This is a genomic window from Bremerella cremea, from assembly GCF_003335505.1.
Classification (GTDB): domain Bacteria; phylum Planctomycetota; class Planctomycetia; order Pirellulales; family Pirellulaceae; genus Bremerella; species Bremerella cremea_A.
In genome coordinates, this window is sequence record NZ_QPEX01000046.1 from 461,371 (window position 1) to 518,901 (window position 57,531).

At 55.6% G+C, this 57,531-nt stretch carries 48 protein-coding genes and 1 pseudogene (1 of these 49 only partly in view); 33 read left to right on the forward strand and 16 right to left on the reverse strand.

Annotation, left to right across the window (positions count from 1 at the left end; translation table 11 throughout):
• Window positions 1-1,294: the 5' portion of a Gfo/Idh/MocA family protein gene (locus DTL42_RS25660; RefSeq protein WP_114373779.1), read on the reverse strand. The gene continues 65 nt to the left of window position 1, outside the view; only the first 1,294 of its 1,359 coding nucleotides appear in the window; the start codon lies at window positions 1,292-1,294; its stop codon lies beyond the left edge, outside the window.
• Window positions 1,295-1,738: 444 nt separating this feature from the next.
• Here DTL42_RS25660 and DTL42_RS25665 point away from each other — a divergent pair, with 444 nt between their 5' ends.
• Window positions 1,739-2,731, forward strand: coding sequence for a hypothetical protein (locus DTL42_RS25665; RefSeq protein ID WP_114373781.1), 993 nt, complete (start codon window positions 1,739-1,741; stop codon window positions 2,729-2,731).
• A 304-nt stretch (window positions 2,732-3,035) separates the two neighbouring features.
• Window positions 3,036-3,797 carry a hypothetical protein gene (locus tag DTL42_RS25670; RefSeq protein ID WP_114373783.1) on the forward strand — a complete coding sequence of 254 codons (762 nt, stop codon included), beginning with the start codon at window positions 3,036-3,038 and terminating at the stop codon, window positions 3,795-3,797.
• A gap of 25 nt (window positions 3,798-3,822) precedes the next feature.
• Here the strand turns inward: DTL42_RS25670 and DTL42_RS25675 are convergent, their stop codons facing one another.
• The gene (locus DTL42_RS25675; RefSeq protein ID WP_114373785.1) at window positions 3,823-4,386 is read right to left on the reverse strand and encodes a hypothetical protein; all 564 of its coding nucleotides are present in this window, start codon (window positions 4,384-4,386) and stop codon (window positions 3,823-3,825) included.
• A gap of 268 nt (window positions 4,387-4,654) precedes the next feature.
• The gene (locus DTL42_RS25680; protein WP_114373787.1) at window positions 4,655-5,620 is read right to left on the reverse strand and encodes a C-terminal binding protein; all 966 of its coding nucleotides are present in this window, start codon (window positions 5,618-5,620) and stop codon (window positions 4,655-4,657) included.
• Window positions 5,621-5,897: 277 nt separating this feature from the next.
• Here DTL42_RS25680 and uvrA point away from each other — a divergent pair, with 277 nt between their 5' ends.
• Window positions 5,898-12,926, forward strand: a complete 7,029-nt coding sequence (gene uvrA / locus DTL42_RS25685; protein WP_114373790.1) for an excinuclease ABC subunit UvrA — start codon at window positions 5,898-5,900, stop codon at window positions 12,924-12,926.
• A gap of 315 nt (window positions 12,927-13,241) precedes the next feature.
• On the forward strand, window positions 13,242-13,622 hold the full coding sequence (locus DTL42_RS25695; RefSeq protein WP_114373796.1) for a CoA-binding protein: 381 nt from the start codon (window positions 13,242-13,244) through the stop codon (window positions 13,620-13,622).
• 130 nt (window positions 13,623-13,752) lie between these two features.
• On the opposite strand, the gene DTL42_RS25700 is transcribed toward DTL42_RS25695, so the two are convergent.
• A complete protein-coding gene (locus DTL42_RS25700; RefSeq protein WP_114373799.1) occupies window positions 13,753-15,246 on the reverse strand; it encodes a hypothetical protein in 1,494 nt (497 codons plus the stop codon).
• A 594-nt stretch (window positions 15,247-15,840) separates the two neighbouring features.
• On the opposite strand from DTL42_RS25700, the gene DTL42_RS25705 reads away from it, so the two are divergent.
• The 5 genes from DTL42_RS25705 (at window position 15,841) to DTL42_RS25725 (ending at window position 19,899) form a co-directional block, all read left to right on the forward strand.
• Window positions 15,841-16,389: a hypothetical protein gene (locus tag DTL42_RS25705; protein ID WP_114373803.1), complete on the forward strand. Its 549-nt coding sequence runs from the start codon at window positions 15,841-15,843 to the stop codon at window positions 16,387-16,389.
• Window positions 16,390-16,603: 214 nt separating this feature from the next.
• The gene (gene thiS, locus DTL42_RS25710; protein WP_114373806.1) at window positions 16,604-16,804 is read left to right on the forward strand and encodes a sulfur carrier protein ThiS; all 201 of its coding nucleotides are present in this window, start codon (window positions 16,604-16,606) and stop codon (window positions 16,802-16,804) included.
• A complete protein-coding gene (locus DTL42_RS25715; protein ID WP_114373809.1) occupies window positions 16,804-17,664 on the forward strand; it encodes a thiazole synthase in 861 nt (286 codons plus the stop codon). The genes thiS and DTL42_RS25715 overlap by 1 nt, the downstream gene beginning before the upstream one ends.
• Window positions 17,665-17,789: 125 nt before the next feature.
• Window positions 17,790-18,980 carry an FIST signal transduction protein gene (locus DTL42_RS25720; protein WP_114373811.1) on the forward strand — a complete coding sequence of 397 codons (1,191 nt, stop codon included), beginning with the start codon at window positions 17,790-17,792 and terminating at the stop codon, window positions 18,978-18,980.
• A gap of 235 nt (window positions 18,981-19,215) precedes the next feature.
• On the forward strand, window positions 19,216-19,899 hold the full coding sequence (locus DTL42_RS25725) for a hypothetical protein (protein ID WP_147274440.1): 684 nt from the start codon (window positions 19,216-19,218) through the stop codon (window positions 19,897-19,899).
• Window positions 19,900-20,007: 108 nt separating this feature from the next.
• Here the strand turns inward: DTL42_RS25725 and DTL42_RS25730 are convergent, their stop codons facing one another.
• Entirely contained in the window at window positions 20,008-20,832 is an 825-nt protein-coding gene (locus tag DTL42_RS25730; RefSeq protein WP_114373817.1) for an AraC family transcriptional regulator, read from the reverse strand.
• A 105-nt stretch (window positions 20,833-20,937) separates the two neighbouring features.
• On the opposite strand from DTL42_RS25730, the gene DTL42_RS25735 reads away from it, so the two are divergent.
• From DTL42_RS25735 to DTL42_RS25755, 5 genes are all read left to right on the forward strand, one after another.
• A complete protein-coding gene (locus DTL42_RS25735) occupies window positions 20,938-21,978 on the forward strand; it encodes a DMT family transporter (protein ID WP_114373820.1) in 1,041 nt (346 codons plus the stop codon).
• Window positions 21,979-22,258: 280 nt separating this feature from the next.
• Complete coding sequence (locus tag DTL42_RS25740; protein ID WP_114373823.1) at window positions 22,259-22,699, forward strand: response regulator; 441 nt, start codon at window positions 22,259-22,261, stop codon at window positions 22,697-22,699.
• 190 nt (window positions 22,700-22,889) lie between these two features.
• Window positions 22,890-24,848 carry a tetratricopeptide repeat protein gene (locus tag DTL42_RS25745; RefSeq protein WP_114373826.1) on the forward strand — a complete coding sequence of 653 codons (1,959 nt, stop codon included), beginning with the start codon at window positions 22,890-22,892 and terminating at the stop codon, window positions 24,846-24,848.
• A complete protein-coding gene (locus DTL42_RS25750) occupies window positions 24,845-25,300 on the forward strand; it encodes a DUF2752 domain-containing protein (protein WP_199590217.1) in 456 nt (151 codons plus the stop codon). Before DTL42_RS25745 ends, DTL42_RS25750 begins: the two co-directional genes overlap by 4 nt.
• Before the next feature lie 123 nt (window positions 25,301-25,423).
• Window positions 25,424-26,224 carry an alpha/beta fold hydrolase gene (locus DTL42_RS25755; RefSeq protein ID WP_114373829.1) on the forward strand — a complete coding sequence of 267 codons (801 nt, stop codon included), beginning with the start codon at window positions 25,424-25,426 and terminating at the stop codon, window positions 26,222-26,224.
• A gap of 67 nt (window positions 26,225-26,291) precedes the next feature.
• Here the strand turns inward: DTL42_RS25755 and DTL42_RS25760 are convergent, their stop codons facing one another.
• Complete coding sequence (locus DTL42_RS25760; RefSeq protein ID WP_114373832.1) at window positions 26,292-26,834, reverse strand: DUF2617 family protein; 543 nt, start codon at window positions 26,832-26,834, stop codon at window positions 26,292-26,294.
• Between the two features lie 476 nt (window positions 26,835-27,310).
• Here DTL42_RS25760 and glnE point away from each other — a divergent pair, with 476 nt between their 5' ends.
• Window positions 27,311-30,439: a bifunctional [glutamate--ammonia ligase]-adenylyl-L-tyrosine phosphorylase/[glutamate--ammonia-ligase] adenylyltransferase gene (gene glnE / locus DTL42_RS25765; RefSeq protein ID WP_114373834.1), complete on the forward strand. Its 3,129-nt coding sequence runs from the start codon at window positions 27,311-27,313 to the stop codon at window positions 30,437-30,439.
• Window positions 30,440-30,574: 135 nt separating this feature from the next.
• Here the strand turns inward: glnE and DTL42_RS25770 are convergent, their stop codons facing one another.
• On the reverse strand, window positions 30,575-31,261 hold the full coding sequence (locus DTL42_RS25770) for a hypothetical protein (protein ID WP_114373837.1): 687 nt from the start codon (window positions 31,259-31,261) through the stop codon (window positions 30,575-30,577).
• A 74-nt stretch (window positions 31,262-31,335) separates the two neighbouring features.
• Window positions 31,336-31,677, reverse strand: a complete 342-nt coding sequence (locus DTL42_RS25775) for a P-II family nitrogen regulator (protein WP_114373841.1) — start codon at window positions 31,675-31,677, stop codon at window positions 31,336-31,338.
• A 132-nt stretch (window positions 31,678-31,809) separates the two neighbouring features.
• Here DTL42_RS25775 and DTL42_RS25780 point away from each other — a divergent pair, with 132 nt between their 5' ends.
• The 11 genes from DTL42_RS25780 to DTL42_RS25830 all read left to right on the forward strand — a co-directional run bounded on the left by DTL42_RS25780 (window position 31,810) and on the right by DTL42_RS25830 (window position 42,728).
• Window positions 31,810-32,565, forward strand: coding sequence for a hypothetical protein (locus DTL42_RS25780; protein WP_147274441.1), 756 nt, complete (start codon window positions 31,810-31,812; stop codon window positions 32,563-32,565).
• A gap of 156 nt (window positions 32,566-32,721) precedes the next feature.
• Window positions 32,722-33,678 carry a DUF1559 domain-containing protein gene (locus tag DTL42_RS25785; RefSeq protein ID WP_158545555.1) on the forward strand — a complete coding sequence of 319 codons (957 nt, stop codon included), beginning with the start codon at window positions 32,722-32,724 and terminating at the stop codon, window positions 33,676-33,678.
• An 81-nt stretch (window positions 33,679-33,759) separates the two neighbouring features.
• On the forward strand, window positions 33,760-34,767 hold the full coding sequence (locus tag DTL42_RS25790) for a DUF1559 domain-containing protein (protein ID WP_114373850.1): 1,008 nt from the start codon (window positions 33,760-33,762) through the stop codon (window positions 34,765-34,767).
• A gap of 108 nt (window positions 34,768-34,875) precedes the next feature.
• Window positions 34,876-36,375, forward strand: a complete 1,500-nt coding sequence (locus DTL42_RS25795) for a PQQ-binding-like beta-propeller repeat protein (RefSeq protein WP_114373852.1) — start codon at window positions 34,876-34,878, stop codon at window positions 36,373-36,375.
• A gap of 2 nt (window positions 36,376-36,377) precedes the next feature.
• On the forward strand, window positions 36,378-37,649 hold the full coding sequence (locus DTL42_RS25800) for a hypothetical protein (protein ID WP_114373855.1): 1,272 nt from the start codon (window positions 36,378-36,380) through the stop codon (window positions 37,647-37,649).
• Window positions 37,650-37,699: 50 nt separating this feature from the next.
• Window positions 37,700-38,500 (forward strand): DUF4198 domain-containing protein, encoded by an 801-nt coding sequence (locus DTL42_RS25805; protein ID WP_114373857.1) that lies wholly within the window; start codon window positions 37,700-37,702, stop codon window positions 38,498-38,500.
• A 236-nt stretch (window positions 38,501-38,736) separates the two neighbouring features.
• Window positions 38,737-39,003, forward strand: a complete 267-nt coding sequence (locus DTL42_RS25810; protein ID WP_114373860.1) for a hypothetical protein — start codon at window positions 38,737-38,739, stop codon at window positions 39,001-39,003.
• Window positions 39,004-39,018: 15 nt separating this feature from the next.
• Window positions 39,019-40,224 (forward strand): iron-containing alcohol dehydrogenase, encoded by a 1,206-nt coding sequence (locus tag DTL42_RS25815; RefSeq protein ID WP_114373863.1) that lies wholly within the window; start codon window positions 39,019-39,021, stop codon window positions 40,222-40,224.
• 231 nt (window positions 40,225-40,455) lie between these two features.
• Window positions 40,456-41,283, forward strand: a complete 828-nt coding sequence (locus DTL42_RS25820) for a sugar phosphate isomerase/epimerase family protein (protein ID WP_114373866.1) — start codon at window positions 40,456-40,458, stop codon at window positions 41,281-41,283.
• 153 nt (window positions 41,284-41,436) lie between these two features.
• Window positions 41,437-42,231: a thymidylate synthase gene (locus DTL42_RS25825; protein ID WP_114373869.1), complete on the forward strand. Its 795-nt coding sequence runs from the start codon at window positions 41,437-41,439 to the stop codon at window positions 42,229-42,231.
• On the forward strand, window positions 42,228-42,728 hold the full coding sequence (locus DTL42_RS25830; protein WP_114373871.1) for a dihydrofolate reductase: 501 nt from the start codon (window positions 42,228-42,230) through the stop codon (window positions 42,726-42,728). The genes DTL42_RS25825 and DTL42_RS25830 overlap by 4 nt, the downstream gene beginning before the upstream one ends.
• A gap of 65 nt (window positions 42,729-42,793) precedes the next feature.
• On the opposite strand, the gene DTL42_RS25835 is transcribed toward DTL42_RS25830, so the two are convergent.
• A complete protein-coding gene (locus DTL42_RS25835; protein WP_234824366.1) occupies window positions 42,794-43,696 on the reverse strand; it encodes a DNA-methyltransferase in 903 nt (300 codons plus the stop codon).
• 227 nt (window positions 43,697-43,923) lie between these two features.
• Between DTL42_RS25835 and DTL42_RS25840 the strand changes: the two genes are divergently transcribed.
• The 3 genes from DTL42_RS25840 to DTL42_RS25850 all read left to right on the forward strand — a co-directional run bounded on the left by DTL42_RS25840 (window position 43,924) and on the right by DTL42_RS25850 (window position 45,438).
• Window positions 43,924-44,304, forward strand: coding sequence for an STAS domain-containing protein (locus DTL42_RS25840; RefSeq protein WP_114373874.1), 381 nt, complete (start codon window positions 43,924-43,926; stop codon window positions 44,302-44,304).
• A gap of 180 nt (window positions 44,305-44,484) precedes the next feature.
• Window positions 44,485-44,862: a VOC family protein gene (locus DTL42_RS25845; protein ID WP_114373878.1), complete on the forward strand. Its 378-nt coding sequence runs from the start codon at window positions 44,485-44,487 to the stop codon at window positions 44,860-44,862.
• A gap of 60 nt (window positions 44,863-44,922) precedes the next feature.
• Entirely contained in the window at window positions 44,923-45,438 is a 516-nt protein-coding gene (locus tag DTL42_RS25850) for a YbaN family protein (RefSeq protein ID WP_114373881.1), read from the forward strand.
• A gap of 22 nt (window positions 45,439-45,460) precedes the next feature.
• Here DTL42_RS25850 and DTL42_RS25855 read toward each other — a convergent pair whose 3' ends face one another.
• The 4 genes from DTL42_RS25855 to arsC form a co-directional block, all read right to left on the reverse strand.
• A complete protein-coding gene (locus DTL42_RS25855; protein WP_114373884.1) occupies window positions 45,461-45,658 on the reverse strand; it encodes a hypothetical protein in 198 nt (65 codons plus the stop codon).
• 1 nt (window position 45,659) lies between these two features.
• Complete coding sequence (locus DTL42_RS25860; protein ID WP_234824367.1) at window positions 45,660-46,160, reverse strand: Minf_1886 family protein; 501 nt, start codon at window positions 46,158-46,160, stop codon at window positions 45,660-45,662.
• Window positions 46,161-46,164: 4 nt separating this feature from the next.
• Complete coding sequence (locus DTL42_RS25865) at window positions 46,165-47,085, reverse strand: PSP1 domain-containing protein (RefSeq protein WP_234824368.1); 921 nt, start codon at window positions 47,083-47,085, stop codon at window positions 46,165-46,167.
• Between the two features lie 198 nt (window positions 47,086-47,283).
• The gene (gene arsC, locus DTL42_RS25870; protein WP_114373887.1) at window positions 47,284-47,625 is read right to left on the reverse strand and encodes an arsenate reductase (glutaredoxin); all 342 of its coding nucleotides are present in this window, start codon (window positions 47,623-47,625) and stop codon (window positions 47,284-47,286) included.
• A gap of 321 nt (window positions 47,626-47,946) precedes the next feature.
• Between arsC and trxA the strand changes: the two genes are divergently transcribed.
• Window positions 47,947-48,267, forward strand: a complete 321-nt coding sequence (gene trxA, locus DTL42_RS25875; RefSeq protein WP_114373889.1) for a thioredoxin — start codon at window positions 47,947-47,949, stop codon at window positions 48,265-48,267.
• 209 nt (window positions 48,268-48,476) lie between these two features.
• The gene (locus DTL42_RS25880; protein WP_114373892.1) at window positions 48,477-49,643 is read left to right on the forward strand and encodes a hypothetical protein; all 1,167 of its coding nucleotides are present in this window, start codon (window positions 48,477-48,479) and stop codon (window positions 49,641-49,643) included.
• 158 nt (window positions 49,644-49,801) lie between these two features.
• Here DTL42_RS25880 and DTL42_RS26905 read toward each other — a convergent pair whose 3' ends face one another.
• Window positions 49,802-50,656 carry a hypothetical protein gene (locus DTL42_RS26905; RefSeq protein WP_234824369.1) on the reverse strand — a complete coding sequence of 285 codons (855 nt, stop codon included), beginning with the start codon at window positions 50,654-50,656 and terminating at the stop codon, window positions 49,802-49,804.
• A 578-nt stretch (window positions 50,657-51,234) separates the two neighbouring features.
• Here DTL42_RS26905 and DTL42_RS25895 point away from each other — a divergent pair.
• A complete protein-coding gene (locus DTL42_RS25895; protein WP_114373898.1) occupies window positions 51,235-53,739 on the forward strand; it encodes a sodium-translocating pyrophosphatase in 2,505 nt (834 codons plus the stop codon).
• On the opposite strand, the gene DTL42_RS25900 is transcribed toward DTL42_RS25895, so the two are convergent.
• Window positions 53,736-54,560: a hypothetical protein gene (locus DTL42_RS25900; RefSeq protein WP_114373901.1), complete on the reverse strand. Its 825-nt coding sequence runs from the start codon at window positions 54,558-54,560 to the stop codon at window positions 53,736-53,738. The genes DTL42_RS25895 and DTL42_RS25900 overlap by 4 nt on opposite strands.
• Window positions 54,561-54,776: 216 nt before the next feature.
• Window positions 54,777-55,103 (reverse strand): annotated as a pseudogene (locus DTL42_RS25905) (ISAs1 family transposase); the annotation flags it as partial.
• Between the two features lie 264 nt (window positions 55,104-55,367).
• Here DTL42_RS25905 and DTL42_RS25910 point away from each other — a divergent pair.
• Window positions 55,368-56,987 (forward strand): hypothetical protein, encoded by a 1,620-nt coding sequence (locus DTL42_RS25910; protein ID WP_114373903.1) that lies wholly within the window; start codon window positions 55,368-55,370, stop codon window positions 56,985-56,987.
• Window positions 56,988-57,531 lie beyond the last annotated feature (544 nt).

Here is a 57,531-nt window from a genome sequence, read left to right on the forward strand (position 1 = left end):
CTTCGTCGTCGCCGACGACTTCGTGCTTTGCAGGATCCCAAGCCAGACTGCGGCCTAGTTCTTGCGACATGTTGGCCAAGATGCAGCTGGCGGTTGAGATGTGGCCTTGCTCGATGTCGGCGACCGGCTTGGTACGGTTTTCAACGGCCTGTAGGAAGTCGCGTTGGTGCGCCCGGTTGGCAGCGGCGACGTGTTGCTCGAGGTCTTTTTCGTGCTGATCTTCTGGGTACTTGTCCCACTCGACCTTGGGGGAACCGCTGAGGGTTGGTTCGCGGCGGCCTCGTGGGAAGAACTCGTACTTGTTGACGCTTGCTTTCAGCGTTCCCTTATCGCCGTACAGAAAAACAGCCCAGGGGTAATCGCGGTCTGGGGCGTCGCCATAGGCGCGATGGGTCCACACGACATCAAGTTCCGGGAAATCGAACGTCGCCACTTGGGTATCAGGCACGTTACCGGTGGCGTCTTTCCAGACATACGTGCCACCTCGGCTGTTGACCGAAGTGGGCCAACCGAGATCGAGCATCCACCGCACCGTGTCGAGCATGTGAATGCACATATCGCCCATGATGCCGTTACCAAATTCCTTGAACATGCGCCAGCTGCGGGGGTGCATCACCGGGTTGAACGGCAATTTGGGGGCCGGGCCGGTCCACATATCGAAGTCGAGATACTCTGGAGGTGGGCAATTGTCTCGCTTGGCGTTGCGTCCCATGCCGTAATAGCAACAAATTTCGGCGTGCCCGATCGTGCCGAGCAAACCTTCCTTAACGACCTTATCGCGGGCCTCGATCAAGTGCGCCGTGCTGCGACGCTGCGTGCCGACCTGAACCACGCGATCGTACTTACGAGCCGCAGCCAACATGGCCTGACCTTCGGCGATATCGCGGCTGATCGGCTTCTGCACGTAAACATCGGCCCCAGCACGCACCGCCTCGATCATTGGCAGCGCATGCCAATGGTCTGGTGTGCCGATCAAACAGATATCGAGATCCTTTTCCTTGAGCATCTCGCGATAGTCGCCAAATTGTCGAGGCTGCTGACCTGATTTTTGGCGGGAAGCAATGATGTCGGCTGCACCTTGCCGCATCTGAGTATCGACATCGCAAATCGAAACGACTTCGACCGGAGCAACCTGAATCAACCGCAGCAGATCGCACTTGCCATACCAACCACAGCCAATCAAGCCGACCCGCTTCGGTTTGATATCCTGCAAATCTTGGGCAAACGTAACACGCGGCAAAGCAGCAATCGCGGTAGTAGCGGCAGCGGTGGTCAGAAACTGACGACGATCCATGATGGGGCTCCGTGAAGATAAGCGAACGAATGAGGTGCGCCCCATTTTAGTCCTTTCGCCAAGCAATTTCTGCACAAACTCCCTCATTTTCCTCGCCAAGCAGGGGAAGGTTGGGATTGGTGCGTCCCCCAAGAACGGGTTAGGATTACCCTAACGCAAAAAAATGGGTGCCATGCTCTCGTCTTCGTGAGCATGCGTAGCAGAGAAGAGATGCCAACGTAGATAAGATGAAACCTATTCAGGTCCGCGCCATCAATCCAACAGGAGCGACCAACGGAAGCCCCGGATTCGTGGCAAATCGGTCCACTGCCTTATTGGGATTACCCGCGCAGACATCCATAAACTTGGGTTTCGGTACGCCCAGCGTACCCTGCGGGATCAATGCCAAACAAATGGGTGCTATTTCATCGTACTTTTCTGTCCTTTTGAACTGAAAGAACCGAATTGCAGGATTTGCTCACAATCAGCGAAGGTAATCGGAATGGTGGAGTCTTCGCGTCGTTCAAATTTATGGCGACGCTGAGTATCGTCGCCATCCTCGCGGGCGTTTTTCTTTGCCCTAGCCTGGTTACGGCCCAAGAGGCTGAGACTGTTTACACCCGCGCCGAGTTTGACAATGCCATGAATGAGGTCAGGCAATTTCGGTTTGACCATCTTAGCCCTGCTCTGCAGCAAGACACCGAGAATTGGCTCGTTGGCATGGACAAAGCCAACGTCATGATCAACGAGATGGTGAAAGCCTACAACACGCCCCAGGAAGAACTGCGAGACATGCTGTTTGAAATGGTCGAGGGGATGGGGCACAATGATTCTGCCGACCTGAGACTTCAACTTTGCATCGGTTCAAGCTTGAACCCAACTTCGTTTTTGAGAAAAGATGCCGGGGAGTTGGACAAGCAGTACTACGACCGCTATGCCTATTTCCATTCCAGTATTGCGGAAGCCCAAGTTCGCGATTGGTGTCAGCATCCGGAAAAAGTAGAAAGAGCCGTCTGGTTTCAGACGTGGGTTGGTGTGTTTCCCAGTCAACGCGGTGGACCTAATTTCATGTCCACAGCTCAAAAGTTTGATAAAGACTTCAAGCCAGGCATCGCCACAGGGGCCGGCAGCGATTACTGGGTGTACGCACGACTATTCATTTTCTCGGCATGCGTTACGAATCGCAGGGATCTGTATGCGGGCATCGATCCCACCCAGTTGCAGCCGCAGTACATCAAGTGGCGCGATTGGCTACACAGTACCGTCCCCCACACCGAACGCTGGCGAGCATCTGGCAACTCACCGAGTTACATCTTCGACCCAGAAGGGGTCAAGCATTCCCAGAGGGGGATTGAACCGGGGGTTCTTCCTCGCCTGACGGTCGTGCCGAAGACTCCCTATCCAACCTGGGGAAACCTGCCTGCACCGGACCCGAAGGACGTCGAAGCTTGCTGGTAACATTAGCCTGCCGATTGGCTGTTAAGGCCGGTGCCTATCGAGCGAGTCCTGCAGAACCTCTTCTCTTTTTCCGGCCCCAGGGAAACCAGGTTGGGATTGGTGCGTCCCCCAAGAACGGGTTAGGATTACCACAACGCAAACAAATGGGTGCCATGCTCTCGTCTTCGTGAGCATGCGTAGCAGAGAAGAGATGCCGGCGAAGATAACGGCATGGTACTTGCACGCGTTAATGCAGGGCACGAAGAAGCGAGCAACTTGACGACGTAGCCTTCCTTCAATCGACAAGCACCAAAGGAGTGCGCACATGGCCAAAGTGGGCGAATCCATAGACCGTTTCAATAGTTCCGTCCGAACGCTGTTGATCTTGCTGCTGCTGATCGCGTTCTCGACGGTTTCTTATTACGGCTATTCCATCTACAACGAAAAAGAAATCGCCCTGGCCGCCAAAGACAAGCAGTTAGAAGAGAAGAATCTCAAAATTGGCGAGCTAGAAGACGAGATCGATCAGCTGGCGTTACGGTTGAAGCTGCTCAAAATCGATCGCCGCATTGCCCGCATGCAGGTCGTCAGTCAAACGAAACCGGAAGGGGCGGAACACCCACAAACGGTGTTGCAATTCGTGGAACTCGATCAACATGGCACGCCCCTTTCGCAGCCGCAAAAGTTCACCATCGAAGGGGACATGGTGTACATCAACGGTAAGGTCGTAAAGTTCGCCGACGAACTGGTCGAATCAGCCGACCCGCTTCGCTCGACTTCGATTTGCCTGTTGCAAAAGATCTACGGCGAACATCAAACGCCTGCCGAGGGGTTCGCCATCGATAAGAGTGGCGAACGTCCCGAAGTGTACGGCGTGCACGAAAAGCCGACCGAGTTCGAGCAGAAGTTGTGGGAAAACTTCTGGGAAATCGCCAACGACCCAGACAAAGCCCAGCAATACGGCGTCCGCTCAGCCAACGAAGAATCGCCAGGCATGAAGGTGAAGCAGGGCAAGCAGTACGAAATCGAAATCCGCAGCAGCGGCGGCCTGACCATCAAGGTGCTGCCCAACGAAGTTGAAACGTAAGCTGCCAGCCAAGCTTCCAAAGATCCTATCTCTTTATTGTTTGGCCATTATCTCGCATATCAATAGGGGGTTTTCCTGGCTGATTTGCACTGTGGCACCACAGAAATGCGACCAAGAGGCAACAAAACATGGTGGGCAAAGTGCACCAAAGGTAAAAGGATATCGGGAGTGGGGAATTGTATTCGTGTCGAGTTCGCTTGGGCTGCCATAACCATTGGGCGAATAGTTGATATACCATTTTGAAGCAAGTCCAAAAACTCGACATCGACGGATTTCCGAGTGGTGAATCCTCTGGACGTCGTCGTGAAGCAATCTCAACGATGCGATCGTTAATCTGAACAAGGCGAACCGAAGCAATAAGGCAAAATCCTGCTCCGAACAGGTCGAAAAAGAAGATTAAGCGTCCAATCAGCAAATAACTCTCCGGACGATCCTCTCCACCGAGAAACGCGCCAGCGGTGAGGTTTGCGGCGATGAAGAATGCCCACCATCGTGCGAAAATTGAAAAAATATCGCGTGCGTAGGTGTTAAGCTCTTTTGCCTCTTCCCGTAATTCTTCCTTAAGCCCGAAACGTCTTGGGTTTGGCATGGGAGGATCCTCTCCAACTCCGCATCAATGACAAATGCAATGTCCTATTAGTCATGTAACATATAAAGATCCAGCAATAATATCTAATAAAAAATACCAGCTTGTATTTTCCGCGGAGCTATCGATGCCTGCGTTCGCAATCTAACATGACAACAGGCTGATTGGCCACAAAATCCGGGGCTTCCGCTGGTCCCCCTGTTCGATTGGCTGCGTAGACCCTAAAAAACCGTGAAAGGCACACAGTTTTTCAAGACGAACCCGCAAACTCTTACCCGGCAGCAAGGCCGTTGCGGACGTTTTCTGGGGTCTTTCCTTCCAGACAATCAATCACCTGGCGGGCGACACGGCTGCGCATGTTTTCTAGCGATTCAACGCTGACAAACGCGGCGTGCGGGGTGACGATCACGCGGGGGTCGTTGTAGGGGGCGATCGTCAAGTCGCACGGTTCCGGATCTTGCACGTCGAGCGCCGCGCCGGCGATTTCGCCTCCTTCCAAGGCGGCGGCCAGGGCGTCGTGATCGACGATCGCTCCGCGGGCCGTATTGATCAGGTAGGCGGTCGGTTTCATTTTACGGAACTGCTCGGCACCAAACGACTTCCGGGTTTCCGGCGTGGCGGGAATCAGCAGCGAAACAAAATCGGACTCGGCCAGCAGGCGATCGAGCTCAACCGTTTCGACACCCTCCATCGTTTTTCCGCTGCGGCTGGTCGCCAGGACGTTCAGCCCCAGGCACTTCGCTTTCTTGGCCAGGATCTCACCGATATTTCCCAGGCCGACAATCCCCAGCGTTTGCCCTTCCATCCGCCGCATCATCGGGCCTGCTTGCAGGTCGTACTTGCCGCTCATCGTGTCGTGATGATACATCGCCACCTTTCTGGCACACGCAAACAGCAATGCCAGCGTATGCTCGGCGACCTCAATCAAGCAGTAATCTGGCGTGTTGGTGACCAAGATGCCGTGCTGGGTGCAGTAATCCATGTCGATATTATCGAGCCCAATCCCCAGCCGGGCCACGATCTTGACGTTGGGCGAAGCGGAAATGACCTTTTCGGTGACTTGGGCCCAGTTGGTCATGATGGCGTCGACTTGGTGCTGTTGCGCGAGCGCGGCCAGCGAATCTTCGTCTTTTTCGGTCGCCACAATCAATTCTGCCCCGCCATCGGTCAGGGTTTGCTTCTCAATTTCCAAATCTTCCCAAGCAAAGTCGGTCAACAAAACACGATATTTCGACATGATTTCTCTCGGTGCAGGGGGCTTAACAATGCGTTGATTGGGAACCAATTACTTACGAAAGCCCTAATAATAAAGGCCCTGGCCGCTGTGGAGAACCCTTGGCGAACTTCCACCCGTTACGCCCCGATTGGGGTGACAATTCTGCAATGAATTTCCTGCAGAGGGCTGTTTCCGCGACCCACTCCCTTCGCATGCCCTTCTCCCCAGGTGGTAGGTTCTCTAAAATCGATGGATTCGATTCTATTTCGTCGCGATGAGAACCCACGGATGTCTTTCCATGCCGGTTGCCGATATCGAAGTCAAAGGGGCCCGCGAACACAATCTGCGCGACGTCACGCTGACGTTGCCCCGCAACAAGCTGATTTGCCTAACAGGGGTCAGCGGTAGCGGAAAAAGTTCGCTTGCTTTCGATACTATTTATGCCGAAGGTCAACGGCGCTATGTCGAAAGTTTGTCGAGCTATGCGCGGCAATTCATGGGGCAGATGCCCAAGCCCGACGTCGATTTCATTGGCGGGCTCACCCCCAGCATCTCGATCTCGCAGAAGACCACCAGCAACAACCCTCGCAGTACCGTCGGTACGATCACCGAGATCTACGACTATTTACGGGTGATCTTTTCGCGCGTGGGGCAAGGTTTCTGCAGCGAGTGTGGCAAGAAGCTAACCGCTCAAACGCGCGAACAAATCCTCGAGCGGATTATTCAGCAAGAGGAAGGGAGCTCGTTTGCGATCTTGGCTCCGCTGGTTCGGGGGCAAAAAGGTGAATTCAAAGACCTATTCATCGATCTCTTGAAACAAGGTTTCGTCCGGGCTCGCGTCGACGGCGAAATCATCCAGTTGAACGACGACCTCCAGCTCGATCGCCAGATGCGACACAACATCGAGCTGGTCATCGATCGCCTGACCATCAAAGAAGGTATCCGTGGACGCCTGGCCGAGGCGGTCGAGCTGGCACTGAAGATGGGGGAAGGAAGCCTCATTGTCGCCCCGAGGCAGGAAGAAGAAGAAAACCTCGAAGACGCCCCGGAAGACGCGATCCCGAAGCAGCGTGCGAAAAGCCGCCGTAGCAAAACAGCCGTGGCAGGGGACATGATGTTCTCGGTCGACTACGCCTGCGTCGATTGCGGCATTTCCTATTCCCCGCCAACACCGCAGCTTTTCAGTTTTAACTCGCCCCAAGGGATGTGCCCCACCTGCGACGGCTTGGGCAAGGTCTATACGTTCGATCCCGAACTGCTAGTCCCCGACGTGACATTATCGTTCAAGCAAGGGGCAATCGAACTGCTGGGCAAGTGGAAAGAACTCGGTCGCTGGAAACGGCACATCTATCAAGGTGTTGCCGACACGATGGAGCGGAAATACGACCTCGGCAAAGGGGCACTGCTGGAAACATCTTGGCGCGACATGCCCCAGGAGCACCACAATTATCTGCTGTGGGGCACCGGCGACGAGCATATCACGTTCACCTGGCGAGGCGGTAACAGCCCGCAGATGTACGGCGGAACGTACGGCGGAATTGTGCCAGACTTGCTGGAAAAGTACCGCAACACCAATTCCAAACCGCAGCAGCGGCAATTGGAAAAGTACATGGCCACGGTCATCTGTCCGCAGTGTCATGGGCAGCGGCTGAACCCTCAAGCCCGGAGCGTGAAGGTTACCACCGCCAACAAACAGTTCGGCGACCAAAATGCTCTTTCGCTACCGGAAGTGAGCCAGCTTTCGATTCAAGAGGCCCGCGACTTCTTCGAGATGCTCGACCTCGACTCCCTTTCGCAGAAGATCGCCGAGGAAGCGATCAAGGAAGTACGGGGACGGCTCGGCTTTCTGCAAAACGTAGGGCTCGAATACCTCACGCTTGATCGCACCGCGCCGACGCTCAGCGGTGGCGAATCGCAGCGAATTCGTCTGGCCGGGCAAATTGGCTGCGGCCTGGTTGGCGTGACCTACATCTTGGACGAACCGTCGATTGGTCTGCACCCGCGCGACAACGACCGCTTGCTGGCCACGCTGAACGACCTGCGTGATCTGGGCAACACGGTGCTGGTGGTCGAACACGACGAAGACACGATGCGCGTCGCCGATCACATCATCGACTTCGGCCCCGGGGCCGGGGTGCGGGGTGGGTACGTGGTCGCTCAAGGAACGGCCAAGCAGTTGGAAGCGTCGGAAGAAAGCGTGACCGGACGTTTCCTTTCCGGCAAAGAAAAAATCGAAATCCCTGAGAAGCGGCGCCCCATCGGCGAAAAGAAGATCCGCATTGTCGGCGCGGCCCAAAACAATCTGAAGAACATCACTGCCGAAATCCCGCTGGGTGGTTTCGTTTGCATTACCGGGGCCAGCGGTAGCGGCAAAAGCTCGCTGATTAACGGCATTCTGGTCGAAGCGTTACGACGCGACCTCAACGGCGGCCTCGGCGAACCAGGCGAGCACGAACGGATTGAAGGGATCGAGCATCTCGACAAGATGATTGCCATCGATCAATCTCCGATCGGCCGCACGCCCCGCAGCAATCCGGCCACCTACATTAAAGTGTTCGACGAAATTCGCGACCTGTTCGCCCAGTTGCCAGAGTCGCGGATGCGCGGCTACAAGCCAGGGCGATTCAGCTTCAACGTCGATGGTGGCCGCTGCAGCGCGTGCGAAGGAAACGGGGCCAATAAGCTGGAAATGGATTTCCTGGCCGACATTTGGGTCACCTGCCCGGTCTGCGAAGGGCATCGTTTCAACCGCGAAACATTGGAAATCAAGTTCAAAGGCAAATCCATCGCCGACATCCTGGAAATGGATGTCCAAGAAGCCCTGCAGACGTTTGAAAACGTGCCCAAGGTCGCCCTGAAGCTGCAAACGCTGCACGATGTCGGGCTCGATTACATCAAGCTCGGTCAGCCCTCTCCGACGCTATCTGGCGGCGAGGCTCAGCGAATCAAGCTTGCCAAAGAGCTTTCCAAACGCAGCACCGGAAAAACACTCTACCTGCTCGACGAACCGACCACCGGGCTGCACTTTGCCGACACCAAGATGCTGCTGAAAGTGCTGCACAACTTTGCCGATGCCGGCAACACCGTGCTGGTGGTGGAACACAATTTAGATGTCATCAAAACGGCGGACTGGGTGGTCGACCTGGGCCCCGATGGCGGCGTCAACGGCGGTACGATTGTCGCCCAAGGGACGCCGGAAGATGTCGCCGCAGTCAAAGAGTCGCATACCGGACAAGCGCTCGAACCTCTCTTGAAGGGAGAAACAAGCCGCGCCGTCGCCGAGATCAAACGGGCCGCGCGCGAGTCGCAACAAACGACCAAAGCCCAGGCCAAACGCATCGACGTGCGTGGCGCCAAGATGCACAACCTGAAGGACGTCGATGTCAGCATCGACCGCGACAAGATGACCGTCTTCTGCGGTCCCAGCGGTAGCGGTAAAAGCTCGATGGCCATGGATACCATCTATGCCGAAGGGCAGCGTCGCTACGTCGAAAGCCTCAGCTCGTATGCTCGCCAGTTTGTCGGGCAAATGCAGAAGCCGAAGGTCGATCACATTGAAGGGCTTTCGCCCGCGATTGCGATTGAACAAAAGAACCTCGGCAAATCGCCACGTTCAACCGTCGGTACCGTCACCGAGATTTACGATTATCTTCGCGTGCTGATGAGCCGTTTGGGCCAGCCGTATTGCCCTGACTGCGACCTGCCCATCAAAACGCAAACCTCGACGCAAATCACCGATAAAGTGTTGCAGGAAGAAGAAGGGACCAAGCTGTTCCTGTTGGCACCGCGTAACTTAGATACCGGGCAGCAGTATTCCGACCTATGGGAAGAACTGCGAGCCGCCGGTTACCAGCGAATTCGCGTCGACGGGGTCGTTCACACGCTCGACCGCCCACCCAAGATCGACCGTCGCCGCAAGCATGATGTCGAGGTCGTCGTCGACCGAATCTCGGTTCGCGCTGACGCTCGTCCCCGTATCGCCGACAGTGTCGAAATCGCCCTCAGCCAATCAGGCGGCGTCCTTGTCCTGGCCTACGTCGAGGAAGGCGTGCCGGAAGCCCATTGGCGAACGAAACGCTTAAGTCAGAAGCTTTCGTGCGAAGCGTGTGATCGCAGCTTCGAGCCTCTTTCGCCCCACAACTTCTCGTTCAACAGCTACCTTGGTTGGTGCCCCGACTGCGAAGGACTCGGTACGCAAACCGGGGCCGATCCGACGGCGTTGCTCAGCGACCCGAAACGGAGCCTGGCCGAAGGAGCGCTACGATTGTGGCCCGATTTGAAATCGGTCACCTCCCGCAAGATGCTCGACGCGATTTGCTCGAAAAACAAAATTCCGATCGACGTTCCCTTCGACCAACTTGGGGCCCGGCAACGCCGTATCATTTTGCACGGCACCGGCGACACCACCTACGAAGTGTATGCCGACGAAAAGAAAACAAAGCTCGAATTCCGTTTCCAGTTCAAAGGGTTGTACCCGGCGATGGAAGACGCTTCGCGTCTCAGCCCGGCCTTTCGTGGGCAATTGGAATCGTTGGTGGCGGAAGTCGAATGCACGACCTGCGATGGTTCGCGCCTCCGCGACGACGCGTCAGCGGTACGTTTCCGCAAGAAGTCGATGCGCGACATCACCAGCATGCCGCTAGCCGAACTGCTCGAGTTCATCCGCTCGGCCAAGCTGAAGAAACGCGAGCAGAAGATTGCCGGTGAGATCGTCCGCGAGATCGAAGGTCGCGTCGAATTCCTCTTGGACGTCGGTCTGGAATACCTCTCGCTCAAACGAACCGCCCCGACCCTTTCCGCCGGGGAAGCCCAACGTATTCGCTTGGCCAGCCAATTGGGCAGCGGCTTGTGCGGCGTGCTGTACGTGCTGGACGAACCAACGATTGGCCTCCACCCGCGCGACAATCGCCGCTTGCTGAAAGCCTTGCATCGGCTTCGCGACTTGGGCAACACGCTATTGGTGGTCGAACACGATCAGGAAGTGATCGAAGGAAGCGACCGGCTAATCGACTTCGGTCCCGAAGCGGGCCGCAACGGTGGAACGATTGTGGCGGAAGGAACGCCCAAGCAGATCGCCAAATCGTCGACTTCGGTGACCGGCCCCTTCATCTCCGGTAAACAGGCCATCTACGCCCCAACCAATCGCCGGATGATGTCGATCTCGGCCAACACCGATGAAGACGTCATCTCCGATTTCAGCAGCCCCAGCGGCGAATGGCTGGAAGTGGTCGGAGCCAACCACCGCAATCTGCGGGACGTGAACGTACAGATTCCGTTGGGGGCCTTCGTCGCGATTGGCGGGCCGAGTGGTTCCGGCAAAAGCACGCTTGTGCAAGACATTCTTTACAACACACTAGCCCGCCGACTGCATCGTGCGTCGACGATTCCTGGCGCGCACGACGCCTTGCGGGGAATCGAAAACGTCAACAAAGTGATCCGGGTCGATCAGCAGCCGATCGGCAACAGTCCTAGCTCGAATCCTGCCACCTATACCGGCGTGTTCGATTTGATTCGCGAACTGTTCGCCCAGCTTCCCGACGCCAAACTGCGTGGTTATACGGCACGCCGGTTTAGCTTCAATGTGGAAGGGGGACGCTGCGAAGATTGCTCTGGCATGGGGCAAAAATGTATCGAGATGCACTTCCTGCCCGACGTGTGGGTGACCTGCGAAACGTGCGATGGTCGACGTTACAACGAAGAAACGTTGGCGGTCAAGTTTCACGGCAAGTCGATCTCGGAAGTCCTTGAAATGTCGTGCGGTCAGGCCGTGCAACTGTTCGAGAACATCCCCAAGATTCGCCGCATTTTGCAAACGCTGTGCGATGTGGGTCTCGACTACGTCACGCTCGGTCAATCGGCCCCAACCCTTTCCGGTGGGGAAGCCCAACGCGTGAAACTGGCCAGCGAATTAGCTCGGCCCGACACAGGGCGTACGCTCTATCTGCTCGACGAACCTTCCACCGGGCTACACTTCGAAGACCTGAAAAAGCTACTCGACGTCTTCAACCGCCTGGTCGACTTGGGGAACACGGTGATTGTGATCGAGCATAACCTCGATATCCTCAAGCAAGCCGACTGGGTCATCGAGATGGGCCCCGAGGCAGGTCAGGCCGGCGGTCAGGTCGTCACGGTCGGCACGCCGGAAGACATGGTGAACTACGCCCAGAACTTCCAAAAGCTGGCCAAGAAGCTGAAAAGCGAAGAGTCGACCTTGGTCGACGAGAAAGGCATGACCTGGCTCCGCAGCCATACCGGGGAAGCCTTGGCCCCGATTTTGGAAGCAGCCCCGCGTGCCGAACGCCCCACCTACGATCCCAACGCGGTCGATGCGGAAAGGGAAGGGGATCTCGATATCGACGATGTCGGTGCCCAGATTCAAATGCCGTGGGAACTCGATGGTCGTCGCTGGCACACCAAGGAACGCGTCGGTCGAGATGGCCAGCCGTGCAATTGGGAAGGGAAAGTTCTCGCCGAAGTGGTCGACCGCATTCAGGCCACCGACTGTTTCAGCGACGCCAATTGGAACTCGCGCACCATTGTCGAAATCGCCGCGAAGCGGAAATCTGACGGCTGGTTCTTACACGCGATCACTGGCGAAAGCTGGCTGCTGAAAATGAAGTTCCGCGTGATGAAAGGGACATTCAACAAGTATGAGCTTCCCCAGGAACTCGACCTAAAAACGCTCAACCAATTGGACGAACTACCGGTCTACAGCAACGAGCCGCGGGTCAAAGTGAAGAACCTGCGTGGCCCGTTCCAAGAGATCGAAATTCGGGCTCATAGCTGGTCCGAGATCAACAAACCGCAGTTCTGGAAGTTTGTCGACGACGCGATCGTCGGTTTCCAAAAGTACGAAGCAACCGTTGGCGCCGATGTCGAAAGCCACATGCCTTGGAAAAAGCTGGGCGAAAGGTGGCACCTCTCGCGAAAGGGCTTTCCACCGGGCAAAAAGGTCGCTTGGGATCAAACCGTGCTGGAAGAGGTGATCGAGCTGCTGAAAGAGGTCGCCCCGCAAGGAGAGATCTTGTGGAACAACCAGATGCTCATCAACATGATGATCCCTGGTAAACGCTCGGCGTGGGCAGTGGTTTCGACCAAGAAGCCAGAACACGTTCGCCTGGAAATCAAGTCGAGCAAAGCTTCTACCACCCAAGGACGCGTGGCCGAACTGGGACATGAACCCAATGTCGACCATTCACGCGGCAGTGAAGAAGTGGTCCGCTTGCATTTCCGCAGCGAAACCGATCTGCACAAAGGCGACCTCAAGGCCTTCTTAGAAGAGAATCTGGCCGGTGAATCAGGCTCGGGCCAACAATCGCTCCTTTAAGTTGCCGCTAACAGCAACATGAATCCCCTTGCCCGATTTAAGCGCTGACTTAACTCAACAAGCAGCGCCGGAAACGCAACGTTGTTGCTTAAAAAAAACGCGCAAATCCCAAATCGAACTTCGCGACAAATCGCTTTTCTTAACTTGTTGCACTCACTAGACGTACGCCAGAATAGGCGTTTTCTGTCAGCGAAATCGTCGTTTGACGATGCTCGGTAACCCGCTATTAATTGAATGTCTAGGACGGTCGTTTGCCAGACTCTTCTGGCATGGTTCATTCCGATCCTTCCTAACTTTTTTAGGAGAAGATGCAATATGTCGAAGCCAACCGTAGCGATTCTGGGAGCCAGCGCCGAGCGTTCCAAATATGGAAACAAGTCTGTGCGGGCTCATCTGCGACACGGGTACGATGTTTACCCGGTGAACCCGAAAGGGGGCGAGATTGAAGGCCTCAAGGTTTACACTTCGCTGCAAGAAATCCCAGTCGAAAAGTTGGATCGCATTAGCGTCTATGTTCCACCTCAGATGGGCTTAAAGATGGTGGGGTCGATCGCCTCGAAACCAGCCAAGCAGGTCTTCTTTAATCCTGGTAGCGAAAGCGGCGAATTGCTTGAAGCAGCCCGTCAACGCGGGATTACCCCCATCCAAGCTTGTAGCATTGTCGACGTAGGCGAAGCGCCCGCGACGATGGACTAACAACCGGCGCAGCGAACTGGGTTACTCCTTCCAGAGAAACCGCCGATGGTGGCCGAGCAATGGGCTCTCAGCCACCTTTTTTTGCGCCCAGCGGGTGTGGCAACATGCAAGTCGAAAGCGGCTGCTAAGATTACGCTGCCTGCTTTCCTTCGTCCTTGGCAGCTGCACCAGGGACGGTCCGCCGGAACCACCCTTCGCCGATAACGCGTAGGGCGACGCGATCTTCCAAGTTGGGACGAAAGATCGTCAACAACATCAACGGCATGTACCAGGCAATGTACGTGGTGCCGTCGTTAGCATGCCAGAACTGGGCGGCAACCATCAAACCGGCCGTGCAGCTAAGCAGCGTCCCCAAGTTCTTTTGGGCAGGCCAAATAGCAAAGGCAATCGACATCGCCCCAAACGCGGCCAGCACGGGAATGCGGTAGGCATTGGAGTTGAAGTAGTAGTTCCAAAAGCCTGTATAACCTTCGTCGCGCGGCAGCCACAAGCCAAACATCGCCCGGAACTGGTGCATGTAGGTTTCAAAATCGGACGAGGTGAAGACGAGCGAAAGAGCCAACAAAGCAAGCGTCGACAACACACCCGCAAGAAAACGCCCGCGTCCTCGCTCCCAGTAATAGCTAAACCACAGAGGCAGCAGGAACAGCGGATAGTAAAGTGTTCCGATGGCAAATCCCATGAACACCCCCGAGAGAAGCGGCGTGCGATAGAAGAAGATCGCCCAAACCAAAAGCGCCGCCGGCAACACGTGATCGATTCGCCCAGTATTCACGGCCGCGTAGGGAAGCAGAAAGTAAAACATCGCCGCGCCGACGCCCATGCGGATGCTATCGAAATGACGATAGCCCACCAAAATCATCCCGGCCAACAATGCCACGTTTGCCAAAATGGCCATCACCTTGGTGACGATAATCGTGATCTTCTCGCTCTTTTCCAAGTCAGACGACTCTGGTTGGGCAAGTCGATAAGTGGGAATTCGCGGCACCAACAACAGCATCCGGTAGCCAGGCCCGTAATGGCGGAGCGACTCTTCCACTTCTTTGGGATTACTCTTCGAAGCCTCGCGCACGCCTCGTAAATCGGCGTCGGAAGGTCGTCCGACGGCAATGTTGGTCATCAAAAAGATAAACAGGGCACAGGTAATAAACACCATGCCGCCGATCGTCAGATTCGGTTCGAGCATCGGACGACGAACCATTGTGGGATCGATGAATAGACGGATACAAATCAAGCCACTGACGCAAAACAACCAGACGTAGCCTGCTTTCTCTAGCGTGCGGCCAATCTGCAGCAACTCTTGCCGCGAGGGCTTAGGGGATTCTTCTTCCTCGGTCAGCGCAACCTCGGGCGGAGGCGGAATCTGCGCTTCCCCTTCCAGCTTAGGGATCAGCGGCGAAGTGTCGGCTTGAACTACCGGTACGATCGTCGCTCGATCGATGCTTTGCTGGCCGAAGTAGACCATCAACAGCCCTGGTGCTAGCGAGATGATCAACAGCACGTCCAGGTTGCGAACACTCCAGACACGGTTGAACTTAAAGAACAAACCGATCACCAGCAACGACGACAGGTAAGCCCAAGTCGTCGGGTTGACGCTTTCGTATTGAAAAAGGATTTCGCGCATCAGCCAGGTGGAGTTTGGTTCGGCATCGATTCCAATCCGTTAGGCGTGGGCCCATCGCAATCGGGTATTTCCCAGTTGCTTTCCGCCGCACAATCGCAAGCCAAGTGCTTGGACTATCCGGGAATGGGCAGTCCCTTTCTCGGAGGAACAAACCAGATAGGAATCTGCCAATCGCTATTATCAACGATTCGAATGGTAGTTTCCATGCCTAGCTACCCAATCTCTGGCCAGGATAAACAACATCTTCAGCTACCACACGAAGTGACCGTAACTTCTGAAAGAATACGTATTTCCGTTAAAAACACAAGCACTGTCCATTCCTCGCCGCCTAAGCGCGCAACTGAAAAAGAATCCTGGCCTGGCCGATCTGGCTCAAGAAGATTTGTGGTAGCGAACATATCTCTGGTACGTTAGGGAGAAAGTACGTACGATGTCGGGTGGTTAGGGCACCGACGCCCGCTTTAGATCCAATTTGCCCCACACAGCATGTAACGCTAGGGCACCTCAGACACCATGGGGCGGATTCACTCCGTACAAGCTTACCTTCGGGCCATCCTTTCCCCCTTTGCTGGATACCTCTAGAGGAACTATTTCATGAAGGTCGATTCGACAACGCGTTTCTGGTTGGCAAGTTTTGGGGTGGGAAGCGTCATGACGGCGTTTGCGATCCTGGGCATGACCGTCGGTTTCAATTGGCAAAGCCCGGCCCGAGAAATTCCGATCAACGCCAGCACTGCGGCCAGCAGCGAAACCATGTGTGCCGCGACGGGCCGCATTGATGAAGAAATGGAAGGCCTGTTCACCCTCGATTGCCTGACCGGCGACCTGCAATGTGCCATTATCAATAGCCAAACCGCCAAATTCGCGGGCCTGTTTCGCGCCAACGTCTTGAACGACTTAGGGCTCGATGCGACGAAGAAACCTTCGTATCTGCTGCTAACCGGCAATGCCAGCTTCCGGGCAACCACCGGCAACTCGCGTCCGGCTGACTGTGTGGCGTATGTCGTCGACGCCTCTACGGGCCGCTTCGTTGCTTACGGTATTGCCTGGAATCGCAACATTTCCGCTCGCGGCGGACAGCAATCGGGTGTCTTGATGCCCTTAGACAAGGGTACCGCCCGTAACGTTCAGATTCGCAACTAACAAACGGCCTGCGATCGACAGATTGCCGCTACTTTTCTTTCCACGAGCCCGTTGCCTTGCGCGCGGGCTTTTTTCGTTGCTATTTCGGGGGAATTCCCCTGGGAAAAGCAGGGGCGGGCTATTTCAGCCGGTTGTCGAAAGAAAGCCTCCCGTCGTAAACTTGAACTGTTGCGAATCTCCTTCGATTCGCCAAACTTCAGTCGTTTGGATTTCCATGAAGATTTGTATCAACGAAGAGTCGCGCGAAGTCCCCGAGGGGGCTACCGTTGCCGATATCGTCGAGACCCTCTCGATCAATCCCAAGTTCGTCGCCGTCGAAGTCAACTTAGAGCTGATCCCGCGTGACGAGCATGCCACGCATAAGTTGACCGAAGGGGACCAGTTGGAAGTTGTCACCCTCGTAGGAGGTGGTTAATGAGTCTCGCCGAAACCAGTGCTGCCGACGCCCCGCTCGTGCTGGGTACCCATACGCTGCAAAGCCGCTTGATTGTCGGTACCGGTAAGTACGATACCCTGGAACTGATGCAACAATCGCTGGAAGCCTCCGGCAGCGAGTGCGTTACCGTCGCCGTGCGGCGCGAACGGCTGTACGACCCAACCGGTCGCAACTTGTTGGACTACATCGATTTCCACCGCTACACGTTGCTGCCTAACACGGCCGGGTGCTACAACGCCCGCGACGCCGTGCGAACCGCTAAGCTCGGTCGCGAAATTTTGCTGGGGCTCGAAAACCCCGGCGCCGATTGGGTCAAGCTGGAAGTCCTAGCCGATACCAAGACACTGCTCCCCGACCCGGTTGAAACCGTGCTGGCCTGCGAACAGTTGGTTGAACTTGGCTTTCAAGTTCTCTGCTACACGACCGACGACCCGGTGATCGCCAAGCGGCTGAAACAAGTCGGCGCCACCGCCGTGATGCCAGCCGGTAGCCCCATCGGGTCAGGGCAGGGGATCTTGAATCCCAACAACATTCGCATCTGCCTCGAATACCTCAAAGGGGAAGACCCCAACTACCCGGTGATTGTCGATGCAGGCGTTGGCACGGCCAGCGATGTGGCGTTTGCCATGGAACTGGGCGTCGACGGCGTGCTGCTCAACACCGCAATCGCCCACGCCAAAGATCCCGTACGGATGGCCCATGCCATGCGGTACGCCACCGAAGCAGGCCGGCTGGCCTATCACTCAGGCCGCATCCCACGCCGCTTGTACGCTTCGGCCAGCAGCCCAGAAGATGGCGTCATCGGACGCACACGACCAAACACTTCGCCCGAATCGTAAACCAACGGGTGCCACAAATAATCGGGTACTACCAACCAACGGGTGCCAGGTTCACGTCTGCGTGAGCATGCCAAACGACAACACACGCCACCCGCAATTCTCGCTTTAGCCCACACAGGAAGATCATGCCCAAGGCGCAACCCAAGTTTGCCGCGGCCTTGTCCGTTCATGACGCCACCGAAGACGCTTTGGCCGAAGTCATTCGCCAGGCCTTGGACGATTTGGCCGCGCCGGTCGACCTGGCCATGGTCTTCGTCTCGCCTCATCACGCTCAGCATATCGAAACGGTCGCCCAAGAGCTGACCCGCTTGCTGGGAACGCAGAACGTGATCGGCTGCACCGGCGAATCGATCATCGGCCAATCGCGCGAAGCAGAAGACACCCCGGCGATCAGCTTGTGGCTGGCGCACCTCCCCGGCACGACCATCATTCCCATGCACCTGGAATTCCAGCGTATTCCGGACGGGGGCACCATTGTCGGTTGGTCCGATCAACTTCCCACCACTTGGCCAGCCGATGCCTCGACGCTGGTCCTAGCCGAACCGTTCAGTTTTCCGACCGACCTGCTGCTGGAACGGATCAACGAAGATCATCCCGGCACGCCTGTCATCGGCGGCATGGCAAGCGGCAGCTATCAGCCCGGCGAAAACCGCCTGATCCTCGGCGACAAGGTGCTCGATTCAGGCGGCGTGTTTGTCTACCTGCAAGGGAACGTGCGGGTTCGCTCGGTCGTCTCGCAAGGTTGTCGCCCAATTGGCGATCCGTTTGTCATCACCAAAGCCGAACGTAACGTGATTCACGAACTGGGGGGCCACCCAGCGCTGAAACAATTGGAAGAGATCTTCAAAACGCTGCCGGTTAAAGATCAACAACTGGTCAGTCGCGGGCTGCACATCGGCCGCGTCGTCGACGAATACCAGGCCGATCGCAGCCAAGGGGACTTCATCGTCCGCAACGTGGTCGGCATCGAGAAGGAAACGGGGGCCTTGATGATCGGCGACTACGTGAAGCCAGGCCAGACGGTCCAGTTTCACGTGCGCGACGAGTTCTCGGCCTCGGCAGAACTGAAGCAACTGTTCGCCGAACTGAAAAAAGAAGGCTGCCAGGCCGCCTCGGTGCTGACGTTTACCTGCAACGGTCGCGGAACCAAACTATTCAGCGAGCCCCATCACGACGCGACCTGCGTGACCAACGCGTTCGGCAAAGTCCCCAGCGCCGGCTTCTTCGCCGCCGGCGAAATCGGCCCGGTCGCCGGTCGCAACTTCCTGCACGGCTTCACCGCCAGTGTCGCAGTGCTGGAAGCTCCGGAAGAATAAGCTGGCCAACGCTGCTGCATTTCACTAACCTGAACAAATCAATCGGGTGCCATGCCGTCGTCTTCGTCGGCATGTACTTCCCCACTTCGCATGCTCACGCAGACGAGAGCATGGCCCTGCTTTTTAAAGAGTCAGTTTTTAGACTTTCTTTAACGAAATAAAGGATTCAAAATACAAAGCAACTTCCAACTTCAGCCGGAAAAAGCTTTGTCTCGACTCTTGATCAGGGGTTAGCGTGATAGAAGAAACACCACCACAAATAGTGTCTCTTTCGTTGGATGCGGATATCGTTGAGCTAGAAGCCGCAGGTATCCCTGCCCAATGGCTGAATCTTCGGGAAACGACCAAAAAGCCGAGCGTATACCTGAATATGCCCCGGACCGATTCAGGGCTATTTGCGACTTTTACCGACTTCTTAGATGAGCAACTGACCGTAGTCGGCTTTGCTCAAGACCTTGATTCAACCGACAAATACGTTGTGTTGGGGGAGAAAGTGGTTACGGAAGCGGTAAGGTTTTTCGTAACATTCCCGACTTCCTGCGACGACCAACAGACAGCCGAACGCACCGCAGAGTCCAGGAGCGATGCAGACATCTTCTTAAGCATCTTTCGAAAAACGAGATGCAGCGTGGATTCTGAGTGGGCTCCGTTCCTGTATGGCGGATTAGATACTTCTAAGTTTGTTGACTTCACCCACCCAACAACCGCGTTAAGTAAATCAGATTGGGGTAGCAGTATCGTCTTGCTCATGGCATTAAATGGTGATGCCATCTTACTGCATCGTGATGGTTCGAAAGTTTCTTGGTTTCAACTCGAAACGCACCTTATCATTGAGGCCGGTGACCTGGCGCATGCACTTCAGTCCTGGATTCTTGTTTCCTTGCGTCGAGACTTGCTCACCTCTTGGGATTCGACTTAAGAGCCTGTTGAATTTCACAGCTCGGCGTTGGGTGCCATGCCGTCGTCTTCGTCGGCATGTACTTCCCCGCTTCGCATGCTCACGAAGACGAGAGCATGGCACCGGTGGTTACACGCTCGTTGGCTTGCTGACGTGGGGCATCTTGGCGGCGACAAAACGCTTCGGACTTGTGCCGGTTAAGCGGCGGAACATGGCAATGAACGCCGACGAGGTTCCATACCCCAGGTCGAGTGCCACCGACTCGACACTTTGCCCCGCTTGCAGCAGCGGCAGGGCGCTGACAATCTTCAAACGTTGGCGCCACTCGGTCAGCGACATCCCGAGTTCTGCCTGGCAATGCCGCATGAGGGTTCGTTTGCTCATGTCGAAGTCTTCGGCCAGTTGATCGAGCGAGCGTCCATCGGCCGGGTTGCTCCGTAGCTCTTGTAGCAATGCGTCTAAGTCGGCGTGGTTGGTCGCGGGGATATAACTTCCGGTCGTCTGACAATGGGCCAGTTGATCGACCAACACACGTAGTAGCCGCTGTCGTTCTGGATCGGTATTCTCGGCCGGGTTGTCCCGCAGAAAGTCGAGCATCGCTTGCACCAACGGCGTGACCACTACCACACAAATCTCTGGCGGCATTCGCTGGCAAAACTTGCTGGCAATGTAAAACGAACAGTAAACCGTCTCGTTGTGATTCGAGCTGGTATGCACGGTCCCGGCGGGTATCCACAGCCCCAGATGAGGCGGTGCCAGAAAGAGGTCTTCGCCTGCTTGCACCTCGGTAATGCCACTGTACGAGTAGACGAACTCGCTCCACCGATGCCGCATCGGCAGGTAGACCCCGTGGGCTGGCAAATGCTCGGTTCGAAAGTACAACGGTGCCGGCAACTTGTCGGCGAACGGAGTCCGCCGAACATGCTCGATTTGCTTGCTTCGCTTCTTTTTCATCGCTTTGGCACTCCCACACAATCCATTGGCCATTTTGCGCTATATGTCGCGAAGTGGCAATCAATAAACTGGTTCATGATTCGTACGGAACAAGGAACCTAGAGAATGAGAAAGCAAGTCGACGCCACCGCGACAGCGATCATGATGCTGTTATGCTTGACGTGGGGTCTGCAGCAAACGGCCATCAAATCAATCGCGGGAGAGATGGCTCCCCTTTTGCAAATCGCAATCCGCTCTGGCGGCAGTGCGGCGCTCGTTTGGCTGATCAGTCGTTTCTTCTTTCGCGACCACTGGCTACCAGGCGTTGCCTGGCGTTCAGGGCTGGTGGTTGCCGTGCTATTCTCGGGCGAGTTCCTTTTGGTGGCCGAAGGGCTCCGTTTGACGACTGCTTCGCACATGGCCATGTTCCTCTATACGGCTCCTTTGTTTGCGGCGGTCGGCTTGCACTTGGTTCGCCCAGAAGAACGCTTGAACCTCTGGCAGTGGCTAGGCGTTCTGGTGGCGTTTGGCGGAGTCGTGCTAACCTTTTCCGCTCCCCAGGAATCGACCATCGTGAGCCCGACCTCGCCGAACTTGCTTTTGGGCGATTTCATGGGCTTGTGCGCGGGGGCGGCTTGGGGGCTAACGACCGTGGTGCTGCGAACCAGCCGGCTGAACGATGCCCCGCCTGCACAAACGCTGTATTATCAGCTGGCTGGCGCCTTTCTGGCGTCGATTTTGGTGGCCCTAGTTTCCGGCAAGATGGGCGTCACCGTCACGCCGCTGCTGGTGGTCAGCCTCACCTTCCAAACCATCGTGGTCGCGTTTATCAGCTACCTGGTATGGTTTTGGCTGCTGCGGCATTACTTGGCCAGCCGGTTGGGTGTGCTTTCGCTGATGACCCCCTTGTTCGGCATCGCGTTCGGAGCGATTTTGCTCGGCGAACCGCTGACGTGGGCCTTCCTGGCCGGTGGCACGTTTGTCCTGGGCGGGCTGTTCCTGGTTAGCCGAGGCAAACAATGGGGCGCCGCGAGCCTGGGGGCCATCGCTCCGGCAGAAACCGTTTGCCCACAACCGATCGGCGAAAACGCCACCACCTACCTCTCGCCCTGCGAGCAGCAGGTCGCCGGTGAAACCATCTTGGTTGCTAGCAGTGAAGAAACCTAACAGCCTGTTAGATCAAAGCGATTAAGCAAACCACGAACAACATTTTCAAAACGACAATGAACGTGGTCGGAATTCGTACCCACAGGTGGTAGTTCACGGCAAAAAGATCCTGAAAACAACATCAAGGTGATCCTTTCCAGCCTAATCACCGGCGCGGAAAGCTCAACTGTTTGCGTTAACTCAAGTTCTATCAGCCGTTTCCGTAAACGACATGCCAGCCTATAATCTCCCTAACAGCCTGCTAATTGAATCGCCATCGCGGGAGTTGCCGAGGAAAATCATGTCGGACACCTATAAAATTCTGATCGCCGACGACAATCAAGCGAACGTCGAGTTGCTGGAGGCCTTTCTGGCCAATATCGATTGCGATACCGAAATCGCGGTCAACGGCCAAGACACGCTCGACAAAGTGGCCAGTTTCAAGCCAGATTTAATCTTGCTTGATGTGATGATGCCCAAATTGAGCGGTTTCGAGGTCTGCAAGCAGCTCAAAGCCGATCCGGCGACCAAGGGCATCATGATACTGATGGTTACCGCGCTGAACGAATTGGGAGATATCGAACGAGCCGTTTCCGCCGGTACGGACGACTTTCTCTCGAAACCGGTCAACCGGATCGAACTGACCAAACGGGTAGAAAATATGCTCCGTTTGAAGAATGTCGAGAACGAAAACGAACGTCTCCGCCAGTACATCGAGCAGATGGAAAACAGCCGGGCGTAACTTTTTTTCTGGCTGGCCCGATCTTCCATGCCACCCCCTCTCAGGAGAGGGGGCTCTTACCGGCAAGGTCGATTCAATACCTTGGGTTTCTGACCAGAATCTTGGGCCAAAGAACTCTTGCCTTGTTTCTCGCGCAGTTGAACGAGTATCCTAGAAGAGGTGCTTGTTTTGTCTTGGCGAGGAATGATCGATGCCTTGGAATAACCGGCTTTGCCGAGTGATTGCTGTGGTCTGTCTGTTTTTAGGCAGCCCACTCGCCTTTTCGTTGGCCGACGCCCAGTCGTCTAAGCCAGATTCGCAACATATCGAAGCGTTGATCCAACAGTTGGGCAACACCAACTTTCTAATCCGAGAACGGGCCCAAACCGACTTGGCCCGCATGGGCGTGACCGCGTTCGATCAGCTGTTTGGGGCCATGCGTGATGACGATCCAGAAGTCGCTCTGCGAGCCCAATATTTGATTCGCAGCGTCGAAATCGAATGGCCTCGGCCCGAGTTCTCGGAAGAGGTCAACGCATACTTAAATCGCTACGGCAGTCTCAACCTAGACGACCGCCGCAGCCGGATTGGCGAGTTGGGTCGCATTCACTCGATCGACGCCCTGAGCGCCTTATGCCGCATCAGCCGCTACGATATGTCCGAAGCAATCTCTAAGGAAGCTGCCCTAGCTGCGGCCATCCAGTTCCAAGGTGCGGAAGGGGAAGAAAAAGAAAAGGTCGTCCAAATCATCAACGAGCGCATTGGCGACAGCCCTCGGACCGGCCCCAGTTGGTTGCAGATTTTCCGCCAAAGCTTAGATCAGCCAGAGGAAGCGATCCAAAAGTGGCAGCAACAAGTCGAGAACGAGATCGATTTGTTCACCACACGTCCCACGCTTACCAGCCAGCAAACGGTGCTAGACCTGGTGCGTTGGCAGGTCGATCAATTGCGTTCCGAAGGGAAGCAAGAGCAAGCCCTCGACGCGATGCGGAACGTGATCCGGATTAGCACCAAGTTTACTGAAAACGAGTTGTTCAATCTGACGACCTGGTTTCTCGATCGTAAAGGGCCTGAGATTGTTACAGAATTAGCCGCCCTGCAAGCCGACAAGCACCCAGTTCCCGACGACAAGGTCATGGGCGGCCCCTTTGGCGATAACCCGTCTCTGCTATACCTGTTAGCGGAAGCGGAATTGGTGCAAGACCATATCGATTTGGCCAACAAGTATGCTGAAGCCGCGTTGGCCCTATATCCCGAGTCGGACGATAGCCACGAGAATATTGCTAGATCGCTGCAAGACCGAGGCTGCTATCGCTGGGCCCGCCGAGAATACCAGCATGTCATCGAAAACAATGACATCGATGATCGTTTCGGAGTTATCGCCCGGTTGCAGTACGCCGAAATGGAGCATGATCACGGCGACTCGAAGCTTGCCATGGAGATCATGTGGCCCTGGGTGGAAGTCGCCGAAAAGAAAAAAACATCCAATCGTGATCCCTTTGGTGGACGAGATGTAGAGACGATTACCGACGGCGCGTTGGCTCGCGTTTACCTGTTTCGGGCCATCTACCGAGAGCAGCAAGGCAAATTCAAAGAGGCCCAGGCCGATCTGCTGACAGCCTTGAAGCACGACGAAGACGAAGCCGACGTGTTGATCGCTGCCTATCGTCTGGGCAAAAAAGATGAGATGTGGCAGACCAAAGCCAAAGAGCATATCGACCACACCCTTGCCTTTTACAAGCCATACATCGACCGCTTTCAAGAGCAGTACGAGTTCTTCAAGAAGAATCGTCGTGGCGACGACGTGATGGGTGCCCAATCGAGCCAGATGGCACGTTACTGCAATCAGTATGCCTGGCTGGTCGGCAACACCTATGGCGATTTTGATCATGCGATCGCAGCCAGCCAACTTTCGCTCGCTCTTCAGCCCGGCAACGGAGCCTACCTCGACACACTCGCTCACTGCTACGAGGCCAAAGAGGATTGGGAACAAGCAATGCGCACCCAACGCCAAGCCGTCCAGCTGATGCCGCACTCTGGCATGGTGCGTCTGAAGTACTTTGAACTGGTCGATCAGTGCAAAAAACACAAGATTGAAGTCCATCCGCTGGAACTTCCGGCGAGCCCTGACACTCATTTCCCTGATTTTGTGGAAGACGGGAAGCAGTGAGTTCCTCGTTAGTAACGCCCCTGCCTGCAGAACCGCTGCGGCAGAAGTCGTTGTTTCATGTATTGATGCTGGCTGTTGCTGTGCCGGCGCTGATCCTCTCGTTTGTCTTGTATAACGAGGGGCCTGCCAACGTGATGATCCCTTGGCTTGAAATTCCTTTGCCACCAACTTGCGGCCTGCAAAAAACCTTCGGGCTCGATTGCCCTGGCTGCGGACTAACGCGCAGCTTCATTGCCTTGGCTCATGGCGATCTGACCGCCTCGCTGGCCTTTAACCCTGGCGGGATCTTAGTTTTCGGTTTGGTCCTGTTTCAAATTCCTTACCGTGTAGCGCAGCTGCTACGCATTCATTTCGGGCATCACACGTGGGATTTGACGACTGCTTCCCTTTGGTTTTGGTCCGTGATTGGTGTCGTGCTGCTGGTGCAGTGGGTCACGAGAATGGTCCTCTGACGTCCGCACGTCCTTCCGCTTCCTCGTTCGTTGAGACCAACTTCCGCCAACGCTAGTCTCAGCATTCGTGGGATCAAGTTTAGGCGACCTGGGCAGCCTTCGATAACCTTGAAAGAAAGCAACATGGATCACACGCTCGCCATTGGCGACACCCAGTTTTTTGTCCGTACCGCAGGATCAGGGAGTCCGCTTCTGCTGGTGCATGGGTTTCCTTTGGATCATCACATGTGGGATGCGATTCTCCCCACACTGGCCGAAAACCACTTTGTGATCGCGCCCGATCTGCGTGGCTTTGGCCAATCGGACGGCTATGTGGAAATCGCCCCGATGGAGATGTTCGCCGACGATTTAGTAGCCATTTTAAATACCCTCAAAATCACCGAGCCGGTCACTTATTGCGGGTTAAGTATGGGAGGCTACATCGGCTGGCAAATGTGGCGCAGGCATCCAGAACGCCTGGCACGTTTGATTCAACTCGATACGCGGGCCGCCGCCGATAGCGAGATTCAGGCCCGTGCCCGTGGCGTGAACGCCCAGCAAACTCTAGCCAACGGCATGGGCGATGTTCCGGACAACATGTTGCCCAAGCTGCTGAGCGACGCGACCAGAACCGATCAGCCGAAAGTGGTCGCGTTGCTGCGAGAAATGATTTTACGGCAAGATCCTCGTGCCGCAGCCGCCGCCCAGCGAGGCATGGCCCAGCGACCTGACGTAACGAGCTGGCTCCCTGAGATTTCGCTTCCCACGTTGGTTGTTTGTGGCAGCGAAGATAGCATCAGCCCACCCGATGAAATGCAAGCGTTCGCCGCCCAGATTCCCACCGCACAATTCGTCGAAATCCCCCACGCGGGACATCTGGCCCCCCTAGAAAATCCCACCGCCACCAGCACAGCGATTGCTTCTTTTTGCCGTGATGCTGGCTAAAACCAGTCCCGTAAAACGTAGGTCAGACACATTTTTTCTGCCTACGCTTCTCACTACGCCCCCGTTTTTAACCGGGCAGGCGGAAGTAGGTTTCGGTTTTTACGATAGCGTTGTCGTCGGGGAAGGTATGGAACGCTTGAATAAAGACACTGCGGTTGCGAGTTTCGGCGTTCATGTAGCTGACGGCGCCCATGTTCATGCGCCCGCTAGAATCGAATTCATGCACCAAGCCAACCTTGCGATCGTCGTTGCAAAGCTCGCGCTGGCACATCCGGAACAGCTTGTTCGAGACCGCCTCTAGCTGAAAGGTCGTCTGATAGCGAATGCCGCCGTGGCATTCAAACTGATCGCAGCGTCGTCCTTTGATCTGATAGGCCATGATGCGTCGCTTAGTCGGCAGCGACTGATGGGCCGACGTGCAGACCTCTGTCAACGTGAGCCCCTCGTGCCGCCACGTCAGCACGTGGCCGCAGTTGGTGATATCCATCTTCAGAGTATACCCTCCCCGCTCGACTGTTCGCGATTGAAAGGTATCGAACAGCTCTGGGTGCAGCGGCCTTGTGTAAAGCTGAAAGGCCAGCTCGGCAACTCTTGGACGAATGGATAGCAACGAGAACTCCTTCTAAAAACAAGTCGATCGAGATCCTCCTGATCTCGACGGTCGTTAGCCAGCGCTGCGGGAGGGGAACCCCCTTAAGTTTACTTCGCTTGGCCGACCTTGATTATAAACGGGTCGCAAATTCCCGAGGAATACTGTTTTTCGCGATGCCCGAAATTGATTATTTACCGCACGTTTTTTTTCGCAAGGACTTGACTTTACACAATCGGCTGGCGCCCCAGGCCAAGTCTTCGCAAAACGGGGATCCCAGTTTGCGCGATTCTTGCCCCTAGGGAAATGTCAAGTTTTTTGCGGCCCGGATCGATGCCAGCTTGCTATCGGAACAACGTTTTTCAACTTAGAATAAAGGTTTCGTCGTTTTCCCAGATTTTAGTGTGCCGCCCCTCATCTGACGCGGCTCTCCGCGCCCCGGGCAGCGAACAGCATTGGGCTTGGCACACAACCTAACGCGGCTCTTCGATTCAACTATGACCGTATCTGATTTCACGAAGCTTGCCGAGAACTCTTCCGCAGCAAGCGAGTGGCTAGCTCATCTAAAAATTGTCGACACGGCGCGCGGCCGTGAAAACTTGAACAGTTTCGCCCGCTTGAACTTGCCGCATGATTTGCAATCGTTCCTGTGCGGCAAACTGGCCGAGGCGTTGCCTAGCTGCAGCGACCCGGACATGGCATTGAACAATCTCGAGCGTCTGTTCTCTCGCAGTCGCAGCCCCTTGAGCCTGGCCGCGATGTTTGAACGCGATGCCACTTCGCTCAATACGCTCGTTCGCATCTTCTGTACAAGCCAAAGCCTCAGCGATCAAATCATCACCGATCCTGAAAGCTTCGAGCTGGTCCGCATCACCGACGGACAACCGGCCGCGCGGCAGTACCTGGTCGACGAAATTGTCGCCGAGGTAAAATTGCTGAACGAAGAACAAGCGATCATGAAGGCGCTGCGTCGCTACAAACGCCGTGAAACCTTGCGTATCGCGTATGGCGATTTAATCTGCAACCAAAGTATCGAAACGGTCACTCGCCAGATTTCGTTCCTGGCCGACGCGTTGATCGAAGCTGCCGTCCAGGCGGCGGGCAAACTGGTCTCTCTTCGCTTCGGCAAGCCAACCGGTCGCAATAGCCGCAACGGCCGCCCCCATCCACCTCGCTTTTCGGTTTTGGCATTGGGCAAGCTGGGCGGGTCTGAATTGAACTATTCGAGCGACATCGACCTGTTGTTCCTTTACGATGGCGATGGCAACACCGACGGCGAAAAGTCGATCACCAACAAGGAATACTTCGAGCGTGTCGGTCAGCGTCTGATGAAGCTCCTCACCGAGCCAACCGAACTGGGCACACCCTATCGCATCGACATGCGATTACGCCCGGAAGGCAGCCACGGCCCCCTGATCAACAACCTGGAAGGGGCGCTGCATTATTACGACATCATGGGGCGCACCTGGGAACGCCAGGCCTTTGTCAAAGCACGCACTTGCGCCGGCGATACGTCGCTCGGGGAAGAGTTCCTACAGAAGTTGGAACCGTGGATCTACCAACGTTATTTAAGCCGCGCCGATATCACCGGCATCAAGGCCCTCAAACGCCGCATTGAAAAACGTGCCACCGCCGCCGGGGCAGCCGATGCCAATGTCAAAACGGGACACGGCGGGATTCGCGATATTGAATTCGTGATTCAGTTCCTGCAGCTTCTCAACGGAGGCGATCTTCCCCAAATCCGTACCCCAAACACGCTGGAAGGGATTCGCACCCTGGAAGAAGTCGGCTGCCTGACGCTGCAAGAACGGACGATCCTGAAAGACAACTACAGCTTCCTCCGCAAGCTCGAGCATCGTTTGCAAATCATGTTCGATCTGCAAACCCACTCTCTGCCTGCCGACCCGCACGAACGCAACAAGCTGGCACTGCGGATGGGCTACATCGATAGCCCGGAGGCCTCTGCTCTCGATCAATTTCAGGCCGACTTCGCCGAGAAGACCGAGATCAATCGCAAGATTCTCGATCACCTGCTGCACGACGCGTTTCCCGACGAAGAAGTCACCGCACCATCGGTCGATCTGGTGCTCGACCCAGAACCGACCGCCGACTCGATCGACGAAGTTCTTTCTGACTTCGGTTTTCACGATCCGAAAGCGGCCTACGAAAACCTGATGGCGCTGACGAGGGAACGGGTTCGTTTCTTATCGACACGGCGTTGTCGACACTTTCTCGCGGCGATCGCCCCGCAACTGCTCGAAGCGATTTCGCAAACGCCTGACCCCGACTCAACGCTGGTCAACCTTTCTCAGGTCAGCGATTCGTTGGGGGGTAAAGAAGTGCTGTGGGAGTTGTTCAGCGCCAACCCGGCCACGCTGCATTTGTACGTTCGCTTGTGTGCTGGCAGCCCGTATCTTTCCAACGTGCTGATCAGCAACCCTGGCATGATCGACGAACTGATGGACTCGCTCATGCTCTCGCGTCTCCCCAGTCGGCGTTCGCTTGAAGAGATGCTGCTGGAACTGTGCCGAGGGGCAGAAGACATCATGCCAATCCTGCACAGCTTCAAAAACCTGATGCACTTGCGCGTTGGCGTGCTGGATATCCTTGGGCGAAAAGATCTTGGCGGGCGTCTGCAAACGCTGTCCGACGTGGCAGAAGTTTGCTTGCATCAGATTGTCTTTCGCGAATACCGCCAATTGTTGGCCCGCTTCGGCGAGCCTCGCCTAGCCAACGGCAAGCCTTGCGATCTGATCATTCTCGGGCTCGGCAAAATCGGTGGGGCCGAGCCGAATTATCATAGCGACCTCGACATTATCTTCGTTTACGAAGGGGACGGGCACACGGTGCTGGATGCACGCAGCCGGGGCGGTAGCAGCACCACGAACCAACATTTCTTCGGTCAGCTTGGCCAACGCATCATCAAAAGCGTCAACGAACTGGGGCCTTATGGCCGGCTGTACGAACTCGATCCTCGTTTGCGTCCCACCGGCAAAAGCGGACCGATGGCGGTGACATTGGAAGATCTTTACAACTACCACGCCAAAGGTCAGGGGGAACTTTGGGAACGCCAAGCGCTGACCAAAGCCCGTCCGATCTTCGGTTCCTCTGATGGGTGCGAAGCAGCCACGCAGACCATACGTGCCGCGATTACATGCCACCCTTGGCAACCAGCCGACGCCGACGAAATTCGCAAGATGCGTGTCCGGATGGAAGAGACCGCCTCGAAGAACAACATCAAACGAGGCCCTGGCGGCACGGTTGATATCGAGTTCGTCGTGCAGATGCTGCAAATGAAACACCTGGCCGAAAGTCCTGAGATTTTAGTCCCCAACACGCTCGACGGTCTCAAGCTGTTGTACGAAAAAGGGTACCTGGGCAAGGAAGATCACGATCACTTTGTCAAAGCGTACGAGTTCCTCCGCATGGTGGAAGCACGCTTACGCTTGATGAACACATCGGCCCGGCACGACCTTCCCGAAGAACGCCTGGAAGTCGCCAAACTAGCCTACCTGCTGGACTACGCCGACCCAGCCACACTGCTAAAAGAGTGCCGCCAAATGACCCGCGACACCCGCCGCCGCTTCGACCAAATCTTCGCCGCGGCAGGGGCAGGCACCGCTTAACCCGCCCAGTTCTATCGCCAAATCTCAAAAAGATAGGTGGCATGCTCTCGTCTGCGTGAGGATGGCACTGCTAAGTTAGATCGTCACGCCCCTGGGCTTAGCCAACACTCAATGAATGCTTGTGGTTAGCAAAGGTTACCGCCCTCTATCCAGCGGCGGAGGAACGTAACGTTCTTGTTGGGCTCGCGGGGCGATCATGCCGGGGCGGGATGGACCTCGGTAGAGTTGTTGTTCGGTTCGCTCGGTCGGGCTCAGCCGATTGCGCTCAAGCAGATTGCGCGTTGTCTTTTGGTTGCCCAGAATCGGAACATCGATGTTACGAAGCGGGTTACTGGATGGAAGCACGTTGCCGGCGGCGTCGGTAATCGAGGCGTCTCGTTTCTGCGGCAAAATCGGCAGCTTGCCCGCTACGTCGTACCCTTGATTGATCATCGCCCGTTCAACCGGGTTTAGCGACATCCGGTTCGTGCCTCGCAGCGGGTCGTAAACCTGGCGGGCTGGTTGGTCCCATTGCCGAATATTGCCAATCGAATTGTTGTCGCCCGATCGAATCAACTGTTGCTCTAACTTCTCTTCGGTGCTCAGAGAGATTACTTGACGCGGCTTGACGGTTCGCTGGGTGCGACCATCGTAAAGCGTGTTGAACGAGAACGGTTTACGCGGCGCCATCAAAGGAATTGGGCTTTTCTTAGGAACCTCGACGACCGGTTCTTTGGGAATCGCATACAAGCTGGGATCGGCTCCCCAACCATAAGACGTGGCGTGCGTTACCAGCAACAGAAACAGTAAAAATGCCAACAGGGCAATAAGCAGGTGTCGCATCACAATGGCTCCTTATGCTTAGTGCGGTTCAAAACCTTGGCGTCTGCCGCGACCGCAATCACCTAATCAGATGGTTAGGTTTCGCGTTGTTCCACTTCCGCGATATCAATCATATCGGCCTGAAAAGCCGTAGGTAAGACAAAGATCTTACCGTCTCCCATTCGCCCACTCCGGGCAACGGCCACGATTTTTCGTAAGGTCTCTTCTACTCTAGCATCATCTAACCAGGCACTGATCTCGATCTTCGGAAGAAACGTCTTCGAATATTCGCTTTCGCCATATTCGTCCAGATAGTTCTTCTGCCGCCCGAACCCCTTCACTTCGCGGACATTTAAGGCTTCTAGCGGGGCTCGGCTGAGCGTATCCAGGACCTTCTCGGCGAGATAGGGCTTCACGATGGCGATGATTTGCTTCACGTTTATAGATTCTTTCGTTTTCTCGACGATATGCCAGGCCAAGGCCGCCGCAACGGAAATCCGTAATCTCTTTCACCTTATGGTAAACCGGAGGGCAGGGGGTTTGCTAGTCGAGCAAGGAAACTTGTTGCCATGCCCTCGGGATACTACAATCAAACCGTCCCATACCGGGTAAACCCTGCAATCCGTATCTCCTTCCCCCCGAAAGCACGAACCAAACGAATGCACTTAGGGCTTCGTTGGCGTTGGATTCCCCTCGGAAAACGTTTTATCACGTTTATCCTGTTGGGATGTATGCTCGCCTGGGGAGGGGGCATCTCGATTCCGGTTCCGAGTTTCAAAGATACTAGCACGCCGTTCATGTGCCAGGACCATGCTTGTTCCTGCCGCAATGCCCGTAATTGCTGGACGCATTGCTGCTGTTTTTCCCGTGCCGAAAAGCTGGCCTGGGCCGCCAAGCAAAAGATCGAGCCGCCGGAGTATGCTCAGAAAGCTACTCCGCCCCAGCATGATCATTCGTCCGAATTCTGTGGCATGCCACCGAACCCGGCTCCAAAACACGATACGACTTGCCATCACCACCATGCGGCCCAACCCGTATCAAAGCCGAAGCCAATGCTAGCGGCCGATTGTCGCGGCCCAGCGGCTGCGAAATCGCAGGCAACCTCATCGGCAAACGACACTCAGACGTCGATACCGATTTCGCTCACCAACGACATGCGCTGCCATGCTTTGGCCAGCGTCACGTTAATCTATTCCCCCGTTCTCGAGCTTGATCTTGGCCAGGGGCAATTGGTCCGTCTTACGAGCGAACCGCTCCCTACCTTTTCTTCCTTGCGGCCCAACTCTTTCCGAGCCGCCCCCGACCCGCCACCACCGCGGGCCTAGCGTGTTCTTGCATCCCTTTAGCTAAGAGGTACCCTGCTGCGCGCTTAGTCTGCGTTTTGCGTCTCGGTCTGTTACAGACTGCGCGAAATGTCTGTTCTTCGGCTGGCACACTCTTACGATACGCATCAACACATTCTTAAATATTCCTCAATACCTATGCACAAACGACTCGCTTTTACGCTGGTCGAGTTGCTGGTGGTGATTGCCATCATCGGTGTCTTGATCGCACTCCTGCTTCCCGCCGTTCAGCAAGCCCGCGAGGCCGCTCGGCGGATGCAGTGCACGAACAACCTCAAGCAATTGGGATTGGCACTGCACAACTACGATGCCGCCCTGGGAAAATTCCCTCCGGGCGGACTGGGGTATCCCATGGTTTGGTCGCCTCAATCGCAACTGCTTCCGTATGTCGAGCAAGGCAACCTGCAAGACTTGCTCGATTTCTCGAAGCCTCCGATGGCTGCCTTTGGTGGCCCAACTCAGAATGAAGAAGCCGCCAAGGTAACCATCGAAATGCTGCTTTGCCCCAGCGACAAAGATAAGGTTCCCGGTTCGCTTTACGGTGGTATCAGCTATCCTGCTTCGATGGGCAGCGGTATCAACGAGAGGAACAACTCCGCCGACGACGGCTCGAACGCCAATGCAGATGGGCTGATCTACTCGCTCTCGAAGAACAGCTTTCGGGATGTGATCGACGGGACAAGCAATACGGTTGTCTTCAGCGAACACCTGCTTGGTGACGGCACCGACAGTGCCCCACCGACCGGTGACTATCGGTTTCGCGTTATCGAGCTATCGACCTCCACGCAAACCACCGATTCGGCTTGCACTGCCGCCAACGCACCGAAGTGGTCGGGGCAGCGCGGCTCCAAGTGGATTAACGGTCACCTGAACGACACGCTCTACAACCACTGGCACGGGCCTAACTCGATTAAACCGGACTGCCACAACGGTTATCACAATTTCGCACTTACCAGTGCACGCAGCCAACACCCTGGCGGTGTTCAGGTTAGCTTGGTCGACGGCAGCGCTCGCTTCGTTGCCGAAACGATCGACCTTACTATCTGGCGAGCAATCGCTACGCGTGCTGGCGGCGAAGTGACCTCCGGCTTCTAACTCAAATTTTCAACGTCTCTTCCCGCGTGTGCGTTAACCCTCTTACGCGCACCGAGACGCTTACCATAAGGAATTACTCCCATGCGAAAACAATCCGCATTTACGTTGGTCGAACTGTTGGTGGTGATTGCCATCATTGGTGTCTTAATCGCCTTGTTACTTCCCGCCGTGCAACAAGCCCGCGAGGCCGCTCGGCGGATGCAATGCACGAACCAGGAAAAACAGCTGGTTTTGGCGATGCATAACTACGAAAGCACTTTTAGAAAATTCCCTGGTTTGCCGTTCATCAGCCAATACGGCTTCAGCGTTCAAGCCAAGGTCTTGCCCTATGTCGAACAAGGCAACCTGCAAGAGCTGATCGATTTCAAAGTTCCCCTGATGTTGGGCTCTGGTGGAAGTCAGTACCTCAATCCGGTGCATGGCCCGGCAGCTCAGACGGTGGTGCAACTGTTCCTCTGCCCGAGCGACGGTGAAAACCCGGTATTTACGAACGACAACACCGGCGACTACTCGTTTGCTGGCACCAATTACGTCGTCTGCACCGGCGATGGGACTGGCTCGAATTACGACACCAGAGCAGCCACCAACGGAATGTTCTGGCAAGGGTCGCAAACCGGTTTTCGTGACATGACCGATGGTTCGTCGAACACGGCGGTTCTTTCCGAGTCGCTGCTGGGCGACAAGTCGGAAGGGAGCGGCCAAGTGACCAATGCGCAGCGGCAAATGGCACGCTATCGTGGCGGCGGCATGGGAGCTAGCGGTGAAGGTTTCACCGGGGCACCCGGCCACAATCCCGATATGGTTGCCGCCGCAAGTGGTGCTGGCAATATCGATGGGCGGGGCCGCAGCTCTTGGATTTGGGGGCGCGAACATTTGAATTCGTTCAATACCTACATGACCCCTAACAACACGGTGCCTGATGTGCATCGCAACGGCTTCGGCTGGTTCGCCCCACGCAGTCATCACCCAGGTGGCGTGCAAGTTGGTTTGGCCGATGGTTCGGTTCGCTTCATCGCCGACACTATCAATCTAGCCACCTGGCGAGCCTTGGGAACCAAAGGAGGAGGAGAAGTGCTAGGCGAGTTCTAAAGCATTAGCCAATCACTTAGCAACTTTGTCAATTCGCAATCGAGGCCGTCACGTACTGGCGGCCTCGTAGATCGATCCTTCCTTCTTTAACTTCTTAAGGTTATTTCCATGATTCACGATAAAAGCACGCTCCCATCAACGACGGGAGCCCTTATTGCTTGGGTATTACTCACCTTGGGCGTACTCGCCACCAGCGTTTACGCCGACGAGCCCCCTCGGTCTGCTACCCCTTGCTGGCCAGAGTTTCTCGGACGCAACGCAACCCCGCTCGACCCAGCGAGCTTACCGCTAACCTGGTCCCCCACAGAAAATATCGCCTGGCAAACGAAGCTGGACGGTGGTGGGCAATCGAGCCCAGTGATCTGGGGTGACAAAGTTTTCGTGACTTCGATTGCAGGCTCGATGAAAAACGAATGCCTGGTGACGTGCCTCTCACTTACGGACGGCAGCATTCTGTGGACCTGGCGGGGCGAATCTTCGCAGCCGGTACGCAGCAACTATTTTCAAAGCCGCTCGGCTCCTACCCCGGTGGTCGATGAGCAGCAGGTGATTGCCTTCTTCGAGACCGGTAACCTGGTCGCGTTGAACCACGACGGCGAACCGTTGTGGGAACGTTCACTCACGGAAGATTACGGCGAATTTGAAGTCCGGATCGGCTTGGCCGCTTCGCTCACCCAAACGGCAGATACCGTATTTGTTCTGGTCGATCACGAAGGGCCTTCGTACCTTTTGGCGGTCGACAAACGCAATGGCGAAACACGCTGGCAAACGGAACGGTTCAGCCGCCAAAGCTATGCTTCCCCCACGATCCTTTCCATCGGCGGCAAGCAGCAAATCGTCTGTAGCTCGGCCGGAAGTGTCGATGGCTACGATCCACAGACCGGCGAAATGCTGTGGACGTTTGAAGATGTCGGCGGCAACCGGGCTTGTACACCGCTGCCGTTTGGTGATGGTCGGTTCCTGGTGGGGGCTTCGCCTGGTATGCACGACGAACATATCAACGAAGCCAGCCAATCCAACTTCCTGATGAACGTGCAAGCAGAAGGGGAAACCTTCGAGCCCACCATCGCCTGGCATGCCGAAAAGGCGATGCCCACGTTCGGTTCACCCATGATCTATCGCGGTTTAGCTTATTGGGTCACCAGTACCGGTGTGCTTTATTGCTTCGATGCGGAAACTGGCCAGCGTGTCTACATCAAGCGGAGCGGCCAGCCATGCTGGGCGACCCCGCTGGGCGTAGGCGAACGGATTTATCTGTTTGGCAAGGATGGCCTGACCACGGTTATCGCGGCTGGCCCGAAGTATCAGGTTTTGTCCAAGAACGAGTTGATGGTCGGTGCTACTGAAAAAGGAGAAGCCGATATCAAGCGGCGTGAAACCAGACGCCACGGTTCAAGTGACTCGTCCGCTGCCAAGCCAGAGGGAGAGGCGACCGAAGAAGAATCTTCGGGGCGTCCGACCACGCGTGATGGACTCACCTTTGCCGAGGACGTTCAGTATGGTTACGCGGTGGTAAACGGCTCGTTGGTGGTTCGCACCGGCAGTGTCGTCCATTGCCTGAAAATGCCTGCCGCTGCCGCTACCTCATCGGCCCCAGCAGGAGAGTAACCATGACGCGACCACAAAATCAAAGCTCGCCTTGCCGGGGCAGTGGTTGGCTGTCGTTGGTCGTCGTCTGCTTGGTCGTTCGAGGGAGCTTTGCGGCTCCCTTGGACTACGAAGAGGCGCCGATCCATTACTCGCAAGCGACGCCCGAGACCGCCATTTCTCGCTTGCAAACCGAACTCGAATCAGGCCAACGTCAATTGATTTCGTCCGGCGACCAAGGCTATCTGCGTGCCGTCTTGCAGGAACTAGAAGTCCCTGAAAGTTCGCAGATGCTGACGTTTTTAAAAAGCAGTATGCAGCGTCCTTTGATCGAGCCACAAAACCCGCGGGCTCTTTATTTCGGCGACGATGCTTATGTTGGATATGTTCCAGGGGGCATCCTCGAGCTGATTGTGCCGGACCCGCGTTTGGGGCTTGTCTTCTATACCATGGAAGCACACAACGGCCAGCCGATGATTCAACACCAGGTCGCGCGCTGCATGACTTGCCATGCTTCGTCGCGTACTAAACGAATTCCCGGGCTCCAAGCTCGCTCGATGTTTACCGATCCGACCGGGCAACCGGTCATTTCCGCTGGCAGCTTTCGGACCGACCATTCTTCACCGCTAGAAAAGCGCTGGGGGGGCTGGTTTGTTAGTGGGACTCACGGCGAGACAGCGCACCTGGGCAACATGCAATTGCCCGATAGCAAACGTCCCAAGCAGCCGGTTGTTAATACGCACGGTCTCAACGTGACCGACCTGTCAAGTTTGACCGATGTCAGCAAGCACCTAACGCCCCATAGCGATATTGTGGCCTTGCTGGTCTTCGAGCATCAGATCGATGCCCATAACTGGATGGTGCGGGTGAACTACGCTTACCAATTAGGCCAGCACCAGCCAGAAAGCGAATCTTCGCCGCCTAACTGGCAAGCAGAAGCAGATGCGTTGGTGAAACACTTGTTGTTCATCGATGAGAATCCCTTGAAGCAGCCCGTGCAAGGGACCAGTGACTTCGCTTCCGAGTTCGCTCGGCGTGGTCCCTTCGATTCGCAAGGGCGCAGTTTGCGAGAGTTCGATCTCTCGACACGTATCTTCAAATACCCGTGCAGCTACACCATTCATTGTCAGCTTTTTCAGGCTTTACCGGCAGAGGCTCGGCAGTATGTCTTGGGACAAATGCAAACGGCGTTGCAAACTCCGGCAGACTCGCCTTGGAGCGAAAGCCTTTCCCGTTATACCGAGGCCGAACGAACGGCGGCCTTAGCTATGCTGGCCGAGCTAACTCAACCTTAACTCGGCTCTTGAAACTTCCTCAGAATCTTAACTCTAAACAGGATTACCCGATGAAATCACTCATATCGCTCGCCTTGATTTTCACTGCGTTGGCCTCGGTAGCTACGGCACACGATACGTGGGTCGAAACCAACACCAACATCGTCCGCACCGGCGATGCCATCTACACCGACCTGAAGCTCGGCAACCATGGCAATCATCATCGCGATTTCAAACTAGCGAGTAAGATCGGCATGGAAGGTTTGACCTGGACGGTTATCTCTCCCTCTGGCGAAAAGTTCGATGCCCAAAGCGTGGCCGTCGATACCGGCTATGCTCCGAAAGAAGGCTTTTGGAACGCCAAGTACGTGGCCGATAAGCCGGGGCTTTACACCGTGAGTCACACGCTCGACAAGATCGTGAACCACGGCACCGCCATCCGCGCACGCAAGAGCGGCAAAACGTTTTTCATCGTCAGCGATAGCCTTGATCAGGTACCGAGCGACTTGACCGGTTTCGACCAACCACTGGGACATGCGCTGGAACTGGTTCCCATCGAGAACCCAGTCGCCCCGCTAGGGCCAGGCAAGCCGATTACGGTGAAGCTGCTGCTGCATGGTAAGCCGCTGGCCGATACCGTCGTCTCGTTCATTCCGCGACGCGAAACACTGGCAGAGGATTTTGACGAAACGTACGAGCGGAAAACCAACCAGCAAGGCGAAGCCAGCTTCACGCCCAAGAGTGGCGATCAATACCTGGTGGTGGCTCACCTGACCGACGAAGATGCCAAAGGTGAAGACTTCGAGAAAACGGCCTACACCGCCACGCTTACGGTGATTGTGCCTGAGCGTTGCCCCTGCTGCGGCGAGTAACCTGCGAGGCGTCCCTCTCTCCCCTTCCCGAGAGAGGGACGTGCTTCGCCGCTTGCTATTGGGCATTGCGGCAGTGCCTTGCCAGCAGTGATACCACGCCAGAAAATTGCTGGAATTCCTCCCCACGAAAAGCCGATCGCTTTACAGTCTGTGGTGACTCTGTCACGATGAACGTTCGACCGCAACTTCCCTGCGGTCTTATTTGGTTTCTTGAAACAGCAAAAGGAATGCCCCTGATGGCCAAGTCCTACACCAAGCATCAACAAAATATCATCAAGCGGTATTACGACAATAAGGACGCCATCGCGACACAGAAGCTGCAGGAAAACATCACCGAGCTTTACCTGGCCGAAGGGAAGAAGCGAGCCACCGTCTGGAAACGCATTATCGGTCACTTAGAAAAGCTGGAAGTCCCTCAGCAGCAAATCGACCACCTGGTCAAATCAGACGACGCCACCCTGGTTGCGAAGTACCTGGAACGTTTGATGGCCAAAGAGGCGTAAGCGAAAAGACGCATCATGGCCAACTCTTGGAGCTTTTTCTCGGCGGGTCAGTTTACGTTCGGTTGCGGTTCGCGACACGAACTAGGCAAGCACGCCGTGCGGCGCGGCTATCGTAAGGTGTTGATCGTCACCGATTCAACCCTTTCCGGTTTGGGCATGATCCAGCCGCTGCACGACGACCTGAGCGAGCATGGCGTGCAAGTCGAAGTCTTCGACGGCAGCGAGGCTGAGCCTGATTTGTCGATCGCCCAGAATGCCGCCTTCGTGGCGACGACCTTTCAACCGGATGCCATTTTAGGCCTCGGCGGTGGCAGCAATATCGACCTGGCCAAGGTCACCTCGGTGCTGGCCACACACGGTGGCGAACCTCAGGACTACTTCGGTTGGGACAACGTACCAGGCCCGATCACACCAGTAATCGCCCTACCCACGACTGCCGGAACCGGCAGCGAGGTCTCGCAATCGGCCGTCCTGACCGATCGCGCGGCAAACATGAAAGTCAGTATTCTTAGCCAGTTCATGCGACCGGCGCTGGCAATTGTCGACCCAGAACTGACCTTCAGTTGCCCCAAGCAGATCACCGCCGATAGCGGGATCGATGCGTTGACCCATGCGGTCGAAGCGTATCTTTCCAAAGATGCCAAAGAGATTGCCGCCCAACCCGGCGAAGCAATTCCATACAGCGGCTGCACGCCGATTGGCGAATTGATGGCCGAGGAAGCCATTGCCTTGGTCGGGCGGTATCTGCCTGCCGCCGTTCACGAGCCCCACAACCAAGTCGCCCGCGAAAAGATGGCCCTGGCAGCGTCACTCGCCGGGCTGGCGTTTTCCAACTGCGGCGTCGCGGTCGTGCATGCGTTGGAATACCCCATTGGTGGCCGCGTGCATTGCAGCCACGGAGCCGGCAACGGGCTGCTGCTGCCGTACGTTATGCGGTACAACTTGCCTCAGCGAGAAGAAAAGCTGGCCCGCATTGCTCAGCTGTTAAACCCGATTGGCGATCACGGTAGCGATATGGAAGCCGCCTTGGTGGCAATTCGCGAAGTCGAACAACTGAAAAGCTTGATCGGCATTCCTGAGAAGTTGAGCACGCTGGGCGTAACCGAAGCGATGCTGCCGGAGTTCGCCGACAAATCGTTCGCGATTTCCCGGTTAATGAACATCAATCCCCGCACCCCCACGCGTGACGATCTGCTACAAATTCTGCGAGACGCTCTGTGACCTGCCGGTTGTTACCGAAGGGGGATTGGCATAGAACGTAGGGTTCTCATACGAATACGAGTGTTTTGTCCGATCTGAATGGACCGGTGCGATGCTCTGTGTCTGCGTGAGGATACGAAGTGGAGAAGAGCATGCCGACGAAGACGACGGCATGGCACCGGTTACCCCACGCCAATTTTCACCGCTTATCCTAGCTTTCTCTCGCTGAGAGTGGGCGATTTCGAGACGCTTATGTTCCGCTACGCTATCTGCAACGAGACCTATCAAGATTGGCCGTTCAAGAATGCTTTGTCCCACGCCAAAGAAGCTGGGTACAGCGCAATCGAGATCGCTCCATTCACTCTCGCCCAAACGGCTTACGACGTATCGCCCAAGACGCGCGCGAGAATACGCGAAGAAATCGCCGATACCGAGATCGACGTGGTAGGGCTGCATTGGCTGCTGGCCAAGACCGAAGGCTTTTATCTTACCACCCCAGACAACGACGTTCGGAAAAAGACAAGCGACTATTTCTGCGAGCTGGCCCGCCTTTGCCGCGACTTAGGTGGCAGCATCATGGTTCTCGGCAGCCCCCAGCAGCGGAACTTGTTGCCCGGCGTCAGCGAATCGGAAGCAATGCGATTGGCGGCCGACTGTATCCGCCGCGCGATGCCCACCCTAGAGCAATGCGAAGTGACGCTGGCCCTGGAACCCCTCGGCCCCGCCGAAGGGGACTTTTTGAATACGGCCGAGAAGGGGATGGAATTGATGGACCTGATCGATTCGCCGAACTGCAAAATCCATCTCGACGTAAAAGCGATGTCCGCGGAAGAAAAACCGATTCCGCAAATCATTCGCGAAACGGCTCCGCACATCGCCCACTTCCACGCCAACGATCCCAACAAACGTGGGCCAGGCATGGGCGACGTCGATTTTGCCCCGATTTTCCAAACCCTGAAGGAAGTCGGCTACAATGGTTGGGTCTCGGTCGAAGTCTTCGACTACGAGCCCGGCATCGAATCGCTGGTCAAAGACAGCATCGCATACATGCACAAGTGCGAATCGGTGTTGCCTTCGTAGGCGATAGCCAGCCCGCTAGCGATGGTGTCCTGTGTGGATGGGTGCCATGCTCTCGTCTTCGTGAGCATGCGAAGCAGAGCAACGCATGCCCACGAAAATGAAAAGCGGGCACCTGAGTTGTTATTTCCCTAGTTTTGTTCGCAGCCATTTACGATGCAGCAGTATCTCAACTTGATGCGGCGGATTCTTGATGAATGCGCCGAGAAACACGATCGCACCGGCACCGGCACGCTCAGCGTGTTCGGCCATCAAATGCGGTTCGACCTCGCCCAAGGTTTCCCCGCCGTTACCACTAAAAAGCTGCACCTGAGATCGATCATTCACGAACTGTTATGGTTCCTGCAAGGCGATACGAACATTCGTTATCTGCGCGAGAACAAGGTTTCGATCTGGGACGAATGGGCCGACGAAGAAGGCAACCTCGGCCCCGTTTATGGCAAACAGTGGCGCAGCTGGCAAACCCCCAGTGGCCAGTCGGTCGACCAAATAACGCAGTTGGTCGAGCAGATTAAAACCAATCCCGACTCGCGACGGCTCATTGTCTCGGCCTGGAATGTGGCGGACGTTCCCCACATGGCGTTGCCGCCGTGCCACTTGCTGTTTCAATTTTACGTGGCCAACGGAAAGCTCTCGTGCCAGCTGTATCAGCGTAGCGCCGATGTGTTCTTGGGCGTGCCGTTTAACATCGCTTCGTACGCGTTGTTGACGATGATGATCGCCCAGGTCACCGATCTTCAGCTTGGTGACTTTGTTCACACGTTTGGAGATGCCCATCTTTATCTGAATCACCTGGAACAGACCAAGCTGCAACTCTCGCGCGAGCCTCGTCCGTTGCCGACGATGAAGATCAATCCCGAGGTGAAGGACTTGTTCGCGTTTCGGTTCGAAGACTTCGAATTGCAAAACTACGACCCGCATCCCCATATTTCCGCCCCGGTGGCCGTATGAGAATCTCGCTGATTGTCGCGGCCAGCCAAGACTGGGTGATCGGTCGCGAGGGGGACATGCCGTGGCGTTTGTCGCATGATTTGAAACGCTTCAAAAGCCTGACCATGGGGCATCCGATGATCATGGGTCGCAAGACGTACGAATCGATCGGACGCTTGCTGCCAGGCCGCACAACGATTATCGTCACCCGCGATCCCAACTATGCGGTAGAAGGAGCCGTGATCGCCCACAACGTGGCCGATGCCATCGCGGCCTGTCACGCAGCAGACGAAGCGTTTGTGGTTGGCGGAGCGGAAATCTATCAGGCCCTGCTCCCCAAGGTGACACGACTCTATCTCACCAAAGTACAGGCCCTGATTCCCGACGGCGACACGCATTTCCCTGTGCTGAACTTCGCCGAGTGGGAACTCGAATCTTCGGAAGAGATTCCGGCCGACGAGAAGAACCAGTACGCGACCAGTTTCGAAGTGTGGGATCGCCTGCCGACTGCTGGTTGATTTATGCGAAGGTGTAAATGACACCTTTTTCAAGTCTGATTTCAGCTCCGATCTTGAAAACGCTTTTACTCTGCCAGGAAGGTGGACTGCTTCAAGCGTTTTCCCTTGGCTGTGCTGGGGGCGCTGGTCAGGGGGTTTTCGGAACCGACCAGCGCGTCGCCAACCTCGACTTTATCAAGACGTTTGCGAACCTGATTGGCGTAATCTTCCGAGAGTTCGTAGCCCACGAACTCGCGGCCCAGCTTTTTCGCCGTGATCAAGGTCGAGCCACTGCCGGCAAAGGGATCCATCACCACTTCCCCTTCGTTCGAGCAAGTCTTGATGATGCGTCCTAACAGTTGCTCAGGCATTTGGCAGCCATGGAACCCGGCCCGCTCTTTGAAGGTTCCGGCCACGCGGGGGAAGTACCACGTATCTTCCTCGCTGCTGAAGCTTTCTGGGACGTCCTGGGGCCGCAAGATCCAGGTATCGTCAGGAACGCGTCCTTTCGGGTTGGCTCGTTTGTCGCCGTAAACCAACATGCGGGCACTGGGAACGCGGATTTCCTGGTCGTTGAACGTGAACTTCTTGGCGTTCTTGGTGAAATAAAAGATATGGGCGTGGCTGCGGGTGAACTTGCTTTTGCAGTGAACGCCAAAGGTGTAATACCACACCACCCAATTGCGACAATGAAAACCCAGCGTGCGTGTGGCCAGAACCTTGAGCTCTGCTGCGAACTCGTCTCCAATGGCCAACCAAAACGCGCCGTTAGGCTTCAGCACGCGGTGGACCTCTTTCATCCACGCTTCGCTCCAGTCGAGATACTCGTCAACGGTCCGCCGATCGTCGTAAACATCGTACTTATACCCGATGTTAAAAGGAGGATCCGCGAAAGCCAAGTCGATCGAGCCTTCTGGTAATTGTTGCATCTGGGCAATGCAATCGCCGGTCGTAAGTCCAGAAGTGGGGATCTCCATCGGCTTAGTCATACCTGCTTTCCTCCGGCGGTGACAGTTCGCGAAACGAAGCACATTTTACCCCTGTCGGCCCCCTTTCGGCAGCCATCAAAACGCGCAACCCAGCAGAAACACGCTTGAACTTCTGAGAAACCTACCAAGCTTTTGAAATCAGGGAGTTGACCGACCCATTTCGGTAGAGGATGTTAGAAAAAACGCTCCATTTCTCGCGTTGTACTTTTATCTAGAAAAGTCCTCTCATGAATGATGCTCCTACTGACCTGGTTCACCACAACGTAATTGACGAAGTTTTAGTGCTCACACCTCAGGTCGAGCAAATGCGGGAGACCGATGACTGCTATGCGATTCGTGACGGCATGGCCCATTACGCACAAAGCGTCCCTCACCGCTGCTTGGTGATCGACATGAACAAGGTGAACTTCGTCAGCAGTACCGGTATTCTGGCCTTTCTCAATCTTCGCCGCTGCGTGCCCAACCCGGACGAGCGGATCATGTTTTGCAATCTTTCGGAAGATTTAGAGGGCATGTTTCGGATCTGCAAAATGATCTCGGACGACCCAAGCAGCCCGTCACCTTTCCGGCATGCCGATAGCCTTGAGTCGGCCATATCCAGTGCCTAATCTTGCGCTAGCGGCGGTTATTGGTTGCGCCTACCTAAGGTAAGAGAGTTGCGGGAAAGCGTTTTCATTTGTAGCTTTATAGGGAGATCGCTCTATTCTTTCAGGCCCGCTAGAGGTCGTCGTTTCCCGTGAGGACGGCCTTACTCGCCTACGTTTATTTAAGTAAGGCCTCTCACCCTCATGCCCGACCTCCTGCTTGAAGCCATTAACCCTGTGTTGCCCTCGCGCGACGTGAAGAAGTCGATCCAGTTTTATGTCGAAAAGCTGGGCTTCAGCGTATCGTTCCAAGATGCCGACGACCCACGCTATGCCGCAGTGGGGCGCGATCGGATTGAGATTCATCTCCGCTGGCACGATTCGTCCAGTTGGGATCGTGTCGAGCGTCCGAACATTCGTATTGCCGTGTGCGATGTCGAACACTTGTACAGCGTTTTTCAACCGCTGGGCATTTTCGCCTCCGACACCACCCTGCGCGACACGGCGTTCGGAACGCGTGAGTTTGGCTTCTTCGATCCCGATGGCAACTTGCTGACGTTTTATTCCGACCTAGGGGAGTAACAAGAAGCCACCGGTGTCTTCCCTGGTTCTTCCATCCGGAGAGGTCCACTTCAGCCTACGATGACCCATCCTCCGGTACCGTCGATTTCGTGGACAAAACGCTTGCTCTACTTGGGCTGCGCGGGGTTCTTCTTTGGTTTGGCGATTCTCGGGATGATCTTACCGATCGTCCCGGCAACGCCCTTCTTGCTGGTGACCAGCTATTTTCTGGTCCGGTCGTTCCCCAAGCTGAACGACCGGCTGCTCGATTTGCCCTACTTCGGTCCCATTTTGTACGACTGGGAAGTACGGAAGGGGATCAAGACGAGCGTCAAAATTCAGGCCATCGCCACGGTTGTTTTAGGTTGGGGAATTTCGATTTGGCTATTCCCCATTCCGGTCTGGGCGTTGGTGCTGATGGCCGTGCTGGTGGTGATTGGGATTGCGGTGATTTACCGTGTCCCAGAACCGCGCGATCTGGCAGAGGCCCCAGCAGAATCAGCCCTCGACAAGCCGCAGCCAAAATCTCCCGACTCCGAACCCACCTATGCCTCGCCGCAGGAAGTCGACTCGCTTCCCAGAGATTCGCAAACTTGAAGCGACGTTTGTTGGCAAGCTGCTAAGCAATGCCAACCTGTTGCAGAGCCAAGTAAAACAGCAGTGCAATCCACAGCGCCGCGACCACCACCATCGCCACCAGAAACCCTAGATGGGGCTTGGGCGGGTTGTTGGTCGGAAGAAACGTGGGCACCGTATGGGGTTGCTCCGGAGGATGTGATTGCCGCGTTTTCTTCTTCTCTTGCTTGGCCGCCGTCATGTTATGCCGGTCCCGATTCTTCCGAGAATTGAAAGTCGAAATTCTTCACGAACGCATCCTCGAAATCGTATTGATCGTCGAAATCTTCACGTCGATCGGTCTTCGACTTTTTCATCATGTTGATGCTGATCAAGTTGTAAACAATGTCGCCGAAGTCGCTCGTCGTGTGAATGCCCCACGAGTTCAGCACCACTTTGGCCAGCAAACCATACTGCTGTGTGGCGTAGTGCCGAATGGCCTGGCAAAGCATCTGACCGGTCAAGTGGCTTTCGGCTTCTTCTTCCTCTTCCCACCCTTCCACGTCGTCTTCCTCGTCGAAGCACTCTAGGTCGAGGTCTTCGAGATCTTCTTCCTCTTCCTCAGCCAAGTCGTCTTCCGTTTCTTGCTGTTGAAAACGTTGGCCGTACGAAAGGGCTTCGCGAACGAACTGATACGCTTCCATGCGAAAGCGCTGGTCGTCTTTCAAAAGTTGCATGAATGCGGAATAAGTGTCTTCGGACATGCGTTTATTCCTCGCTGACGTCTTGATTGTTAGGGGTGTCGTCGCCTTGATCCTCGCTGCCGGTTTTTTTGTCGCGACGTTTTCCTCGTCGCGAACTTCCTCCGGGGTTGCCGCTACCCCGTTTTAAAACCGTCAGCACTTCGCTGGCATCGATCATGATGTTGCGGTTGTCTTCCATCCGCACCAATAGTTGTCCCGCGAGGATCTCGTGATTCAACACGCGTCCGCGTCCGTTGCCGGTCACGATCTCGCTGCCGATCGGGGGCAAGTCTCGCTGTAATTCTTCGTAGGTATCGTACTCATAACGGAGACAGCATTTCAGCCGCCCGCACCGTCCCGAGATTTTGGTCGGGTCTAGGGTTGCCTTCTGCAGCTTGGCCATCCGCATCGAGACCGGAGGCATTTCGCTCAGGTGCGTGTTGCAACAAACCGGCTTCCCGCAATCGCCAAAATCGGCGAGCAGCTTGGCTTCGTCTCGGACACCAATCTGCCGCATTTCGATTCTGGTTTGCAATTCCGAGGCCAGTGCTTTCACCAGATCTCGGAAGTCGACGCGGGCTTCGGCCAGATAGTAAACGACGACCCGCTCTCCGCCAAATAGATGTTCAATATCCACCAATTGCATCGGCAGATCCATCTCGGAGATGACCCGCCGCACCGTATCGATTTCGCGGCGGATATCCCCGCTCATGTGCTGCGTTTGCTTTTCGTCTTCTTCCGACATGGCGCGCATGATCGAACCGAAGGCCGGATCGCTCAACTGCTTCACCGCCTCGTCGGTTGCCTCGCACAAGATATCACCGACTTCTAAACCACGTTTAGTGCGGATGATGACTTTGTCGTCGCGACCATATTCGTCCTTGGCTCGGGCCGTAAATACGCCCAAAAAACGCATGGCCCCATAGCGAACGATGTACTTCGCCATACTGGTTTTTGTCTTTTTATATTGCGTCGAGACCGCCCGAAAGTGGCCCGACAAGCACAAATGCCCCCCAGGCAGCCCTCAGCGAAACCCCGCCAGCGACGTCCTGGATAGCATGGAATAGTTTGGGAAAACCTTCGAAGTATAACCGGTTTCAGGCTTTCATTGAAATCTGGGGCAACGTTAACCGCTATCGGAAGGTTACGGCAAGATCTCGTCCACATTCTCTGGCGGGCGTCCCAGACGTGCCTGGTTGCCTACCACGACGATCGGTCGCTCGATGATCTTGGGGTTGGCGACCATCTGGGCAATCGTCTCGGCCTCGCTTTCAGGGCGGGGCAAACCGAGTGCGGTACGGTCTTTCTGGCGAACCAGTTGCTCGGCTTTCATGCCCAGCTTTTTGAGCAGTTGCTTCAGCGTTTTCTCGTCGATCGGCTCTTTCAAGTACTCGATCACCTGAGGCTCGATCCCCTGATCGTGCAGCCTGGCCAGGGTTTGACGGCTCTTTGTACAGCGCGGATTGTGATAGATCGTGACCGTCATGATTGATCTTAAACGGGGAATTGAAGGGATTTTAGGCAAATTCGATTCGCGGCAGGCTAACCCTGTGTAACCCTTAACAAGGCTTCTGCATCGTAGATTACAACGATGTGGGTTTGGCACCATCCGCCTCTTGGCGGTTGTCCCAGCCAGCGCAGCCCCCATAATAAAAGGAAGGCCCCCGGCTTGTGAACCTCGCTGGAATCCGCAACTCTATGGAGTCGTAACCGGATTTCGCGCGCCACAGGCGGTTCGGCTGAGCGAAATTTTTTCAGACCACTTAAGAAACGTACACCCATATTCATTTGATCGGGAGTAGCCATCATGGCCAACGTATTTAACGAAGAAAACTTTGATGCAGAAGTCCTTAAATCGAGCGAGCCGGTCCTGGTCGACTTTTGGGCTCCTTGGTGCGGGCCTTGCCGCCAACTGGCTCCCGTGATCGACCAACTAGCCACCGAATACGAAGGTTCGGTCAAAGTCGGCAAAGTCGATACCGACCAAAACCCCAACCTGGCGGTTAAGTACGGGATTCAAAGCATTCCGACGATCATGATTTTCAAGAACGGCGAAGTCGTCAATCAGATGCTGGGCAACCAGCCCAAAGCCAACCTGCAACAAGCTCTCGACGCCGCCAAGGGCTAGTCGACGAGATTCGCTTGAAGCCGAAAACTGCTAGCAAAACGGAGGTTACCCCCTCCGTTTTGTTCTTTGCTAGCCCGATAGTTTTGACAACACCCTGGGCAAATTAATCGCCCTAGCCGTTAAACTCAACTTCTCAGGCGGATCATGCCGATGCGAAGAGATGGCCGCGCGTTTTATCTTCGTCCGCCGACCTCCTGCACTGATTCGCCATGAAGTCTTCTGCCAATCGCCCAATCAACGTAACTCCTCAGCCTCGTGAGCCATCGCCGCACGAGTCGCCGGAGTTACGGATCGATCCGCCGCACGAGACCAATACCGAGTCAACTCATTCCGCCATGCTGGAAGAAGACCAAGGGGTCGACCTTTCCGCCGCCGATCTCGAAACGCTACCCGACTGGCAGCGGCGTCAGATCAACCAACTGGCCCGGCTGTTACGAGATCGTCAAGTTGACCTCGACCGGCGCGAAGCGGAATTGAATGCTCGCCTCGCCAACTTCGAAAGCCAGCAGCGTAGCGCCGCCCTGGCCCAAGCCGAGCAGTTTGACCAAACGCCAACGCCCGAAACCGCTTCCGCGCCTGCGGCTTCCAACCCACTGCGAAGCATTGAAGAAAAGATTCGCTCCTGGCGCCAAAAGTGGCGTGGCGAAGCTGCGGAGACTTCTGCCGAACCACCCATCAACGACGGGGTAACGGTTCGCCTAGAGAAACTGGCCGAGGCTGAATCGCAATTGGCCCACCAATGGGCGCTGCTCAAGAATGCCCGCTCGCTGCAAGACTTGCGCGAGAAAGAGTTTGCTGGTTATGCTCAACAAGTCGAGCGAGAACTAGAGCAAAGCCGCTCCCAACAGCAAAACTGGCTCGAACAAGAGCAAGTCCAGCTAGCACGGCAACTCGAAGACATCGAACGCCGCGAAGCTGATCAGGCCGGTGTCCAGCAGGAATTAGAACTGGCGTTCGCCGAACTGCAAGTCATTCGCGATCAACTGGAATTGGCCTGGGCCGAGATTCGCGTGCGGATACCGTCGGCGCTGCGTCGACGACTCGACCAACAAACCGATCAAGCCGCCGATCACTTCGACAAGGCCAGCCAGGCTCGTCACCAATCGTCAAAGCTAGAAATTCGGCACCTGCTGCACCAGTTGGAACTCGCCAAGCTGGAAATCCAAGAACAACAAGTTCAGCTCGAAGACGACACCCAGCGGCAGTTCACCGAACTGCGTCGTGCCAAACGAGAACTCTCTGACCGCGAATCGCTCGTCCGTGCCCAACTCGCCGAACTACGCCGCGAGCAAGAAACGCTGAACGAAACCAAGCTCGACCTGCTCAAACAGCGCTATCAAGAGCTAAGCCAAGCGATCATCCCCAAAGCCGCTTAGCCAAGTGGTTGCGATTTGAGGCTACTACGCGGCCGTTAAGCCACCATGCGGCCTGTCTAGCAACTTACTTCAGCGCAAAAAAGAGGACGCTCTATCAAGAGCGTCCCCCGAATCGTGCTGATTCATCTTAGGCGAAGTTCGCCAACCGCTGTGGTCGCTTAGTTGCCTTCCGCAACCGGCGAGTAAGAAGACGAGGATTCGTTCTTCTTCTCGCGAGCTTTAGCGACTTCCTTGGCGTACTCAGCTGCTTTGTAGGCAACTTGCAATTCTTGTGGGCTGAAGTACGGGGTGTCAGGACCGATCAAGTGATGGATTCGCTTGTTGGCCAGTTCTTCCCAGCTCATGTCGTTGTTTAGGTGCCAAGCGGCTGCCTGAGCACTTCGTTGATTGATGTCGCCACGACCGAGCAATTGGCACAGTTCAGCCACGCCAGGCTTGGTGGTGTAAGAAGCGATCGGCTTCAATTCGTAAGGAATTTTCGGATTCGGATCTTCCATCCCATGGTCGAGGCAAACGCCTTGGATCTTCAGCTTCTGGACTTTTTCAGGCAAGACGTTGAAGAAACCGCCGCCGCCGCCACCGCGGTTCATACCGCCGCCCATGCCGCCGCCGCCCATGCCGCCGCCCATGCCGCCGCCGCCCATGCCCATGCCTTGGTTACCGCCGCCGCCACCCATGCCGCCGCCCATACCGCCGCCACCCATGCCGCCGCCCATGCCGCCGCCACCCATGCCGCCACCGAAGTTTTGGGCCAAAGGTACACCGGCAAACGCGGCTGGTAATTCGACGCGCATTTTCTTCTTGGTTTTGTTCGTGAAGATCATGGTGCCTCTTTCCGAACTCATCGGAATGAACTTCACCTCGATGTCACCGTTGTCGATCGCCTGGAACATCTCGACCGTTTCTACTTCGTCGGTCGCGTCCTTTGCAATTTCTGCCGCAACTACCGTAGTAGCCGCAATGCCTAGCATGGCCACGCAGCCAACCCATCGTCCAACCATGTGCCATTTCATAAGAAAGATGCTCCTGTGATTCGCACCGAAAGCGAATATCGGCGAATCGATTAACGACTTCGAGATGATTCCAAGACAAGATCCAACGCGGCTTTGCCTATCAATCAGCCAGACGCGGATGCTTCCCCTACCAATAAGTAGGAAACACGACTCTTAAAGCTTAATCGCTGCGAGCAATCAAGCCAACAAATTTGCGCACCGATTATTCCCCTTTCCTCAAGGAATCTCACCTGCCCGTCCAGGGGGGACAGAAGTCAACTTAGGAGGTTTACGGCAATTAACGGCCTTGCTGGCTGGCAATTACCCCTCACTTAGTGGGGCACTCTCGCCGTACGAGCAGAGACATCCAACCGCCCAAAGGGCCGCTAAGCACCATTATCGCAGAAACTAGGGGGACTTACCCTAAACAAATTGACGAATCACCCCTTTATTCTGGTATAACAAGCTCTAATCATGTGGATCAAAGCGGCAGAACTTGCGATCCACAGACATCTTCAGCAGAAATACTTCGGTAGTGGCGCGCCTCCCTCGATTTTCGCACCTCGGATTATTCCGTCGACTTACAAAGGAATGGCACCATGAGTCTCGGCGTCTGGTTGTTGTGGTCGTTCGTCTTCTTGGCTTCGCTGGGGGCCCTGATTCAGGCCTATTTCTTTTTCAAGCAAATGGTCGAGGCCGATCCAGGAAGCGACCGCATGCAAGAGATCGCTGGCTTCGTGCGCCAAGGAGCCAACGCCTATCTCACCCAGCAGTACACCGTCGTCGCGATCTTCTTTGTCGCCATCAGCTTAGTGCTGGCCTTATTGGCGTTTGTGTTTGAAGTGCAAAGTCACTGGGTTCCCTTTGCGTTTATGACGGGAGGGCTCTTCTCAGGCTTGGCCGGGTGGATCGGCATGAAAACGGCCACATTGGCCAGCAACCGCACCGCGGCCGGGGCACAGCGATCGTTGAACCAAGGGCTGCAAATCGCATTTCGCAGTGGCGCCGTGATGGGGCTAACGGTGGTGGGGCTGGGACTGCTCGACATTACTATCTGGTTCGCCGTTTTATATGGCATCTTTCACCTCTCGCTGCTGGAAGTCACCGTCACCATGCTTTGCTTTGGGATGGGCGCCAGTTGTCAGGCATTGTTTGCCCGCGTGGGAGGCGGCATCTTTACCAAAGCGGCCGACGTTGGTGCCGACCTGGTGGGCAAGGTAGAAAAAGGAATCCCCGAAGACGACCCGCGCAACCCGGCCTCGATCGCGGATAACGTCGGAGACAATGTCGGCGACGTCGCTGGCATGGGGGCCGACCTGTACGAAAGCTATTGCGGTAGTATTCTGGCCACCGCCGCGCTAGGCGTAGCCGCATTCGCCTCGCCTGGACTGGCCGCGGCAGCCGGTTACGAAAACATCGCCGACGCCCAGCTTCGCGCGTTGTTCCTGCCAATGCTAGTCGCAGCCACCGGAGCGTTGCTTTCGATCGCTGGCGTTTACCTGGTGCGGACTGAAGAAGACGCCAATCAAAAGAATCTTCTGGCGGCTCTTTCCCGGGGCATTAACGCTTCGACAGTCGCCGTGGCGGTACTCTCAATCGCGATTTGTACGCTGTTGATGCCGGTTGTGCCGGGGACTGCGATTCAGCTTGGCGTGACCATCCCTGGCGTGGCGCTAAGTATCTTAGTCGGCCTGGCAGCTGGCTGGCTGATTGGTAAATGGACCGAGTACGCCACCAGCGACGAATTCACCCCCACCAAAAACCTCGCCGAACAATCCGAGACCGGCCCCGCCACGATCATCATCGGGGGAATCGCCGATGGCATGCTGAGCGTGTGGCCTCCGGTGGTTGTGATTACGATGGCGACCATTGCGGCGTTTGGTTGTGCCAACGGTTGGAACTTCAACGACCCTGGCCTGTTCGCGCTCGGTTTGTACGGCGTCGGCATTGCTGCGGTTGGCATGCTCAGCACGCTGGGGATCACCCTGGCTACAGACGCCTACGGCCCCATCGCCGACAACGCTGGCGGCAACGCCGAAATGTCTGGCCTCGAACCGATCGTGCGAGAACGGACCGATGCCCTCGATAGCCTTGGCAACACCACAGCCGCCACCGGCAAAGGGTTTGCCATCGGTTCTGCAGCGCTAACCGCGCTGGCCTTGATGGCCGCTTACGTGGAGGAAGTACGAGAAGGTTTTCGCCGCTGGGGAGACAGCGTCGCCGCCCAAGTCGAGTACGACACCCCCACCAAAATCAGCCCTGGCTTCGTCGTTTACAAAGAAAACCACGACGGCGAAGATCACGTGCATGGCTACCTGACCATGCCAGGCGACCTACGACACGAAAAGGTCCAAGCGTTATGGAAACAGCTCGGCACCGACGGCCAGCCAGCGCCTATCCCGCCAAGCCTGGTCGAGGTGGTCAGCACCGAGGGTGAGCCGGAACTGATCTTCGCCGGCACCGACAACCAGCTTATCCATGTGCATGCCGCCAGCCTCAACGACTATACCAACTACTACGAAGCGAACGTGATGAACCCGCGCGTGCTGGTAGGGATCTTCATCGGAGCGATGGCCACGTTCGTGTTCTGCGCGCTCACCATGAAAGCGGTCGGCCGGGCTGCCAAGGGGATGGTGGAAGAAGTTCGGCGGCAGTTCCATTTGAAGCCTGGCATTATGGATGGGAGTGAACTGCCTGACTATGCCGCGCCAGTCGCAATTAGTACCAAAGCGGCCCAAATGGAAATGATCGTCCCCTCGCTGCTGGGTTTGATCACGCCCATCGCCGTTGGCTGGCTGCTAGGTGTCGGCGGCGTGCTGGGCTTGTTAGTCGGAGCCTTGACCACCGGTTTCTGCCTGGCGATCTTCATGGCCAACAGCGGCGGAAGCTGGGACAACGCCAAGAAGTACATCGAAGCTGGCCACCACGGCGGCAAAGGCAGCGACGCCCACAAAGCCGCCGTCGTCGGAGACACCGTCGGCGACCCCTTCAAAGATACCAGCGGCCCCAGCCTCAACATCCTGATCAAACTGATGAGCATGGTCAGCGTGGTTGTGGCAGGGTTTGTTGTGCGGTACAGCTTGTTTGCGTTGGGGATCTTTTAGTTCTCTTCATCCTCGGACTTATCTGCCAAGGAGAACTCGATCCAGCCAACCGGTCGGCCGACATTTGGGATCGGACGGGGAGCGACAATCTGTTTCACCAGGACTGCACGTCCGCCGATTGGAAGAACATCCCCGACTTTCACCCACTGCCTGCTTGGCTCCGACGAGGTTTGCTGGTAGGTCCAGCCACCTTGGTCATTGGGTGTGTACGTGTGGGTTGCCGGGATGCGATACAACTTGGCTCGCTCCCATTCATCATCGATTTCTTCCAGATCGATCCACTCGAACTCCTGCTGAGTCCCTTGGGCGGGGCCGCTATCCCAATTCCGAAAGAGAGACGTCAGCGTCTCACGTAAAACGACCGTTCGAGACGTGGCTGCGGGAACCATTTTCGGGGGAACTTGCTTGGTCATGTCGGTCAAGATTACGTCGTCTCCCTGGTAGTTCACCCGGTAAACGTGGTCGAAGTACGGAATCAGGTCGCCATCTTGGGCACTCATGATTTGCCCCTTGCTGGTTCGCCGGATATCACCCGCCGGGAAATGCAGCGAGAGTTCAAAAAGAAATTCGCGTCCCCCAGGACTGGGCTGGCCGAAATTGATTTTTTCGATCTTCTTCAGCGGATGAGGCAGAATGATTCCGACATGCAACGCCTTCTTTCGGGGAAAACGATACGACGCCGGGAATATCCATTTCTCAAGATTCGCCCCCTCGTCCTGTCCGATTGGCGTAGTATCAGATTCGACCTTGGGGGCCGCTTTCATCACGGCAGTCAGGCAGCACAGCCACGCAAGCGAGGTAACAACAATCGCGGATTTCATTCCCTCGCCGTTCCTTTCGCGACAGGTTGCTTTGAGCTACTAAGAAGAATCGCTTGGCAGAGCTTCGAATGGGGGCCAGATCTCCAGCACAGCCATTATAACTGACGGAACACTTATTTTAACTGATCTTTTACCTCTAGCCATGTTCGCCTCGCAGCACACCAGTTTGCGGATACGATTTGCTACGATCAACCTGGCTTCGCAGGACCTACATGGTTGGCCGTCGGTCACCTCCAGCAGCGCGGTGATCCAACTGAGCAAACACTTTTCGAATTCGGCCGGCTTGAGCGCACCAAGAATCGCATTGAAGCGATCGTGCGAAGGAACGCCAGTGCTCATGTCGAGAAACTGCGCCAGCCACTCCTTCTTGTCTTCGGCCCAGTCGGCGATCGCGACAAAATCGTCCGCCCCACCGAGCACCGCACACAGCGACATCGTCACGACGTTGGTTAACGGATAGGTTACCTTCCGCGTCCGCGGATCGGTCAAATCGGCGAAGTGCTGTTGAATGGAAGCGGCGGACGAAGACGAAGAAGCAGACATGCGATAACCTCCCTGCCAAGCAAACCCAGGCCGCGAAACAAACATCGCAAAACGCCTAAGATGCACTTGCCGAATTATCGCAGATTACCCATCATGGCGCAATCGCCGTGGGGTGACCATAGCGGGTGGTCATTTGAGTCTGCACTACAACTCCTAGAAGATGGAACTGAAAACTATGGCATTAAAGTTGTTTATAAGCGTTAATGAGTGCTTGTCGTTTCTTTGTGCTGATAAATTATTCATGTAAAACCAGGGTGACTTCTAATGTCTTTGTTTCGTGACATCGCACTCCCTGCTGTGCTTGCATTTGCATCGATCTCTTTCGCTTCGGCGGATGATTCACTTCAGGCAGATCTGTTATTTACTTATGGAGAGTCTGGACAGCCTTGCCCAAACGTCTTCTATACAGGCGAAACACTTTTCGTCTCACTCCGCTTAACGGGGCTCAAAGATAGTCGCCCATACACGGGACAGATTCAAATAGACGGCATTGTAGTAGATTCGAACAACCAGCAGATACTGAAGACCCAAGGCAAACCGAATTACTATACCCAGGTCTTAGGCGGTGACTCTCTTGAAACAACTTTGGAAATCGACAGTGATCGAAAGGGAATTCCTCCGGGCAACTACACACTTGTTGTTACAATCACTCACCTCTCATCGGGACGTGTAATCGAAGCTAGGAAACCATTCATTTGGAAGGAGCCAAAGTCTTTTTGCAATGCGGAACCTTCATGGTTTCTTGATGTAAATCACGAATTCCCAAGCGGGCCAACGCTCCAACCTGGCAGATTTTACGCGCTTGGTACGCGAGTTATGAATATGTCATTTGACGACCGTACTTTTCGCGTTAGATCAAGAATAGACCTTTATCGCTTCGACTCAAAAACGCTGCTTGGGGGGACTGCTGAAGTAACCCTAACTACGACTGTCCCGGAACAAGAGAGATTACCTGAGAGATTTTGGGACACGACCCTTTTGCAATTCAATAAAGTAGGTCGATTCTCGATTTCTCAAGAGTCCGTTGACCAACCGACTGGCAAGACGACATCGATGAAACTGCCGGTCGATATCTCCGGAACTGGGCAGGATTCGAAGAGCGATAATATCGAACCGTTTATGTTTCTCACCCATGGCAAGTACGGAGTGGCACGGACAACGGACTTTCTGATGGGGGAGGATATTTGGGCTACACTCGGCTTTGCAGATCCCAACCACGGCGGCAGGACCACTCAAGCATCGCATGTATATTTCCTTGACGGACACGGACGTGTCGTTACCGAATTCTCCCTTGGTGAATCTAAAGTCTTAGCTGGCTTTGGCGATCGTTTTTTTCTGGGATACTTACAGTTCGGTGTCAATCCGGATCGCGGACTTGTGGAACCGGTAAGGGAAATTCAACTTCATCTGACGGAGAAAGAAAAAGGAACGAAGACCATTCTATCTGCTCCTATTCGTTTTATGCCTATAGAAGGGCTATCTGCTATAAACCTCCGTGTTTCGCGAGATTCTCACGATAAAGTGGCTGCCGGACAATTCCTTACGGCGGGGCAGCTCTATTATCTGAACTGCGATATCACTAAGTACACGGTCAAAGACTACGCGATCGACATCACGCACAGCGTGAAAGCCTTTACCGAAGATGGCCAGCCGATTGCCGGTACGGAACTGGTCTTAGACCACAAGCGGGCCCTCAGCGTTGCCGAGAAATTGAACGCCCAGCTTCCGCTTACGATGCAGATCTCACTGAATCGACCCGGCAAATTCCTCTTGCGTTCGACCTTCACCGATAATCTCAGCGGCCAAACCTACACCAGCGACATGCCGGTCGAGGTCGTCAGCCCGTTTCAGTTTGTTAAAGAAGAGGCGACAATAGAAAACTAGATAACCAAGGGCAAGTTCACGAAATGTTCGATCTACCACACGCTTAATCGTGGTAGTGCATGACAAATAGCCTTACTAACAAAAGACGCCAGGCCCGAATGGCACGAATTTAATCTCTAACTCATTGTAGCCTCTCGGGTTCTGATCGACTTTCGGGCTGACTGGAGGAGCTTGTACGGTTTCGGGCGGCGTTTGACCTGGCGGGGCTCTTTGCGATTAGGGCGATCGCCTACCGTCAACTTGGCGATCGTTCGCAGCACGCATTCCCACGGTGCAATATAGCGGCCAGAGTGTCGGCGAAGGGAAGCAGCGAACTCCTCGATCGCTTGCAGGCTCCGGTAAAACTCAGCCTGTTCGGACAACGCTGGAATTTGAGTGCCGACGCGATCCTGCTCACCTGGCTTGGGAAGGAAGCTTTCGTTCTTCAAGCCGCCAGCGGCACAGGGTGCCGTCGAAGCCGCCGGTTAACAAGAAACCGTCGTGTATTAGGAACGCGGCGACTCCTTCTTGTTTCGTATCAAGCGTTGTAAGGACTTCGCTTCGT

Bases quoted from the DNA above. Each gene is read 5' to 3' on its own strand.
- DTL42_RS25670 (WP_114373783.1), top strand. From the start codon at position 3,036: ATGGCCAAAGTGGGCGAATCCATAGACCGTTTCAATAGTTCCGTCCGA.
- DTL42_RS25675 (WP_114373785.1), bottom strand. From the start codon at position 4,386: ATGCCAAACCCAAGACGTTTCGGGCTTAAGGAAGAATTACGGGAAGAG.
- DTL42_RS25680 (WP_114373787.1), bottom strand. From the start codon at position 5,620: ATGTCGAAATATCGTGTTTTGTTGACCGACTTTGCTTGGGAAGATTTG.
- uvrA (WP_114373790.1), top strand. From the start codon at position 5,898: ATGCCGGTTGCCGATATCGAAGTCAAAGGGGCCCGCGAACACAATCTG.
- DTL42_RS25695 (WP_114373796.1), top strand. From the start codon at position 13,242: ATGTCGAAGCCAACCGTAGCGATTCTGGGAGCCAGCGCCGAGCGTTCC.
- DTL42_RS25700 (WP_114373799.1), bottom strand. From the start codon at position 15,246: ATGCGCGAAATCCTTTTTCAATACGAAAGCGTCAACCCGACGACTTGG.
- DTL42_RS25705 (WP_114373803.1), top strand. From the start codon at position 15,841: ATGAAGGTCGATTCGACAACGCGTTTCTGGTTGGCAAGTTTTGGGGTG.
- thiS (WP_114373806.1), top strand. From the start codon at position 16,604: ATGAAGATTTGTATCAACGAAGAGTCGCGCGAAGTCCCCGAGGGGGCT.
- DTL42_RS25715 (WP_114373809.1), top strand. From the start codon at position 16,804: ATGAGTCTCGCCGAAACCAGTGCTGCCGACGCCCCGCTCGTGCTGGGT.
- DTL42_RS25720 (WP_114373811.1), top strand. From the start codon at position 17,790: ATGCCCAAGGCGCAACCCAAGTTTGCCGCGGCCTTGTCCGTTCATGAC.
- DTL42_RS25730 (WP_114373817.1), bottom strand. From the start codon at position 20,832: ATGAAAAAGAAGCGAAGCAAGCAAATCGAGCATGTTCGGCGGACTCCG.
- DTL42_RS25735 (WP_114373820.1), top strand. From the start codon at position 20,938: ATGAGAAAGCAAGTCGACGCCACCGCGACAGCGATCATGATGCTGTTA.
- DTL42_RS25740 (WP_114373823.1), top strand. From the start codon at position 22,259: ATGTCGGACACCTATAAAATTCTGATCGCCGACGACAATCAAGCGAAC.
- DTL42_RS25745 (WP_114373826.1), top strand. From the start codon at position 22,890: ATGCCTTGGAATAACCGGCTTTGCCGAGTGATTGCTGTGGTCTGTCTG.
- DTL42_RS25755 (WP_114373829.1), top strand. From the start codon at position 25,424: ATGGATCACACGCTCGCCATTGGCGACACCCAGTTTTTTGTCCGTACC.
- glnE (WP_114373834.1), top strand. From the start codon at position 27,311: ATGACCGTATCTGATTTCACGAAGCTTGCCGAGAACTCTTCCGCAGCA.
- DTL42_RS25770 (WP_114373837.1), bottom strand. From the start codon at position 31,261: ATGCGACACCTGCTTATTGCCCTGTTGGCATTTTTACTGTTTCTGTTG.
- DTL42_RS25780 (WP_147274441.1), top strand. From the start codon at position 31,810: ATGCCCTCGGGATACTACAATCAAACCGTCCCATACCGGGTAAACCCT.
- DTL42_RS25785 (WP_158545555.1), top strand. From the start codon at position 32,722: ATGCACAAACGACTCGCTTTTACGCTGGTCGAGTTGCTGGTGGTGATT.
- DTL42_RS25790 (WP_114373850.1), top strand. From the start codon at position 33,760: ATGCGAAAACAATCCGCATTTACGTTGGTCGAACTGTTGGTGGTGATT.
- DTL42_RS25795 (WP_114373852.1), top strand. From the start codon at position 34,876: ATGATTCACGATAAAAGCACGCTCCCATCAACGACGGGAGCCCTTATT.
- DTL42_RS25800 (WP_114373855.1), top strand. From the start codon at position 36,378: ATGACGCGACCACAAAATCAAAGCTCGCCTTGCCGGGGCAGTGGTTGG.
- DTL42_RS25805 (WP_114373857.1), top strand. From the start codon at position 37,700: ATGAAATCACTCATATCGCTCGCCTTGATTTTCACTGCGTTGGCCTCG.
- DTL42_RS25810 (WP_114373860.1), top strand. From the start codon at position 38,737: ATGGCCAAGTCCTACACCAAGCATCAACAAAATATCATCAAGCGGTAT.
- DTL42_RS25815 (WP_114373863.1), top strand. From the start codon at position 39,019: ATGGCCAACTCTTGGAGCTTTTTCTCGGCGGGTCAGTTTACGTTCGGT.
- DTL42_RS25820 (WP_114373866.1), top strand. From the start codon at position 40,456: ATGTTCCGCTACGCTATCTGCAACGAGACCTATCAAGATTGGCCGTTC.
- DTL42_RS25825 (WP_114373869.1), top strand. From the start codon at position 41,437: ATGCAGCAGTATCTCAACTTGATGCGGCGGATTCTTGATGAATGCGCC.
- DTL42_RS25830 (WP_114373871.1), top strand. From the start codon at position 42,228: ATGAGAATCTCGCTGATTGTCGCGGCCAGCCAAGACTGGGTGATCGGT.
- DTL42_RS25835 (WP_234824366.1), bottom strand. From the start codon at position 43,696: ATGACTAAGCCGATGGAGATCCCCACTTCTGGACTTACGACCGGCGAT.
- DTL42_RS25840 (WP_114373874.1), top strand. From the start codon at position 43,924: ATGAATGATGCTCCTACTGACCTGGTTCACCACAACGTAATTGACGAA.
- DTL42_RS25845 (WP_114373878.1), top strand. From the start codon at position 44,485: ATGCCCGACCTCCTGCTTGAAGCCATTAACCCTGTGTTGCCCTCGCGC.
- DTL42_RS25850 (WP_114373881.1), top strand. From the start codon at position 44,923: ATGACCCATCCTCCGGTACCGTCGATTTCGTGGACAAAACGCTTGCTC.
- DTL42_RS25855 (WP_114373884.1), bottom strand. From the start codon at position 45,658: ATGACGGCGGCCAAGCAAGAGAAGAAGAAAACGCGGCAATCACATCCT.
- DTL42_RS25860 (WP_234824367.1), bottom strand. From the start codon at position 46,160: ATGTCCGAAGACACTTATTCCGCATTCATGCAACTTTTGAAAGACGAC.
- DTL42_RS25865 (WP_234824368.1), bottom strand. From the start codon at position 47,085: ATGGCGAAGTACATCGTTCGCTATGGGGCCATGCGTTTTTTGGGCGTA.
- arsC (WP_114373887.1), bottom strand. From the start codon at position 47,625: ATGACGGTCACGATCTATCACAATCCGCGCTGTACAAAGAGCCGTCAA.
- trxA (WP_114373889.1), top strand. From the start codon at position 47,947: ATGGCCAACGTATTTAACGAAGAAAACTTTGATGCAGAAGTCCTTAAA.
- DTL42_RS25880 (WP_114373892.1), top strand. From the start codon at position 48,477: ATGAAGTCTTCTGCCAATCGCCCAATCAACGTAACTCCTCAGCCTCGT.
- DTL42_RS26905 (WP_234824369.1), bottom strand. From the start codon at position 50,656: ATGAAATGGCACATGGTTGGACGATGGGTTGGCTGCGTGGCCATGCTA.
- DTL42_RS25895 (WP_114373898.1), top strand. From the start codon at position 51,235: ATGAGTCTCGGCGTCTGGTTGTTGTGGTCGTTCGTCTTCTTGGCTTCG.
- DTL42_RS25900 (WP_114373901.1), bottom strand. From the start codon at position 54,560: ATGAAATCCGCGATTGTTGTTACCTCGCTTGCGTGGCTGTGCTGCCTG.
- DTL42_RS25910 (WP_114373903.1), top strand. From the start codon at position 55,368: ATGTCTTTGTTTCGTGACATCGCACTCCCTGCTGTGCTTGCATTTGCA.